Origin of the sequence: Streptococcus sp. SV2 (genome assembly GCF_030440175.1) — a bacterium.
Taxonomy (GTDB): Bacteria; Bacillota; Bacilli; order Lactobacillales; family Streptococcaceae; genus Streptococcus; species Streptococcus raffinosi.
Window position 1 is genome coordinate 1 of record NZ_JAQFJQ010000015.1, and the last position, 42,499, is coordinate 42,499.

The window sequence follows — 42,499 nt, forward strand, 5'->3', positions numbered from 1 at the left end:
ATCTTGTCAACACTTTTTGAAAAGTTTTTTCCAAACTTCCTCGTGTCTCTGCTTCATCCTCCGATGTAGCCTATTCATATTATCATCTCTTGCTTACCTTGTCAATAACTTTTTTAAAGTTTTAATTACTTTGTTACTTGGTTGTACGCTTGAGACCTTAATAGTCTATCAAGTTTATGAACTAAAGTCAATACCTTTTCTTTTCTTTATCATGAATTTCATTAAAAAAGAAGATCTAGGCAATCTTCTTTTTTGTTTTAAAGTGCTGCACGCATACGTGCTTGTGAATTTTCGACATTACGTATTGAGCGTGGTAAGAAAGCACGAATATCATCTTCTTTATAACCCACTTGCAATCTTTTATCGTCAATTAGTATTGGACTTTTTAAGATTCTAGGGTTTTCCTGAATCAAATCAATGACTTCACTAACACTTAGTTCATCGATATCACAATTCAGAGCTTTTGCATAACGATTTTTTGATGAAACAATACTTTCAACACCGTTCTCCGTTTTTGAAAGGATATTGAGGATTTCTTCTTTTGTAAGTGGTTCTTTACCAAGGTTTTGTTCTTTATAAGGAAGTTGATGGTTATTCAACCATGTTTTTGCTTTTTTACAACTTGTACAACTTGAAATTGTATAAATTTTAATCATGTTAATTCTCTCTTTCTGTCACATGATACTATAATCTTATCACTGTCCTTTATTTTAGAAATCGGTCTAGCGACCTATTTTATACTTAAGGGATATCTTATTGAGATATTAAACATCTCTTTATTTTCAAAAACTACACTTGGACAAAGAAAAAGAGCCTTTCAGCTCTTTTTCGACTTATTCTTCAATTTCGATTGTTGAGTCAAGGTCTAAAACGAGTTCATCTGACGTTTCGTCAACCTGCTTTTCTTCAACAACATCTTCTTCATCTGGCTCAATTAAACCATAGTGTACACGTACCTTATGGTCGATTTCTTCAAAAATTTCTGGGTGATCTGCTAAATATTTTTTAGCATTTTCAGATCCTTGACCAATCTTCTCACCATTGTATGAGAACCAAGCTCCTGCTTTTTGAATGATCCCTAAATCACTAGCAATTTTAACAAGCTCACCTGTTTGTGAAATACCTTCACCATACATAATTTCAACAAAAGCTTCTTTAAATGGTGGAGCAACTTTATTTTTAACAACCTTAATTTTGGTTTCTTTACCAACATTCTGGTCTTTCTTATCACCAGTTCCTTTGATTTGTGTATTTCCACGGACATCAAGACGTACTGACGCATAGAATTTTAGGGCACGTCCGCCAGGTGTAGTCTCTGGATTACCAAACATGATACCAACTTTTTCACGCAACTGGTTAATGAAGATAGCAATTGTCTTCGTTTTATTGATAGATGCAGAAAGCTTACGCATAGCTTGACTCATCATACGTGCTTGAAGTCCGACATGACTGTCACCAATATCTCCATCAATTTCTGCACGTGGTACCAAGGCCGCAACTGAATCAACAACAACCAAATCAACTGCACCAGAGTCAATCAGCTTACCTGCAATTTCGAGACCTTGTTCACCTGAATCAGGTTGTGACAAAAGGAGCTCATCAATATTAACACCTAGGGCTGCCGCATAAGCAGGGTCAAGAGCATGTTCGGCATCAATAAAAGCTGCGATGCCACCTTCTTTTTGTGTCTGAGCTACAGCATGAAGGGCCACAGTTGTTTTACCTGATGACTCTGGTCCGTAAATTTCGATAATACGACCTTTAGGATAACCACCTGCACCAAGAGCAATATCCAAAGCTAGTGAGCCTGAGCTCATCACCTGAACCTTTTGCTCTGCACGCTCACCAAGGCGCATTACAGCACCCTTACCAAAATCTTTTTCAATATTTTTCAATGCATCATCAAGGGCCTTACGACGCTCATCACCGAATTTCTTAGTAATTTCTTCTGTTTTTTTTGTTTTCTTAGCCACTTATTTTCCTCTTCTTTCTATAGTTAAAGACAAATTTAAATCAAGTTGTCTTCTTGTAATAAAGCTTGGCGAACTAGGTTAAAGGCATAGAGGGTACTAATATATCTAACATCAGAACGACTTCTTCCACCTATAACAACCTTGATTGACCTTACTTGATTCCTATCAGCAATACCAATAAATACTGTGCCTGCTGGGTGTCCTTCTAATGAATCTGGTCCAGCTACACCGGTAAGTGCAATTCCGTAATCGCTATCTGTTTTAGCTCGAGCACCTTCTGCCATTTTTTCTGCAGTAAAATGACTAACAACACCATGTTCTTCTAATTGAGACAAAGAAATACCCAACATTTTAGATTTTTCTTCAATGCTATAGGTAACAAATCCACCTTTGAACACTTGCGAAGCTCCTGAAAAATCAGCAATACTAGCTTGAAATAAGCCAGCTGTCAAACTTTCAGCTGCAGTAATGGTTTTGCCATATTTCTTAAGCAATTGAAATGCTTCATAAGCTAAGCTATTTGATTCTCCATATCCATAAATGAGATCGGATAGGGACTTACCATCTAAAGTTTTAGTAGAACGAATTTGTTTTTCTAAAACTTCTAATTTCTGATCTGCTTCTTCTTGCGAGGAAGCCTTGGTTGACAAGCGCAGTGTCACCTCGCCCACTTTAGCGTATGGAGCTATGGTTGGATCTGTTTGGTTAACAATAAAATCCTTCAGGATAGTAACCAATTGACTTTCTCCAACACCAAAAAATCTTAGAACTCTAGAATAAAGAGTAGTATGATTCTCTGTAAGCGCTGGAATAAGCTCTTGGTTCACCATTGGTTTGAGTTCACTTGGTGGACCAGGCAAGACGACATAAGTCACTCCTTTAGCAGTGATAATCCCCCCAACTGCTAAACCCGTGAGATTTTGCAAGGGCACAGACCCCTCAACAATTTGCACTTGGCGTTCATTATTAGGTGTCCGTATATGTTTAGGACGAGTAGCAAAGAATCTATCCAGTTTTTTACTTGCCTCCTCGTCAAAGACAAGTTTTTTCCCTAGAAACTTAGCCAGTGTTTGCTTGGTTAAGTCGTCCTCCGTAGGGCCAAGTCCACCACAAAGTATGACTAAGTCACTACGTTTACTAGCTTGATCTAGAACTGAAAGAAGGCGGTTTTCATTGTCCCCTACTGCTGTGTGAAAATACACATCAATTCCTAGTTCAGCTAGTTTTTCAGATAAAAATTGGGCATTGGTATTGGTGATTTGCCCTGTAAGAATTTCAGTTCCTACTGCAATCAATTCAGCTTTCATTGGTTCACCTATATTATTATTCGTAAAAAATCTCAAAAATATGTTTGTTTATAAACTAACACGTTTTTGTCATATTGTCAATCAAATATACTCATTATTTAAAGTCGCAATCATTTTCATGATCGTTCACAAATCCTGTAGCTTGTAAAAAAGAGTAAATGGTAGTCGGGCCTAAAAATTTAAACCCTCGCTTTTTTAAATCCTTTGCTATTTGTTTAGAAAGGTCTGTTGATGATGGGACGTCCTTATATGTGGGAACGTTATTTATCAAGGGCTTCCCGTCAAAGAAATGCCAAAAATATTGGGATAGGGAGCCAAATGCATCTTGGAGTTTAAGTACTTGTTTGGCATTATTTACAGTTGCTTCTAGTTTAAGTTTGTGACGAATGATATCCGGATTTTGAAGCGCTTCTTCAAGTTCACTTAGGCTAAACTGGGCAACACACTCAATATCATAGTTATGAAAAACACGATTAAAAGCCTGACGCTTATTTAAAACCGTTAACCAGGAAAGCCCTGACTGATAACTTTCTAAGCAAAGAAGCTCAAAAAGTTTTTGATCATCAACAATAGGTTTTCCCCATTCCTTATCATGATAATCACAATAGAGTTTGTTGTCGGTTGGAACCCAACGACATCGATTGACCATTGCTTACCTCACTTCATCAACATTTTAAGAGCTGACTTAATATATTGCTCTGCTGTTTCATTGGTACCCTCAAAAAAGGCTTTCACTTTCTTAAGCTCTGTGGCTTTGTAACCAAGAGCAAGCAAGGCTTCCATAGCTTCATCCAACTGATGATTCCCTGCAGGCTGATTTGGTGTGGCTTTGGTCGTTTCTGCTGGTAATTCTGCAAATTTTCCTGCCAGATCCAGAACCATTTGTTGAGCAGTCTTTTTACCAATCTTTGGAAATTTCATCAAGTACTTAATGTCACTATTATCAACGGCAGCAACAAGTCCTTGATTATCATCTACGGCAACAATGGCTAGGGCAGTCGTCGGTCCTATTCCAGAAACCGAAATAAGCTTAAGGAAAACTTCTTTTTCATCTTCAGTATGGAAACCAAAAAGAAGGTGGGCATCATCTCTAATAACCTGATGAAGATAGACTTGGATAGTCTGATTCATTTGGTCAGAAAAACTATAGGGATTTGCTACAGTGACAATGTAACCTAGACCGTTTGCTTCTATAACGATATACTTGGCAGTAATTTTTACTAGAGTTCCCTTGATGTAATCATACATAGTGTGTAATTTCCTTTCTCGTTCGTATCTTCAATGGATTACTTTATCATTTTATATTGGTAAGATAATTGTCTTGAGTGTCCATCTTGTCCTCTCAAGGACTGCTGTACTATTGTAACAAAAAATCCACTCGAAAGTGGATTCTGTTTGCTCTATTTTAAGGATGACTACTCGTCTTTAAAATATCAATAATCATCTTCAAGCCTAAGAGAACATATGTTGAAATACCTAAGGTGAGGGCAATGCTAGACACGTTTACTAGAGTATTCTCAAAACTTGGTCGACCTAACCAAGCTAAAATGTAGAAAATCAAGCTAGTCGCTAAAAATGTTAAGCCAACAAGTAAAAAGTATTTATTAGTTTTTGTTAGGTGTCTCATCACTCTACCTCCTAACTTAAAAATCAGGCAATCATCCTACAATGATATGCTAAAACATTAGAAGATTCCTTATCTTCACCACTATTATAAATCTAACATGCCTATTCGTAAAGCAAGACCAAAAAAAGTTTTAATACTTACCTAGGTCACGTAGACTCGTATGATTTTCTTGGATACGACGGAACATTTTTTCCATATCGGACTTGGTAAAGTTGACAAGAACTGGACGTCCATGAGGGCAATTGTAGGGATTTTTACACTGGGCAAGCTGTACCAGTAGATCACGCGCAGAGTAATCATCCAGAGCATGATTGGCCTTGATTGAACGTTTACAACTCATCATGATAGCTAACTCAGCACGATATGTCTTGACGGATACTTCATTCGTCAAAAGAAGCATGTCGCACATCTCATATACTGCAAATTCGATTTCTTCTTCCTTCATCCAGATAGGATGTTCACGAAGAATGAAGGTGTTATTTCCATAAGGCTCTAGATAGATACCAACCTGGTTAAGAAGGGGCATTTTTTCTTGTAAGCTAATGTAATCTGAACCTAAAAATTCAAAGAGATAGGGAACCAAGAGCTGTTGTAAACTACTGTCAACCTCACCAATCTTTTCGCGATAGTACTCATACTTGACACGTTCTTGGGCAGCATGCTGGTCAATGATGTAAAGTCCACCTTGTCCTTGTGCAAAGAGATAGGTTCCATGCATCTGACCAAAAAACTCCAACTCAGGGAAGGTTGATGTTTCCTCATTGTCCAGATTTTCAAGCATGCGCTTCATTTTCGACTTGTTTTTATAATCAAGTTTTTCGTGTTCGTTATCACCTTCATCTACCGAACGCTGTGCCTGTTTTACAGTTGGCTTCGCCTTGCTTTCATCCGGTGTTGCTATAGACTTGGACTCTGATACTAGAGGTTTGATATCTTCTTGGACAGTCTCTGGTTTAACAAAGAAATCATTACGACTGCTATCATAATAAAGATTGGTTTGTTTGAGAGGTAAACTCGTTTGAACTGGTTTAGCTACACCTCTAGTACTTGACTTAGCTAGATTTTCAAGGGCGTCAGGGATCAAATCATGCTCTCTAAGGCTTTGAGCAATGGCAGAGCTGATGAGAGCCATAAGCTCCTTTTCTTTAGAGATACGTACTTCCTGCTTTGTTGGGTGAACATTGACATCAGCCAAATAAGGATCAATTTGAATATCAATAACCGCAATAGGGAAGCGTCCCACCATAAGTTTAGAACCATAACCATCAAAAATAGCACGGTTAAGCAAAAAGTTTTTAATATAACGTCCGTTAATGAGAATCGTGATGTAGTTACGATTCGCACGAGTTAATTCAGGAAGACTAACATAGCCAGAAACTTCAAAATCAAGGTCAGAATTTGAAATTTCCACCATTTTTTTAGCCGTTGTCAAACCATAAATCCCGGCAATAGCTTGACGGAGGTCTCCAGTACCTGATGTCTGTGTCAACTGACGACCGTCATTAAACAAGGTAAAGGCAACCTCAGGATGAGCTAGACTCAGACGATTGACAACATCGACAATATGAGCCAACTCAGCCTGTAAACTCTTCATATACTTGAGACGAGCTGGGGTGTTATAAAATAAGTTTTCAACGGTAATCTTTGTTCCCACTGGGGTTGAAATAGGAGCCTGACTCTCAATTTCTCCACCTTTGGTAACCAGTTTAGTCCCGTAGGCTTCTCCATCCGCTGCGGTCACAATAGTTAGGCGACTGATAGAAGCTATTGATGGCAGGGCTTCACCTCGAAAACCAAGAGTTCGAATACGAAAGAGATCTCCTTGATTTTTGATTTTACTCGTTGCATGACGGCGCAAACTCATGGCTACATCAGCTTGAGCCATTCCTTCGCCATTGTCTGTGATTTGAATTTTTGAGAGGCCTGATTCTTCAACTTCAATGGTAATCTGGGTGCTACCTGCATCAATAGCATTTTCCACCAACTCTTTGACAACACTGGCTGGGCGCTCTACGACCTCACCAGCAGCAATCTGATTGGCTAGCACCTCAGGCAATTCGATGATTTTTGGCATAATTATTTTCCCTTCTAAAAAGTTGAGAGACTACTGTTTCTAACTGTTACTAATGCTTACTATACAACCATAACTCACACACAACTGTTAGCCAAGATAAGGCTGTGGCTATAACAATCATATCTCCATGACGAAGGTTGAACCAAATGAGCCCAGAAAAAATCAAGAGGTAGATGACTTGGAAAATCCATTGATAGGTTTTGGTAAAGCTTGTCGAATCCATAAACTGCTTCACGAAGAAATAAAGCAAGAGCAAGTTCAGTGTTAGTGACTTTTCAAAAGGTGTAAAAAAGCTCAAAATTAGACTACAGGCAAGAAAAATTCCTGCTAGCCACTTCATTATAGATTTCATGTGATTACCTCGTCAGTACGTTTTCATTAAGTATAGGGGTTTTCTAAAATATTTTCAACCACTTAGACACCATATAGGACCACATAGACAAGTGCTATTGCTGTGGGCTAGTAAATAGTGTTTAATAAAGGTGTGGAAGGGAGGAGGCCTCCTCAATTACAAATAAGAAAGGATAGTTATGAAAATAAAAGTTCAGATTGACTCAGCATTTCAAGAAGAAATATTGCAGATTCAGGCTCCTGGTCGGACGCCTAAGATTCAGCAAGTCGTCGAGTTTGTCGAAAGTTTGGATAGCAACCACCGACTCAAAGGAAAAAAAGATGGCGAAACTTACCTCATCGAACCTGATGCTATTTCCAGAATTTACATCGAAAATCGTCAAGTTCTAGCTGAAACTACTCAAGGAGAGTATCACTTAGGCCTACGTCTCTATCAAGTTTTAGAAAAACTGCCATCACATTTTCTCAAAATCTCACAATCAGAGATTGTCAACCTCAAAGAAATTGAACGTTTCAACATCACCCCTAACGGCCTCGTCGAAATTCACCTTAAAAACAAGGAAACCACCTACTCATCACGCCGTTACCTAAAAGCAATAAAGGAGAAATTACAATGAAAAAACAATTTTTTAAATCAGGCACAGTTGGTATCCTTATTGGACTAGTCGTATCCATGGTTATGTCTCTTATCTGGGCGCCAAGCTACATGCCCCTAAATCCTCACTCAGCCATTGGACAATGGATGACCTCACATCAGATTCACGGATCCTTCGTATTGGCCTACTGCCTTATCACTTGGTTTGCTATCGGTATTCTTTTTGAAGTCGCTAGTTATATTTTCCGTAAGGCTGAATGGAGTTTGCTTCGTGCAACCCTCACTCACTATGCCTTGACTTGCATCGGTTTCATTCCACTAGCTACCCTCAGCGGATGGTTTCCTCTACGTTTGGCTTTCTACTTGGAACTCGTCATTGAATTCAGCCTTATCTATCTCATCGTTTGGGTCATCTCTTATTGGAAAATGAAAAAAGAAATTGAGAAACTGAATCAAGAATTAAAACATCTATAAAAGACAAGAAGCCTGTCAATTGACAAGCTTCTTTTATAGTTTCTGTTTTAAATCGGCTACAGCCATCATGACTTGCATCGGTGTCATATTGTAAATGTCTAAATCACGTAACTCTTGAAGAACCGGATTTTCAGTAAAATCATCAAAGAGAGAGATTTGCTCGTTGACATGTGTTTCAGTGATAGTCTTCTCTTGAGGCGATACCTTTTCCTGAGGTTGGATGGTAACTGTCTCGCCCTCTAGTTGTGTCAAGATGGTGTCAGCACGTTCCAGTAAATCTGCTGGTAAACCTGCAATCTTAGCTACATGAATACCATAAGATTTGTCGGCTGGTCCATCGACAATCTTGTGAAGGAAAGTCACCTCACCATCCTTTTCAAGTGTCGCAACATGAACATTGACAAGGTGTGTCAAAGTATTTGACAGGGCTGTCAACTCATGATAATGGGTAGCAAACATGGTCTTAGCTTCTACCTTGTCGTGAATAAACTCAATGATAGACTGGGCCAGAGCCATACCATCATAAGTGGCTGTCCCACGTCCCAACTCATCAAAAATAATCAAGGAATTAGGTGTCGCCCTCTTAATAGCCTGGTTAGCCTCCATCATCTCAACCATGAAGGTCGACTGCCCTGAAATCAGGTCATCTGCAGCACCAATACGTGTATAGATAGCATCAAAAACTGGCAAGTCAATACTATCTGCTGGCACGTAAGACCCCATCTGAGCCATAACTACTGACAAGGCTAACTGACGCATATAGGTAGATTTACCACTCATATTTGGCCCTGTAATGAGCTGAACATTGGTCTGACTGTCAAAGGTAATCGTATTTGGAATGTATTCCTGAACGCCCATAACTTTCTCAACCACTGCATGACGGCCTTGATCAATAACAATACGATGCTCATCATTGAAAATAGGGCGGACATAATGATTGGTCTCTGCTACAACAGCTAGACTCTGAAGCACATCAACTGTAGCAATAGCCTTAGCCAAAGATTGCAAACGGTCAATATAGCGTTCAACCTGCTCACGGACACGCATGAAAATATCATACTCTAGCGTTGATGATTTTTCACGTGCCTCAAGCATTTCACCTTCAATTTTAGCCAACTCAGCAGTTCCAAAGCGCTCTGAATTTTTCAGGGTTGCCTTGCGGAAGAAATGGTCAGGAACCAAGCTAAGGTTAGAGTTGGTCACATGGAAGTAATAACCATCTTTACGGTTATAATCAATTTTTAGTGTTGTAATACCAGACGCTTCACGTTCCTTGGCTTCGATATCTGCGATCCATGACGTTCCCTCACTCATCACCTTGCGATACTTGTCCAAGGTCTCATCAAAACCAGCACGGATAATGCCACCTTCTGTAATGGTTGCAGGGGCATCAGGATCAATAGCCGACCGAATCAAACTCTCTAATTCTAGCAGAGTATCTAAGTCTTGTAAAAGGGCTGACAAGGCATCGTCATTAAAAGACTCCAAAATCGCCTTAATGACCGGAACCTGAGCTAGGGTATGACCTAACTGAATCAAATCTTTTGGATTAGCCTTTCCGAAGGAAACACGACTAGCTAGGCGCTCAATATCGTAAACCCCTTTAAGACTCTCGGTCAAGTCACTACGCTCAAAGAAATTATCCAAGAAAACTTGGATAATATTCTGACGCTTGGTGATAGTGGCTTGATTCACTAAAGGACGATCAATCCAAGTTCGCAAGAGACGCATTCCCATAGCTGTCTTGGTTTCATCCAAGAGCCAGAAAAGAGATCCATGTTTCTTGCCCGTTCTAGCATTTTCCAGTAAATCCAAACTCGACTTGGTCGTATAGGACATCTGCAAGTAATCCTTAATCTCATAGTGCTGAGCCTTTTGTAAATGACTAAGCTCACGCATCTGAGTACGGTGCACATACTGGAGAAGTTTACCAGCCACACTGCTTTCCAAATCTGTCAAGCTAGTGTCAATCAAGTGGACATCATCGTAAACATCTGTTTCCTTGGAGAGTAGAAGGTTGAGTTGCTTGACCAAAACTTGTTCGTCAACTTCAGATAAATCATAACCAACCACTACTTCACGTGCTTTAAGGTTCTGAATTTCACTACAAACTGAACTGAAATCATCCAACTCTGTCGCAAAAAATTCACCCGTTGACACATCCATATAGGCCAGTCCGAATCGACTTTCAACCTTGTCAATGGCCACCAAGAAATTATTGGCATTATCAGGTTTAGAACTATCAACCACTGTCCCTGGCGTGATAACTTGAACTACCTCACGCTTAACCACACCAACAGCCTGTTTAGGATCCTCCATCTGCTCAGCAATGGCTACTTTGTAGCCCATCTCAACCAAGACATCAATATAGGCTTGAGCCGAATGATAAGGAACACCTGCCATAGGAATGGGATTATCTGCGTTCTTATTACGACTGGTTAGGCTAATTTCCAATATTTGGGCAGCCTTAACGGCATCCTCGTAAAATAATTCGTAAAAATCCCCCATACGGAATAGCAAAAAAGCATCTGGATAATTTTCCTTGATATCCAAATACTGCTGCATCCCTGGAGATATTTTTTCCTTAGCCATGTCTTAACTCCTCGTTAATCCTTTCTTCGATAGACTTGGTCACATATTGGATCAAGTCACTGGCATCTTGCATTTTTTGACGGTAGTCCTGAACAATGGGTAAATTTTCCAACTCATGCTGAATCAAATCTGCCTGCTCACCTGCCTCCTCATAGGCACGCTGTTTCTCAATTTTTTGAAAAAGCACGGCTTCTTGTTGGTAAGCCTTCATCTGTCCAGCCAGATGACTGATTTGAGGGACCTGCCCGATAGCTTCCTCAGCCTCTTGAAAAGCAAGAACCGCCTCATGGTGTTTGAGGAGGTCAACTAACTCTTCTTTAGCTTTTTGGAGGTCCTGATGAGGAGTCTTCATCAGTGAAACTCGCTTTCCAATTTTTCAGCAACCATAGCGTCCTTACAGATGGCTAAAAGGGTATCTGCGCCAGCAACAGTTCCTAAAATTTCAGGATTTCCATCACTGTCAATCAGATTCGCCAAAACATCAGCTTCACCCAACTCTGTGTGAAGGACCAGCATAAACTGAGCACGGGAAATGGATTTGACATAGTCCTTAACCGTAGGGTCCAAACTTGGAAGCACATGCTCAGACAGACTGTAGTAAAGTCTACCTTCCTCATCACGAAGCTTCAAGAGACCAATCTCACGCAAATCACGTGATAAGGTAGCTTGTGTAACTGTGATACCTTCTGCCTCTAGGCGTTGCTTAATTTCCTCTTGTGTCCCAATCTTCTCTCTTGAAATCATCTGTTTGATAACAGCTTGGCGATCTCTCTTCATTATCTTTCCTCTTTTTATGTATATTCCTTGCATATTATAACAGAATTTTTGTATTTTTTCATGGAATACTTCCTAAGAGATAGCTTCTTGTCCCTACCCTATTAACTGAAATAATGGTAAAATAGAAGTTAATGACAAGATTTGAAATGGAGTACCTATGAATACTAAAGAACTCATTGCAGCAGAGATTGCCAAAGTTGTTCCCGAATTGGAACAAGAAAACATTCAAAATCTGCTTGAAACCCCTAAAAACGCTGACATGGGGGACCTCGCCTTTCCTGCCTTCTCATTGGCAAAAGTCTTGCGCAAGGCTCCTCAAATGATTGCAGCAGACATCGCTGAAAAAATCGATGCCTCAAACTTTGAAAAAGTTGAAGCTGTTGGTCCTTACATCAACTTCTTCCTTGATAAATCAAAAATTTCAGCGGACGTTCTTGGACAAGTTATTGCTCAAGGTAACCACTACGCTGACCAAAATATCGGCCACGGACGTAACATTGCCTTTGATATGTCTAGTCCTAACATCGCTAAACCTTTCTCTATCGGTCACTTGCGTTCAACAGTTATCGCTGACGCTCTTGCCAATATCGTGGCTAAACAAGGCTACAAACCAGTCCGCATCAACCACTTGGGTGACTGGGGTAAACAGTTTGGTATGCTGATTGTTGCCTATAAAAAATGGGGTAGCGAGGAAGCTGTCAAAGCCAACCCAATCAACGAACTCCTTCAACTTTATGTACGTATCAATGCTGAAGCTGAAGAAGACCCATCTGTAGACGAAGAAGCTCGTGAATGGTTCCGTAAATTGGAAGCTGGTGACGAGGAAGCAACTACCCTCTGGCAATGGTTCCGTGACGAAAGCTTGGTGGAATTCAACCGTCTCTACGATGAACTCGGTGTTTCTTTTGATAGCTACAATGGTGAGGCCTTCTACAATGATAAGATGGATGAAGTCGTTGACATCTTGACAGAAAAAGGACTTCTCCAAGAATCTCAAGGTGCCCAAGTGGTTAACCTTGAAAAATACGGTATTGAACACCCAGCCCTCATCAAAAAATCAGATGGTGCGACACTCTACATCACACGTGACTTGGCTGCTGCCCTCTACCGTAAACGTACTTACGACTTTGCCAAAGCCATCTATGTGGTTGGTAATGAACAATCTGCCCACTTCAAACAGTTGAAAGCTGTTCTTAAAGAAATGGGCTACGACTGGTCTGACGATATGACTCACGTTGCCTTTGGTCTTGTAACTAAGAACGGTAAGAAATTGTCAACTCGTAAGGGTAACGTTATCTTACTTGAGCCAACTATCGCTGAAGCTGTCAACCGTGCCCAAGCTCAAATCGAAGCTAAGAATCCAAACTTACCTAACAAGGAAACTGTTGCTCATGCTGTCGGTGTTGGAGCTATCAAGTTCTACGACCTTAAAACAGACCGTATGAATGGTTATGACTTCGACCTTGATGCCATGGTATCCTTCGAGGGAGAAACTGGACCTTACGTTCAATATGCACATGCTCGTATCCAATCTATCTTGCGCAAGGCTGACTTCACGCCATCTGCAGATGCTACATACAGCCTAAACGACGTTGAAAGCTGGGAAATCATCAAACTCATCCAAGACTTCCCACGCATCATCAACCGTGCTTCAGACAACTTTGAACCATCTATCGTTGCTAAATTTGCTATCAGCTTGGCCCAAGCCTTTAACAAATACTATGCGCACACACGTATCCTGGATGAAAGCCCAGAACGTGATAGCCGTTTGGCTCTTTGCTACGCAACAGCAACAGTCCTCAAAGAAGCCCTTCGCCTTCTCGGTGTCGAAGCTCCAGACGAGATGTAAGTCATATTCAAAACGCCTAAGGGCGTTTTTTTAGTGACCAAAAAAAGAACCCAACACATGGTGTTGAGCTCTTTTGGAGATTATGAAAAAGAAAAGTTCGTTGTTCTACAAATAGTATCAGCCAACGAGACTTACTGAACAAGGTTCAATAAATGTTATTTAGGATGTTTTAAGTATAATATAGTTTTCTTAAATTAATCTTAAAACACCGTAAAAAAATCCCCTAAGGGATTTTCACAGTAATCCAAAGACCACTGACAAAGATACGATTGTACAGGCTTTCCAACCTCCTCTTCCTAATCCTCCAAAGGTGACCGCTTGTCCAATAGAATCTTTATATGACTATATTACCTTGTTTTGGAAGTGTTTTCAAGTGGTTTCTTAAAATATCCTAATAAAATCTTAAAAAGAAGAAAAAGCCTAGATATCTAGACTTTCTTCGGGGAGATTTGTTATGAAAAAGTTTTTCACCAGCTCGCCAAAGCTAGTTGTTTTATTAGGATAGTTATAATATAAGCTAATAAACTTAAAGGTTGCTTAAAATATCATTCCCTTGAATCACTTTTTAAAATGATAAGTAAAATAAGTAACAATAAGGAACCACTAGGAATATCCATATCTAAAAACCAAGAGGGGGCTTTGATACTTCCAATATCGTTCATGATGGGGAGGATATTAAAAGCAATGCTTACTATTAAGAGGCTCAACTCCAGTAAATACTTAAATCGTCCTTTTAAGATGGCCAACTCCTCCTTCCTGGCAGTTTTCTAGCGATGACTCTATTATAAGGCTGAAAAGAGAACAAAACTAGTGACATAAATGTCACCATCAAAAAAGCAGGTCTGCCCTGCTTTTTTTACTGTATTGCTTCAATTAGTCACCCAAACCGATGCGTTCGAAGATTTCATCCACCCGTTTGGTGTAGTAAGTTGGATTGAAGATTTCGTCGATTTCTTCTTGAGTGAGACGTGAAGTCACTTCTGGATCTGCTTCAAGAAGTGGCTTGAAGTCGACTTGGTTATCCCATGATTGGGCAGTCTTCGGTTGAACAAGGTCGTAAGCTTGCTCACGCGTCATGCCTTTTTCAATCAAAGTCAACATAGCACGTTGACTGAAGATAAGACCAAATGTAGAGTTCATGTTTCGCTTCATGTTTTCAGGGAAGACTGTCAAGTTCTTAACGATGTTTCCAAAACGGTTGAGCATGTAGTCAATCAAGATAGTTGTATCTGGTGTGATGATACGCTCAGCTGATGAGTGAGAGATATCACGTTCATGCCAGAGTGACACATTTTCATAAGCTGTCACCATGTGACCACGGATAACACGCGCAAGACCTGTCATGTTTTCAGAACCGATAGGGTTGCGTTTGTGAGGCATTGCTGAAGACCCTTTTTGCCCTTTAGCAAAGAACTCTTCCACTTCACGTTGTTCAGATTTTTGAAGACCACGGATCTCAGTTGCCATACGTTCGATAGATGTTGCGATGCTAGCAAGAACTGCAAAGTACTCAGCGTGAAGGTCACGAGGAAGGACCTGTGTAGAGATTTCTTGAGCACGGATACCAAGCTTGTCGCAGACGTATTTTTCAACGAATGGTGGGATGTTGGCAAAGTTACCAACCGCACCAGAAATCTTACCAGCTTCCACACCAGCAGCCGCATGCTCGAAACGCTCGATATTACGTTTCATTTCGCTGTACCAAGTTGCCAATTTAAGACCAAAAGTTGTCGGCTCAGCGTGCACACCGTGGGTACGCCCCATCATGATGGTGAACTTGTGTTCTTTGGCCTTGTCTGCCACGATTTTAGTGAAGTTTGCAAGGTCCTTACGGATGATATCGTTGGCTTGTTTATAGAGGTAACCATAGGCAGTATCAACCACGTCAGTAGACGTCAAGCCATAGTGAACCCACTTACGCTCTTCACCAAGCGTTTCAGAAACCGCACGTGTGAAGGCAACCACATCGTGACGTGTTTGCTGCTCGATTTCCAAAATACGGTCGATGTCAAAGTCCGCTTTCTCGCGAATCAAAGCCACATCTTCCTTAGGGATTTCCCCCAACTCAGCCCATGCTTCGTCAGCCAAGATTTCCACCTCAAGCCAAGCACGGTATTTATTTTCTTCACTCCAAATGTTCGCCATCTCAGGGCGAGAGTAACGTTCGATCATTGTTGTTTCTCCTTTAAATTATCTAAAAAATGCAAATATCAAAAATAAAACTAGAAATACTGCCGTAGCAACTGCCCACTTTAGTCTTTCTTCCTTAGAAGTCTGAGGTTTTTCTGCTGAAGTTACATTTGAATAAAATGTTTCGTTTTCATCTAGTTCATCTTCATTATCATCAGAAGATAAACCTAATGCATTTACCCCACACCCAATAAATAGTACTAAAAATAACCACTTCATCTATAGCTACTCCTTCAGTAGAGTCTGTCTATATTCAAATGCTTCAGCGTTCTCATTTAATTCTATAGTCAACTCTTCGTGTTTGTCTAAAAGCGCCTTAATTTTTTCAAATGGAACTTTGAAGTACTCTTTACGGTTATTTACTTTATTAACCTTATACTCACTAAGTTGATTATGTAATTCAGTCTCTAATGCAAAAGCTTCTTCACTAAAAATCAAAGCATGGACATCAAATTGAAAAGGTACTGATGCGCTACTTAATTCCCTGATGCGTTCAAGAGGTTCTAAACGACGAGTAACTCCAATTTTATAAACATCTTCACCAAAGGAACCAATGTTAGAAATAACATATACGTAGCCTGCAGTTGCATGACCTTCACGATAATCAATATCTTCTTCGATTTCATCTAGTTCGGATAATTTATCTTGGTACTCAGATAACTGTCTCTGAAGTTCTCCGAACTCTTCACCAGTAGCATTTTTCAAAAGTTCCTCAACCTTAGAAACCATATTTTTAAAGTGAGTTCTATCTTTTTCCAATTGTTTTCGACGTGCTTTAATTTCAGCCTGAAGTTTTTTGTCCTCACGCTCTTTTGCTCTTTGCTCTCGAAGCAATTCTTTTTCTTCTTGCTTCTGTAACTCAAACTCAGCAGCTAGACGTAATTCTTCAATTTTCAAGTTTAGATAGGGTATCGTAATTTCAATTTGATTACGTGAATACATTATATTCAGTTGTTGGAATGCTTTCTTCAATGCCTGGATTTTCTTTTCCACATTCGAAACAGAAACTTTTACTAACAAGGCATCCGCTTCACCATTAAAACCACGAATAGCTGCTTTAATAAGCTGATTCTGCATTGCCTTCCCCTTGCTTTTATTATTATCTAAAAGCATAGGTACTATAATTCTACCAGCCTGACCAGTTTTAACTAAATCTTTCTGCTGTTTTCGCAAATTATCCAAAGCTTCCTTATATTTTGTGCTATCAGAAAACTTATACTGTCTCTCAAAGAATCCAAACTCTTGTAATCCAAGTGTGTCATTAGCTAAAGAAATCTCGTTCTGAATAGCAAATAATTCTGACCGCTTCTGAGATAACTCCGTATTTAATGAGACTATCTCGTCTGCTATCTTTATTTGAGCTTTTAAATCTGCCAATTTTGCTTTTTGAATAGCAATCTCTTGATTTAATCTCTGAATTTTATTTTCTAAAGCTTCATCTTTGGGTTTTCCAAAATTAAATATCGACATTAAGGTCTCCTATTCAAACTCCTCTTTCCCAATCCACACTGATGGATAGTGATCCAGTGTATTCAAATCAGTATCCATCGGCAAATCATAGATAGCTAAATAGTTTTCAGGATATTGAGCAAGCAACTCTTCATACTTAGCTCTCACTTTTTCGTGATTGCTACTAGCATACAAGACTTCGACGACTGCTCCAGTCTTATCTTTTTCAACAAATGCATTAACGATGAGTTGAAACATAAAACCTCCTAAATCGAAATACCCTTCATATTTGCTTCCAGAATAGGCATCTCAACACCTAACTCCTGACCAGTCTGATAAACACTTTGACAACAGTAGAAGATGTCTCGTTTATCATTGTGTAAGGTCATGATTTTTCGTGTCAGCTCATTTTTCGCAAACATGACTTTCATGGCTTTTCCGGCAATCCAAGCGGGAATTTTGTAAGGGAGAAGCTCGGCTTTGTAAAGCTTCAAATTCACACCACGCGCTTCTACGACTTTCAAAGCTTCTCGAATGGCCTTGATGGCCAATAACAATTCTGAAGAACTATTCATCAAGTTCAAAGCCAGCTGTTCTGGATTTTCCAATTTTCCCGAACGCGCAGCTGTCGAAGTGACACCTGCATTAATCGCCATGTGAATCCAAATCCACTCGACCATATCATGAGGAACTTCCCACTTCAAATCTGCAGAAGTCAATAAATCTGTCAGATCAGCATAGTTAGAAATGTCTGCTTTTTGCTCACCTTCTAGCATTAAATGGTCGAACAAGACACCATCCAAATGGTCCTCCTGCATATGACCGCCCGCTGTCGGAAAAGCCAGAATGTAGTCGTAATCTCCTGCCCACTCTTGGACCTCTTTTCGTGTATTCCAGAAATTGCAGAAGAAAACGAGGGTGCCTTTGATATTATTTTTTCGCAAGGTTTCCACGGCTTCTTTGACAAAACCATGACGCACACTGAGAAAAATAAAATCATATTCCGAATCAGCTTCTGCCACATGAACTTCATAGGTGTCGTGTTTGTTTTCACCCTTGGAATGATAGCGACCATCTAGCAAATCAACCGAGAGTTTTTGGGGAACATTGTTTTTCTTACTGTCTCTCATTACATGTTCTACTTGATAGCCTGCTTTTTGAAAAGCGTAGGCGTAAGTGGTCCCGATAACTCCGAGTCCTAGGATTGCTATTCTCACCTAAAAATCAATTCCTTTCCCAAACTCAACCACACTATCTGGTTCATCACTAAACAAAGTCACATGACCCATTTTGCGGTTGTGCTTCGCTTCTAGTTTACCATACATGTGGAGGTGAGCACTTGGATTTTCTGTGACATAACGCTCAGCTGCTTCGACGTGTTGGCCGAGGATGTTGAGCATGACAGCTGGTGCATGAAGGTGGATTGCTGGAAGTGGTGCTCCGAGAACACCCAAGATGTGCGTGTCAAACTGTGAAAAGTCGCAGGCTTCGATTGAGTAGTGTCCTGAATTGTGCGGACGTGGTGCGATTTCGTTGACGATGATGTCATCAGCTGTCGCAAACATTTCCACACAGAGAGTGCCAGAGAGGTTAAGTTGCTCGGCAATCTTCACTGCCATAGCTTTAGCTTTCTCAGCTAGACTGTCAGAAATGCGAGCAGGCACGATAGTTTTAGAGAGGATATTGTTGCGGTGGATATTTTCCTGAACTGGGAAAACCGTCACATCCTTGCCGTTACCAGACACGATGACAGAAATTTCAAGGTCGAAGTTAACGAACTCTTCCAAGACACACTCGGCCGAGTTAGCAAGGGCATTTGCCTCTTCCAAATCGTCAGCTGATGTGATGACTTTTTGACCGTGGCCATCGTAACCACCTGTCGCAGTCTTGAGGACGTATTTTTTAGAAAGGTCAATATCTTCCAAATCAAGGCTAGATGTCACGACCTTGTAAGGAGCAACGGTTACTTTAGCCTTGTTTGAGAGGAAGTCCTTCTCAAAAATACGGTTTTGTGAAATGCGAAGCAGGTCTGTCCCTTGTGGAAGCTGACCGTCTTTGATAACAGCGTCAAGGCCGTCAGCGTCGACATTTTCAAATTCATAGGTAAGAACATCACAGCGGTCTGCCAACTGACGAAGGGCATCTACGTCATCGTAGGGTGCCACGATAACCTCAGACACACGAGAAGATGGACAATCTGCTGCAGGATCAAGGGTGATAACCTTGTGGCCCATGTAGATAGCTGAGATAGCCATCATCTGACCGAGCTGGCCACCACCGATGATACCAATGGTTTTAGTTGAGCTCATTTGTAGACTCCTCTGCGATTTTTCCTTGTTCTTCAGCAAAGTTAGCAAGCGCATCCGCAATGGCCTTGTCTTCTACTGAGAGAAGACGGAGGGCAAAGAGGGCAGCATTAGTCGCACCAGCTTCACCGATAGCCATGGTTGCGACTGGTACACCACCTGGCATCTGAACGATAGAATAGAGCGAATCTACACCGCTAAGAGCACGTGATTTGACTGGTACACCGATGACTGGAAGGGTTGTTTTGGCAGCAACCATACCTGGCAAGTGAGCTGCGCCACCCGCACCAGCGATGATGACCTTAATGCCACGGCTACGTGCTTCTTCAGCATGTTTGAACATGAGGTCCGGTGTACGGTGTGCGGAAACAACTTTCTTTTCGTAAGCGACACCAAAGTTGTCGAGGACTTCAGCGGCTTTTTGCATGGTTGCCCAGTCGGATTTTGAGCCCATGATAATGGAAATTACTGGTTTCATAGTTAATATCCTTTTTCTTTTTTGATAATGGTCTTAGGTGGTGGGGACGGAAGCAAACCTTCGGTTTCATTCCTAAACTTTGAGCCTAAGGTCTCAAAGTTTCCCCCGACCAGAACAAAGACTGTTCTGGTCTTTTCACCACGGCGACCATTATCTTAGTTAGGCTCGCTTTCGCTCGCCATTGACAAATAATAATGTCTGTTAATCTTTTATCGCCTTGCTACCGATATCATTTCGATAGAAGAGGCCTTCTGTGTTTTGGTTGCTGAGTTCGTTGTAGATGATGTTTTGGCCGTCTTTGACGGTGTCTGCTGTTGTGACAAGCATGTAGACACGTCCTCCGTTTGAGAGGAGGTCTTGCCCATTCTCAGCGAATTTAGCACCTGCATAATAAGTGATGATGTCACCCTCTGTCTTGGCTGGAAGCTTGACACCCTTCTCATAAGCGAGTGGGTAACCGTTTGATGCTACAACCACACCCAGTGTCACACCCTTGTCGGTCCAAGTGATGACTGGCTCTTTACCATCCAAAATATCAGTGATATTTTGCGCAAAGTCAGATGTCAAACGAGGCAAGATGATTTGCGTCTCAGGATCTCCGAACCGTGAGTTGAACTCGATGACTTTAGGTCCGTCAGCTGTCAAGATAAGACCAGCGTAAAGCACACCAGTGTAAGGACGACCTTCTTTAATCATGCCTTCAAGAACTGGCTTGACAATAGTGTCAACCGCTGTGTCAACCACGCTCTGTGGCAAGTGAGGAACCGGCGCATAGGCACCCATCCCACCAGTGTTAGGACCCTTGTCGCCATCATAGGCACGTTTGTGGTCCTGAGCCGTTGGCATGATGTAGAACTTGTCCCCATTGACAAAGGCAAAGAGAGAGAACTCTTCCCCGTCAAGAAATTCCTCGATGACCACTCGCGCACCTGAGTCACCAAATTTATTGTCCAAAAGCATCTCGTGAGCAGCTTCGACGGCTTGCTCAACCGTTTCAGCAACGACGACACCTTTACCTAGGGCCAAGCCGTCTGCCTTGACGACGATTGGAGCGCCTTTTTCCTCGATGTAGGCCTTGGCTTCCTCGAAATCTGAAAATGTGCCATAGGCTGCTGTCGGAACGTCGTATTTGACCATGATTTCCTTAGCGAAATCCTTAGACCACTCCAACTCAGCCGCAGCCTTGGTCGGACCAAAGGCTTTGAGTCCTGCCGCATTGAAATCATCCACGATACCAGCCGCAAGGGCATCATCTGGACCGATAAAGGTCCAAGCAATATCGTTCGCCTTTGCGAAGTCAATCAGCTTAGAATGTTCGGAAATTCCGATATTGATCAAATCAAGACCGTCCAATGTCATCCCGTCATTACCAGGAGCCACGAAAACTTGCTCAACGTCCTTAGACTCCAATAATTTCTTGGCAATCGCATGTTCACGACCACCAGAACCAACAACCAAAAGTTTCATTTGAAAGATACCTCAATATCAAATAAGACTAGGGGCAAATGCCCGTTAACGACAATCATTCGGAAAAATTAGCAATTTTCACGAATTATACATAACCATTATAACATATTTGTTCGGAGATATGGGGGTGTAGCCAAATTTGAACACAAAAAAGGCGGCCACTTGGACCACCTCTTAGGAGATTATGAAAATGAAAAAAGTTATTTAGGATTAATGATAGTATAGTCTAAACAGCTTAAGGGAGGCTTAAACGCAAAAATTATCTCCATTTTCCTGAAAAACTGCGAATAGGTAGGTGGAGGTTAAAATGAAGAAAAAATTACTAAATTGTCTCTTACCGCTAGCTTGTCTAGCGACTGTTTCGGTTTCGTGTGGAAGCTCTGCTCAGGCGGCTGTCCTCGGAGATGACTATCCTTCCTCTTGGAAATATGGGGGCTTCGGCGTGGACCCTTGGACTATGTACTGGCGTCAGTGTACGTCCTTTGCAGCCTATCGCCTCAGCAACACCAATGGATTCACCTTACCAGTAGGTTATGGAAATGCCATCACCTGGGGACCAATTGCACGAGCGAATGGACATCGTGTAGACATGAATCCTGCTGTTGGAAGCATCGCTTGGTTTTCAGACGGTGTCAACGGAGCTGGATATATGGGACATGTGGCTTGGGTAGCCGAGGTGAATGGCGATCAGGTCACTATTGAAGAATACAACTATAATGCTGGGCAAGGGCCTGAGAAATACCATAAACGCAGTTTCCATAAGAGTCAAGTGTCTGGTTATATCCACTTTAAAGACCTCGAATCAGGAGCTCAAACTAGTAATCCAACCAACTCTTCTATCAAGGTTGGCGATACTGTCCGATTTACAGGTACTTTCCGTGTCACATCAATCGTAGGAAGTAATATCACTAGCCAAGACCTAGCTGGAGGTACACCAACCAAACACAATATTGTAGATCCTGGACCCGTTCTTGAAGTTGATGGACGAGGCAATCCAACATCAGACCAATACCTCAATCCTGGTGAGACTTTTACCATTCCAGGTAACTTCAAAGTGCTTGCCATTGATCCACCAAGCGATGGCGTCCTCGTCCAAATCGGAAATCGCAAGACTTGGGTAACCCAGTCTGTCCTTGAAAAGGTTTAAATCTATTGAACAATCGTGCGAACGGTTGTTTTTTCATGCACTGAAATAAAAAAGCCCAGCTAGTGCTGAGCTTTTAGGAGATTTATGAAAAAGAAAAGTTTTTTAGGATGGTATTAGTATAGCTTGGGTAGCTTAAAGGAAACTTAAGGCATCTAAAAAAACATCCAATTCCTTGGATGCTTTGTGAATTCTTAATGACGGAAATGTCTCACGCCTGTAAAGATCATTGTCAAACCATGTTTATCAGCTGCTTCGATTGACTCTTGGTCACGGACTGATCCACCCGGTTGGATGATTGCTTTGATACCTGCTTTAGCGATTTCTTCCACGTTATCTGCAAATGGGAAGAAGGCATCTGAAGCAAGAACAGCGCCGTCAAGACGGTCTTTAGCTTGATCAATGGCGATGCGGACAGATGCCACACGGTTAGTTTGACCAGGGCCAACACCAAGTGTCATGTGGTCGTTAGTCACGATGATACCATTTGATTTGACGTACTTGATAGCTTTCCAAGCAAACTCCAGAGCTGTCTCTTCTGTTTCAGTTGGTTGGCGTTTGGTAACCACTTGCCAGTCAGCTGGGCTTTCTTTAACAACGTCTTGGTTTTGAACGAGAAGTCCACCGACAACACCAGTGTATTCTGCTTCTGTTTCGCTGGCATCTTGAGCATCGAATGGCAACTCAAGGATACGCAAGTTTTTCTTTTTGGTAGTCAAGATTTCAAGCGCTTCGTCTGTGTAGCTTGGTGCAATGATGATTTCAAGGAAGACACCGTGCATTTTCTTAGCCGTCGCAGCGTCAACTTCACGGTTGAGAACGACGATACCACCGAAGATTGACACTGGGTCAGCTTCATAAGCGTAGTCCCAAGCTGTTTCAATGTCATCAGCTTGACCGATACCACATGGGTTCATGTGTTTGAGAGCCACAACTGTTGGACGGTCTTTGAAATCACGGATGATACGGATAGCAGCATCAGCATCACGGATATTATTGAATGACAATTCTTTACCGTTAAGTTGTTTAGCTGAAGCAATTGAGTAAGCCGTTGGCAAACCTTTTTGGTAGAAGTCTGCGTCTTGTTGAGGGTTTTCACCGTAACGCATAGGTTGCTTGAGGTCATAAGTCAAAGTGAGTTTTTCAGGTTTTGTTTCACCCACTTGAGCTGTGAAGTATTCTGCAATCAAAGCGTCGTATGAAGCTGTGTGACGGTATACTTTTGCTGCCAAACGTTGGCGAGTTTCGTAGCTTGTTTCGCCGTTTGCTGACAATTCGTCAAGCACAACCGCATAGTCAGCAGGGTCTACCACAACTGTTACGCTAGCGTGGTTTTTAGCTGCTGAACGAAGCATAGATGGCCCACCGATATCGATGTTTTCAACTGCGTCAGCGTAAGTCACGTCTGGTTTGAGGATGGTTTCCTTGAATGGGTAAAGGTTTACCACAACAAGGTCAATCAATTCGATATTATTGTCCTTAGCCGCTTGAAGGTGGCTATCGAGGTCACGACGAGCGAGGAGACCACCGTGGATATTTGGGTGAAGGGTCTTCACACGACCGTCCATCATTTCTGGAAAACCAGTCACATCATCAATAGCGATAGTGTCTACCCCCGCATTGTCAAGGACAACTTTGGTACCACCTGTTGAGATGATATCCCAACCTAATTTTTTGAGTTCTTGGGCAAATTCAACGATGCCCGCTTTATCTGAAACACTAATTAGTGCACGTTTAGTCATGTTTTTTCCTTTCATTTATCAAATTTTTGTCCCAGCTGGATCTACATACCAAAAATGATTACTATTTCTTTTACATTCTAAAGCTGGTACTTTCTTGGTAATCTTTCTTTTTTTAAAGTTTCCATTTTCATCATAATAATCAAGCCACTCATATGGTTTATTATAGTATTTCAATTTTCCACCACATTTTGGACACGGTTCGATATGTAATTTTTCAATATTCAATCTCTTTTTCTCACCACTAATTGCATAATTAAATTTAAGGGGATAACGAGTTTGATTCTTAGTAATTTTTCGCAAAGAAAAAATGATACCTGAAAAAATAAACAAACCTAAAAAAATAAACAAATAAATTTGCTTTTCTTGAACATTAGGAATATTCCCATTAAAAGAATTTTTAGCCCATTTTACAAACGGTTCAAAAAAATTGTAAAGTGGTAATAAACTTCCTATTGAAGCGAAGAAACCAATCCAACTCAATACTGCCATTGTAATTGGACTTCTCCAAATTGGTTCAGGTTCATAAGTAGCAACTTTTTCTGGTGGATCTTGATTAATTTGAATATTAACATCTCTACCAGCTTTGTTCTTCCAATTATTAAAACTATTACCCATCTTCTTTCTTCTCAACTCCCAAACTATCCAACACTTCTGGATAGAGTTTGTACTCTGCTTCGTGGATGCGAGTTTCGAAAGTGTCAAGGGTATCATCTTCAAGGCGTGGCACACGGACTTGTTTGATGACCTTACCTGTATCAACGCCAGAATCCACCCAGTGAATAGTTACACCAGACTGGTCAACACCTGCATTCCAAGCATCCTCAATGCCGTGAGCTCCTGGAAATTCTGGAAGATAGGCAGGATGGATATTGATGATACGACCTTCATAAGCTGCTAGCAAGGTTGGGCCAACGATTTTCATATAACCGGCCAAACAAACCAAATCAATCTGGTGATCATCCAAGAGTTTGACGATAGCCTCTTCATAAGCCGCTTTATTGTCAAATTCCTTGAGTTCAAAGGCATGGCTAACCACATTAAGATTTTTGGCACGTTCTAAGACATAGGCATCACGGTGATCTGAAAAGATAAATTCTACTGGAAATTGTTCCGCAATCACCTGAAAGTTTGAGCCGTTGCCAGAGGCAAAAACAGCAATCTTCATATTCGATACAAAGGGACGTTTCGGCTAGCCGAACAGTTTCGTAGAAAAATAGGAAATCATTGCTGGGTGCTTGCACACAAAATGATTTCTCTTTTTTCCTAGAAAATGAGTCCCGTGTTCAGTTAGGCTTACTAACCAAACACTCCTTTCTACAATTTCTCCGTACAAAATGGTGATAGCACCATTATTTAATCACCACACTTGCGCCATCTTTCTTCACAATACGACCGATTTCATAAACAGTTTCGTCAAGAAGTTCTTTGACGCGTTCAACATTTTCTGGTTTAACCGCAAGCATGAGACCAATACCCATGTTGAAGATTTCAAACATTTCTTCGTGTTTGATTTGGCCATACTTTTCAAGGGCTTTGAAAATTGGAAGAACTGGCACTTTGCTTTCGTCAATTTCAGCAGCCAAGTCATCTGAGAACATACGTGGTACATTTTCAATGAAACCACCACCTGTGATGTGAGCAATACCGTTAACCAATTCTTCTTTGATGAGTGGCAAAGCTGCTTTGACATAGATACGAGTTGGTTCAAGAAGAACGTCTTTAAGTTTTTTGCCTTCAAGTTCTGGAAGAACTTCTTCACCTGTGTAATCAGAAAAGACACGACGCACGAGTGAGTAACCATTTGAGTGGATACCACTTGAAGCAAGTCCAAGAAGCACGTCACCTTCAGCTACTTTTGAGCCGTCGATGATTTGAGATTTTTCTGCGATACCTACCGCGAAACCTGCCAAATCATAGTCGTCTTCACCATACATACCAGGCATTTCAGCAGTTTCACCACCAATAAGGGCTGCACCAGCTTGCACACAACCTTCAGCAACACCAGCAACGACCTGCTCCAATTTAGCTGGTTCATTTTTACCAGTTGCTACGTAGTCAAGGAAGTAAAGGGGCTCAGCACCTGCGGCGATGATATCGTTAACACACATAGCAACACAGTCTTGACCGATAGTATCGTGTTTGTCGTACTTAATAGCAAGCATGAGTTTAGTACCGACACCATCTGTACCTGAGATCAAAACAGGCTCTTTGACACCTGTTTTTGAAAGGTCAAACATACCACCGAAGCCACCGAGAGCTCCCATAACACCTGCACGCTCTGTACGGGCAACGTGTTTTTTGATACGTTCAACAACTTCATAACCTGCTTCAACATCCACACCCGATTGAGCGTAAGCATTTTTATTTGTCATTTTATTTATTCCTTTTTTTTTTTCGAGAAAGAGTGCGACGTATTTTTAGATGAACCATCTTTTTATCTAAAAATACTAGTCAGGTCTCTAGCTTTGACCCCATAGGGCAAAGTGTCTACTGACAAATGCTTTAGCTTTTAGTTAGTAGTGAGACGTGGAGCGTAAGCATTTTTAGACATAATTTTTTCCTCTTTTTTCTTCTGCACTGCTCTTAATAGAAAGAAGTGTGTTCTTTCAAACTTTCCAAATAGCGTTCTTCGTAGTCATACAATGGTGTTGGATATTTACCATCGAAGTAAGCCACACAAAGGCCACCGTTTGGTGCATCTGTGTCAATTCCAATAGAATCAATCAATCCATCAATAGACAAGTAAGTCAAGCTATCCGCTCCAATGATTTCGCGTGTTTCCTCAACTGTATGATTGGCCGCAATCAATTCCTTACGTGTTTGAATATCGATACCGTAGAAACATGGGTAGGCAAGGGCTGGGCTCCCGATTGCTACGTGGACCTCTGTCGCTCCTGCTTCTTTTAGCAAATTAACGATACGACGTGATGTTGTCCCACGTACAATAGAGTCGTCAATCATAACCACACGTTTTCCTTTAACAACACCTGATACGGCAGAGAGCTTCATACGAACCCCTTGCTCACGCAATTCTTGTGTTGGTTGGATAAAGGTACGTTGGGTGTATTGGTTTTTAATCAAGCCCATTTCATTTGGCAAGCCTGATTCTTCCGCAAATCCCATGGCTGCGCTAAGTGATGAATTAGGCACACCAACGACAATATCTGCTTCATGTTTGAACTCACGTGCCAATTGAGCACCCATACGTTTACGAGCTGTATGGACATTGACCCCTTGGATATTTGAATCAGGACGGGCAAAGTAGATATACTCCATCGAACAAACAGCCAATTGCGTATCCGTTGTATAGGTATCGTAAGTGATGCCATTATCATCGATGATAACAACCTCACCTGGATTTACATCGCGAATCCACTCTGCTCCAACCACTTCAAAAGCGCAAGTTTCAGATGAAACCACGATAGCACCGTTGGCCATCTTACCAATAGAAAGTGGACGGAACCCATTTGGATCCAAGGCTGCAATGAGCTTATCCTCAACCATAAGAAGATAAGCAAATCCACCTTTAACAGTATTCAAAGCTTCTTTAACTTTACCCATAAATGATGGGTTGTGGCTACGACGAATCAAGTGAGCTAAGATTTCTGAATCAGAAGTTGAGCTAAAAATAGCCCCATTCTTTTCCAACTCTCGTCTAAGTGACTCTGCATTAGTCAAGTTTCCATTATGAGCAAGACCTAATTGTCCATCGTGAAACTTAAACATGAAAGGTTGAATATTATCTACAGAAGCCTCACCAGCAGTCGCATAGCGGACATGACCGATAGCAGCTGTACCAGTCAACTTGTCCAAATTGGCTGGATTACGAAAAACTTCTGAGAGAAGCCCCATATCACGATGACGCTTCAATTGGCCCGCATCATTAGAGAGAATTCCTGCTCCCTCTTGACCACGGTGTTGGAGACTGTGAAGTCCGAAATAAGTTAATTTGGCAGCATCTGGGTGACCCCAGATACCAAAAACACCACATTCTTCATTAAGAGATTTAACTTCGTATGTCATTTTTTATACCTTTTATTTTTGATATTTTCCTTAGCTAGCCTAAACAAAAGCAGACATTTCTAACATCTTTTTCTAAGTGTTGAACTCAAAAATGCATCATTTTCAAGCTCTCTAAGACTACTGCTGTAGTGAAAAATATCCCTAATGAGCTCACCACGCTCGATTATTTCCCAGTAAAATATTTCACAGCTGAGGCAAAGAGGTGTTGGTCTTTGCTTCCTGGAATATTTTGGAAGAGTCCATCTTCAAAACGTTCTGAATGACCCATCTTACCAATGATTTGACCGTTCTTGCTTGTGATACCTTCAATAGCATTAACAGATCCGTTAGGATTGTATTTAGAATCCATGCTTGGTTTACCTTCGAAGTCAACATATTGGGTAAAGATTTGACCATTGTCACGTAGCTCAGCAAACTCTTCAGCTGTTACGACAAATTTACCTTCACCGTGTGATACTGGAATGGCATGGATATCACCAACTTCCACTCCGGCAAGCCATGGTGAATTCGTGTTGGCAATACGTGTTTCAACCATCTTAGCCACGTGTTGGTTGGCATCATTGTAGAAGAGGGTTGGACTCGTACTGCTTGCATCTTCAAAGTTACCGTATGGAAGGAGACCTGATTTGACAAGCGCCTGGAATCCGTTACAAATACCGATGATCAAACCACCACCTTCGATGAAACTATCGATAGCTGCACGTACTTTTTCATTGAGCAAGATGTTTACGATGAATTTAGCTGATCCATCTGGTTCATCCGCTGCTGAAAAGCCACCTGCAAAGAAGATAATGTTAGCTTTTTCGATATTGTCAACCATGGTGTCAACAGACTTGACAATTGCTTCTTCGTTAAGTGTGACAAATGGTACTAAGTTGACTTTTGCACCTTCTTTTTCAAAGGCCTTAGCTGAATCGTACTCAGAGTTGGTACCTGGGAATACTGGGATGTAAACCACTGGTGTTTCAACTGTTTCTTTAGCTTTGATAACATCATCCGATGCTACAGCAGGCACTTCTTCAAGTTCAGTTGCTTGTGCAAATTCAGTTGGATAAACCTCTTCCAATTTACCTTGGAAGGCACTGTCAAGCTTGTGTCCATCAAGGATTACGCCATTGACAACCAGTGTAAAGTCAGCCACTGTTTGTCCAATCTTGGCAACACCTGCAATGTCTTCAGGAGATGTGAAGACGAATCCACCCAATTGAGCTGTCAAGGCAGTCTCAAGATTTTCAAGGGTTACAGTGGCACCAATATGGTTACCAAATGTTGCAAGGGCAAGAGCTTCAAGGACACCACCATATTTAACAGCTGATGCAGATGTGACTTTATGATCAGCTTGGATAGCTTCAAACTTAGCAAAGTTAGACTTGATAAGATCAAAGTCAATTTCTTGTGCCAAAGCTTGACCTGGAATGTAATAGATGTTTTCACCAGCAGCTTTAAACTCCGGAGAAAGAACCTTACGGCTATCTGCTGTTGTCACACCAAAGGCAACCAAGGTTGGTGGTACTGTCAATTCTTCAAAAGTACCAGACATAGAGTCTTTACCACCGATAGATGGCAAACCAAGTTGAATCTGAGCTTCGATTGATCCAAGAAGAGCTGATACTGGTTGACCAAAACGGGCTGCTTGTTTATCCATACGCTCGAAGTATTCTTGATAAGAGAAACGAGCCTTAGACCAGTTTGCACCAACAGCAACCAAACGGGCTGTTGCTTCGATGACCGCATAAGCAGCACCATGATATGGGGACCATTCTGCGATATATGGGTTGAACCCTTGCGCCATGACAGAAGCCGTATGAGTCACTCCATGTTGGACTGGCAATTTCTGTACTGAAGCTTCAGTTGGTGTGATTTGGTAACGACCACCAAGTGGGTGATTGACTGTTGAACGACCAACTGAGCTATCAAAGATGGTTTGTAAACCTTTTTGACTAGCATGGTTAAGGTCAGCCAAGACTTCAAGAGTATCTGCTTCAAGGGTTTCAGCAGAGGTTTGGCGTTCTTCTGGAAGCTTGACATTCTTGTCAACCACCTTAGCATCTACAACTACACGTACCCCATTAGTATCAAGGAATCGACGTTCCAAATCAACGATGGTTTCGCCATTCCAGTGCATGACAAGATTTGGTTTTTCAGTCACTGTTGCAACGACAACAGCATCAATATTTTCTTTGTTACATTCAGCAACGAAGGCATCTACATCTTCCGGACGAACCACCACGGCCATACGTTCTTGAGATTCAGAGATGGCAATTTCTGTACCGTTCAAACCTTGGTATTTCAATGGCACTTTGTCTAGATCAATTTCAAGACCATCTGCCAATTCACCGATAGCCACACAGACACCACCAGCACCAAAGTCATTTGATTTCTTGATGAGACGTGTCACTTCACCATTACGGAAAAGACGTTGAATCTTACGTTCTTCGATGGCATTCCCTTTTTGAACCTCAGCACCAGCTGTTTCAACAGATTCAACCGTTTGAACTTTAGAAGAACCTGTCGCACCACCAACACCGTCACGTCCAGTCTTACCACCGAGCAAGATAATCACATCACCTGCTTCTGGTTTTTCACGGACAACATTTTCCTTAGGAGCCGCACCAACAACGGCACCTAACTCCATACGCTTAGCAACAAAACCTGGGTGGAAGTATTCACGAACATAAGTTGTTGCAAGACCAATTTGGTTACCGTATGAAGAATAACCATGAGCCGCCGTTTTAGAAATCACTTGTTGTGGCAATTTACCAGCACGAGTTTCAGCAATTGGTGTTGTGATATCACCAGCACCTGAGATACGCATAGCTTGGTAAACGTATGAACGACCTGACAATGGGTCACGAATGGCACCACCGATACAAGTAGCCGCACCACCAAATGGTTCAATTTCAGTTGGGTGGTTGTGAGTTTCGTTCTTGAACATAAGAAGCCATGGTTCTTTCACACCATTGACATCCACTTCAATTTCAACTGAGCAGGCATTGATTTCATCAGACACTTCCATGTCATCCAAACGACCATTGGCACGCTCATAACGACCAAAAATAGTCGCCATATCCATCAAAGTTTGAGGTTTTTCTGTACGTCCCAACTCATCACGCATGGCGATATATTTATCATAAGTCGCTTGCAATTGTTTTTGGAATTTAGAAGCTGAGAAGTCGATGTTTTTCAACTCAGTCTCGAAAGTTGTATGACGGCAGTGGTCAGACCAGTAAGTATCCAAAACCTTCAACTCAGTCTCAGTTGGCACACGTCCAATAGACTTGAAGTAATCTTGAATGAAGAGAAGGTCATCCACTTCCATTGCCAATCCTTGCTCTGCCTTATACTTAGCAAAATCTTCAGCCGTATAAGTTTCAAAGAAATCCAAGTTTGGAATAGTCTTGTCGGACTCAGAGAAATCCTGTTTCGCAATGCCAACAGTGATATCTTTGAAACGAGAGTCCACTGGGTTCAATAGGTAGTTTTTGACAGCTTCCAATTCATTAGCAGCAATATCCTTGTTAACCAAGTACAATTGAGCAGTATTCACCGTTACATCATTTGAACTACCCAGCAATAGCAAAGCTTCTTGTGAAGAGGCCGCACGTTGGTCAAATTGACCAGGCAAACTTTCAATGGCAAAGAAAGCATACTTCTCAAGATCAGCCTTCACTGCAGCTTCATCCAAAACAGTATCTGTCACTTGTTCAGAGAAGATATGTTTTTCTGCACGCGCAAACAAATCCTCTGCCAAATTAAAGACATCGTAAACCTGTACAATACGAAGGTCCTTCAAGGTTTTCAACTGAAGATTATGCTGTAATTCCTTTACTAAAGAGTGAGATTTCACACGAAAATCAGCTTTTTTCTCAACGAAAATACGTTTATCCATTTTATTTCCTTTATTTATTTCTACTTAAAAACTGCATTGGAGAGGAATTCAAAAAATTACTTCAAGCCTTGTAATTTTTCCAATACAACTTCATAAACATCTGTCAAGCTACCGAGATCACGACGGAAAACATCCTTATCCATGTGGTGACCTTTAGCATCCCAAAGACGGCAGTTATCTGGTGAAAATTCATCTGCCAAGATAATCTTGCCGTCCTTATCAAAGCCAAACTCCAATTTGAAGTCGATCAAACGAAGACCAATTTGTGCAAACCAATCTTTCAACAATTCATTGATACGACGTGTTTCTTCCTTGATATAAGCAATTTGTTCATCATTTGCAACACCCAAGAATTTCACGTGTTCGTCGTTGATAAACGGATCATCCAAATCATCGTTTTTATAATAAAACTCAACAATAGGTGTATCCAAGTTTATTCCTTCTTCAACACCAAAACGCTTTGAAAATGAACCTGCAGTCACGTTACGAAGAACAACCTCCAAAGGAATGATTTTCACCTTTTTATTGAGTTGTTCTGTGTCAGAAATACGTTCGATAAAGTGTGTTGCCACACCGGCAGCATTTAATTTTTCAAAAATAAGAGACGAAATCTGATTATTCAGCACACCTTTACCCTTAATAGTCTCCTTACGAGCACCATTAAGCATGGTTGCTTGGTCCTTATAGACCGACTTAATCACATTTTCGTCTTCTGTACTATAAATATCTTTAGCTTTCCCAGTATAAATCAGTTGGTTTGACATGGAATTGTTCGCCTTTCAAGTTTTTTCTTCTTCATTATACCATACAAAAAACCAAAAACCAACATATAACAAACTTTGTTACTTAGGTAAAATTAAATCGTTCGTGTTTAGTGGGTTATTTAGATTTTTTTAATAAATAATGTATAGAAAAAAAGGAGCCTGACAGAACTAAATCAAGGTAACATTTAGTTTCTTGTCCCACTCCTATAAGATATGAACTATAAATGCTGGCATAACTGCAGTACTAGATTCACTTGAAATCTAGAAACTAAAGTTTAACTAGCTTATCTGTTATTCAATTGCTCAGACAAATAATCCAACAAATCGGCTACCTTATCCATATGATCAATAGTATCATCAGAAATTTCAAGAGCAAACTCATCTTCCAAATTAATAATGAATTCCATAAGTTCTATTGAATCCACACCCAAGTCATCTAATTTAGTATCTTCGGTTAAAACAATGTCTTTATTCCCCATCTGATCCTGAATAACAAGTTGCATTTTATGAAGAATTTCTACTCTACTCATCATTCAGCCTCCTCTTTCGGACTAAAGGCTTCAACTAGTTGGTCAACTACCTTAGTATCAAGCATCGTACGAACTTGCTTAATGGTGTAATAAACTGCCTTAGCATCACTAGATCCATGACATTTTACTACGGGAGCTTTAAGACCAAAGAGAACCGCACCTCCGGCACTTGAGTAATCCATAGTCTTTTTCATACCTTGTAGACTATCCTTTAAGAGAAGAGCACCTAACTTAGCTTTAAGCCCACCATTCATGATGGCCGACTTAAGAGTCTTCATGGCACCAAGTCCCGTTCCTTCGATTGCTTTAAGAACCGCATTTCCTGTGAAGCCATCAGACACAATAACGTCAGCAGCACCAGACATGATTTCACGCGCCTCAACATTTCCGACGAAGTTAATACTGGGCTCCTGAGACAAGAGTTCGAAAGCTTCCTTACGAAGACTATCACCCTTAGTTTCCTCAGTCCCATTATTAAGTAGACCTACACGAGGGTTGGCAATTCCACGAACATTTTTTGCATAGAAGGATCCTAAAATCGCATATTGATGCAAGTGACTAGCTGTATTTTCTGCATTAGCACCTAAATCAAGCATATCAAAGGGTTGACCTGTAAAACTTGGCATTGTTGACATCAGACCTGGACGCTCAACTCCCTTAATACGTCCAACCACAAAGAGACCTGCTGCCAGGAGAGCACCTGTATTCCCTGCAGAAATCACTGCATCTGCTTTTTTCTCCTTAACAGCTTGTGCACCCAAAACCATAGATGCTTTCTTTTTCTTGCGAATGGCTTTAGCTGGCTCGTCATCTGAATTTATCTTTTCATCGGTATGTACAATGCTCACACGTTCAGACGCTGTCAAATAGGTCTTAATTTTAGTTTCATCACCATAAAGCTGGATTTCAATATCTTTGAAATCTGACAAAGCCTGATTGACTCCTTCTACAATTGCTTGTGGCGCATTATCGCCACCCATAGCATCAACTGCAATTACATGCATAGCATTCTCCCTCTCATCCTCTGCTCTAAAAAAATAGACTCGAATTTTCATCAATCAAACAATCTATAATTAAAATAGACATATCCAATTTTCTATTTCCAGCAGAGTCTTTCAGCTTATTATCTTCTTATTATAGCACGAACTGACCTGCATTTTAACCCCTGAGCCTGAAAACCTTTGATTCACTGTTTCACGTGAAACAAAAAAAGACAATGCCTAATCAGCACTATCTTCCTTATCCATGATATAAGCCCATGAATTTAGATTATCAATAAACTTCTTACTTTTAAGATGTATCCCAATATAATTATCATAGAGCTCATCAATAAATTGTCGCAACTTTCGTTTCATGTCATCCTTCACAGATATGCTTCTCAATTCTTTAAACGAAAGTCCCTGAAAGCGATCTAAAAGATAAGGCACATTAGGGTCCAAGTGACTACGCCTTTCATCCTCTGCATAGTGATTTGGACAAAGTAAACCTGAGTACTTATACGAGAAATCAAAAGGAAGCCCTACACGATGACAAAAGACACACTCGTGAAAATTCAATTTTACACCAAAACGGTCCAAAACCTGAACCTCAAAAATATTAGTCAGAATTTCGTAATCTAGACCTTCTTCCATTAATTCAAGCGTCTTCTCCAAAAATGCAAATAATTGCTCATCCACCATACCATCAGCAATAGCGGCATCCGTCAATCCAGCCAAATAAGTCGCATAAGACAACTTGAAAATATCGCTTGTAATTTCCTTGAAGGACTCTGCCTGGCTATAATCTTCTATGAAAGATAGACCTTCATCATTTACAGTCATCATGAATTCAGCGATGGTCAAAGGTTGAATGACAGCACTTAATTTACCTGCCCCACCACCTCTAACAAAAAACATCCGTTTTCCAGCTTGCTTAGTAAAAATCTTAACTAGTTTATCATTCTCACGATAATTACGATTGAAGAGGACAAGCCCTCTACTCTCAAGCTTCTGCATGTTCTTCCATAAACTCTTTCAAACGAGTCATAGCTGTTTCAATAGTATCCATGCTAGCTGCATATGACAAGCGAACATAGCCTTCACCATACTTCCCAAAGGCAACACCAGGGATAATCGCAATAGCCTTTTCACGTGCAAAGTCTTGGCAGAACTTAAAGGAATCTTGAGTATAGCCTTCTGGAATCTTAGCAAAGATGTAGAAAGCACCATCAGGTTTAATAATCTTGAAACCAAGTTCAGACATTTTTTCAAGAATATAATCACGACGTTTCAAATACTCAACTTTCATTGGTTGTGCATCATCCTTACCAGCAGATAAGGCTTCAATAGCTGCAAATTGTGCCATAGTAGCTGCAGCCGTCACCAAATACTGGTGACTCTTAATCAACTGAGCCGTCAAAATTGCTGGTGCAAAAATCAAACCAATACGCCAGCCTGTCATCGCATGAGACTTAGACAAGCCGTTGATCAAAATCGTTTGTTCCGGTAAATATTCCGCAATAGAGACATGATGATCCACATAAGTTAGCTCAGAGTAGACTTCATCACTAACAACAAAAATATCGTATTTTTTCAAGACTTCAGCCAAATCTGAAATCTGTTGACGCGAATAGGTCACACCAGTTGGGTTGGTTGGATAGTTAAGCAAAACTGCTTTAAGATTATCTCCCTGCTCCAAAATTGCCTTTTCTAACATCTCTGGAGTCAAAACAAAATCATTAGCAGTTGTATCAATTTCAACAATTTCAGCACCAACTAGATTAGCAATAGGTTCGTATCCAGGATATGCTGGTGCAGGAAGAAGAACTGTATCACCAGGTTCTAAGATAGCTGTCAAAGTCGCAGAAAGGGCTTCTGTTGCCCCAATAGTCACCAAAATCTCATTATCTGGGTTATAAGTAAGATTATATTTTTCCTTAACAAAATCCGCAGCTGCTTGACGTAAGACAGGAAGACCTGCCATACCTGTATAGTGCGACTGGTTAGCATCAATAGCAGCTTTAGCAGCTTCTTTTACATGATCTGGAGTTGTAAAATCAGGTTCACCAAGTGTCAACTTTTTGATCCCTGGTACATCTGAAATTGATTGGTCAAACTGACGAATCATTGAAACTTCAATCTTATCTAAATTTTTATTAAAACGTTGTGTTAAATCCATCACGGTCACCTCTTTGCAATTATGCCTTACATTATATCAAAAACTCAAACGCATTTAAACACCAAAAAAGCTAGCCTAGGCTAGCTTTAGTCTATTTATGGCCCATTTCAAACAATGGTGACAACGGACGTTTTTCATGAATACGAATGATTGCCTCAGAAATTAAATCAGCAATAGAAATTTGCTCAATCTTATCAATCAATCGTTCTTCTGGAAGATAAATCGTGTCAAGCACGACAAGTTTTTCAATAGCAGATTTTTGAATATTATCAAGTGCTGGACCTGACAATACAGGGTGTGTACATGATGCAAAGACATGAGTTGCACCAGCCTCAGCAAGCGCATCTGCCGCATGACAGATAGTACCTGCAGTATCAATCATATCATCAATCAAGATACATGTTTTACCTTCAACATTACCAATGATATTCATAACTTCAGAAGTGTTCATTTTATCAACACTACGACGTTTGTCAATGATAGCGATTGGCGTTTTCAAACATTGTGCCAATTTACGCGCACGAGTCACACCACCATGATCCGGAGAAACAACAACTACATCATCTCCAGTAAGACCAGCACGATCAAAGTAATCAGCAATAAGAGGAGCACCCATCAAATGGTCTACAGGAATATCAAAGAATCCTTGAATTTGGGCAGCATGAAGGTCCACAGTCAAAAGACGATCAACACCAGCCACCTCAAGCATATTAGCAACCAATTTAGATGTGATTGGTTCACGTGAACGAGCCTTACGGTCTTGACGTGCATAACCATAGTAAGGCATGACAACACTAACTGTCTCAGCACTCGCACGTTTTAGCGCATCAACCATGATCAAGATTTCCATCAAATTATCATTTACAGGAGAGCTTGTAGATTGAAGAATAAAGACGTGATGACCACGGATAGACTCTTCAATATTAACTTGAATCTCGCCATCTGAAAACTCACGAACACTTGATTTTCCAAGTTCAATACCCATTTTATCAGCAACTTTTGCTGCCAATTCCTGGTTAGACGACAAAGCGAACAACTTTAAATTCGTATAAGACATGATTTCCTCCAAAATATTTACTACTCCATTCTACCTTTTTTTAAACTGATTTTCAACGTCAAATAAATGGTGTCATAGGAACTTAACAAGTATCATAAGATACAATTATTAATAACAGTAATTTGCTATCTAAATGTCTATATCATAACACCCATTTTGAAAAACAAAAAACGATTCGAAAACATTCGAATCGTATCTTTAATATCATTATGGATAAATATAGTATACAGAACCACCGTGAGCTGATGATGTAGGATCAAATGTACCACGGTAATTACCAATTGACATGTTACCAGCGTAGTTTGATTCCATAACTTGAATTGAGTTTGCACCTGATGCTGATGTAACGTAAGCTACGTGACCGTAACCACCACCATCATTTGGCCAAACTGCAATTGCACCGGCTACAGGAGTTGTACCTACTGAGTGACCAGCTGCTTGCGCACTAGCAATCCAGTTTTTAGCATTACCCCAGTTATTACCAGCCCATGAAGCCAATGATTTTGCACCCCAAGTACATTGTCCAACTGGATATGTATTAGGTGTCGCAGCGGCTTCAACTTTAGCTGTTTCAGCTGGTGCTGCAGGAGCCGGAGCTTCTGATGCAGCTGGTGCTTCACTAGCTGGTGCCTCTGAAGTAGAGGCAGGAGCAGCTTCTGAAGTTGCAGGAGCAGTCGACTCTGGTTGTTCTTGACTAGCTGGCGCTGCAGGTTCTTGTGCTGCTTCTGATGTTTCTGTCGCTTGACTTGCTGGTGCTTCTGAAGTAGAAGCTGCAGGTGCTTGTGCTTCTGATGTTTCTGATGAAGCTGGTGCTTGTGCAGCCTCTGAAGCTGTCGATGTTTCAGAAGCTGGTGCCTCTGAAGGCTGAGCTACAGCTTGTGAAGTTGCTGCCGCTTCTGATTGTGCTACTGATGCTGCCGCTTCTGAAGAAGCCACAGCTTGTGCAGCTGCCTCTGATTCAGCAACTGCTTGAGATTGTGCTACCGATGCAGCAGTAGATGCAGCTGCAGATTCAGCAGTTGATTTAGCAGAAACAAGTGATGTTTTCTCATTTTGAGCTGTTGTCAATTCAGCAGCCAAAGCAACTTGTGCTGCTTCAAGTTCTGCTTGTTGAGTTGTCAAACCAGCTTCTGTTGTTTCAAGTTCTGACTTATTAGCTGCGATAGTATTAATTGCAGCTTGATTTTCTTCTTGCTTAGCAGCAAGCTCTTTTTGATCAGACTCTTGTTTTGTCAACATATCATTATTCGCTGTTACCACTTTTGAAATAGCTGTAATGCGAGTAATCGCTTCAGAGATTGACTTAGAATTCAAAATAGAGTTAATGTAGCTAGTCGCAGTATTATTTTGTTGAGCACTACGAGCTTGTTTAGCCAAAGAATCTTGGCGAGCCACAATTTTACTTGATAATTCTTGAATCTCAGATTCTAATCCTGCTGATACTTTTTCAAGTTCCGCATTTTTAGCTTCTAATTCTGATTTCTGAGTTCTAAGAGTTGATACTTGTGATTGAATTGTAGTAACTTGAGCTTGTGCAGTCTCTTGTTGAGAAGCAAGGTTACTAATTGTGTTATCTGCAGCAGCGATTTGCGAATCATAATCCTCTGCATGTACAGTTGCAGCTGCTGAAAGGGTTACACCACTTACCAGCACTGCTGAAAGAATACGTTTTTTCATAATATAAAATACTACTCCTTTTCGATAAGACCTTATAATTGTATCAAAAAATGACGCAAACTTTGTTACGTCAATATTACAGTTCTATTTAAATCTATCAACTGACAGATACAAAAATAATTTTTCAATAATAGGTTTAGTTAAAATAAACATTAAAAGATTAAAAAACAAACTAGGGCTTAATTGATAAATAATAAAATCAGTTATGGACTCGTTTGAGTAACCATATAATAATACAAACCCAAAATTGATGATGTCAAAAATAAATAAGGATAAGAAGACTAATAGTAAATCAACGTAAGCGTTTCGTTTAACAAATCGAGATAACTGTGTCAATAGAAAACATAAAATGGGAAGAGTAAGGATAACTATACCAATTGTTTTAAAATAGTAAGTGTCATAAATAAAGCCAAGAAAAATGAGATAAAGGTATGACAATCTACTAGTAGATAAGTTTAAAGTCATTAAAAAGACATATATAATAAAAAGGTGAGATGATAGAAAAAATTCTGGAGACAAATAATGATTAAGTATCATCGAAATATGACCATCCCATAGAAAAGGAATGAAACTAAGTAAAAAAGGAACAAAAGAATACTTAGAGAAATTCATATTATTTACCATCTCCAACTAAAGTAACATAAGAAATTTTATCAAAATCTGCATAAGGTTTTACAAAAATAGTTCGATTTCCTTCATAATCACTTACAGATTCAACGGTTCCAATTGGAACACCCTTTACAGAGACATCATCCAAACCGCTAGTAACCACTTCTGTACCCTTCTTAATATTTTCTGAAGAGTTAAGTTGTGTCATTTTTAAAAGCTTCTTTTTATTATCATAATTTGAAATGATGCCAAAAATCTGATTTCCATCCTCAGAAATAACACTAGAAGCTAAATAAGTATCACTAAGACTACCTGAGAGTAAAGAAATGGTAGTACTATCATCATAAACTTTTGTCACAAAACCTATGACACCACCATTAGATGTTGCTAACATAGACTTGCTAACATTCTTAGATTTACCAACATTAATCGTTAACTCTTTTAACCAATTAACTGAAGGTCGCATAGAAACTTCGGCTGTTATAACATTATCTCGACTAAGCTTATCTGAAAGATTCAAAGAAGCCCTTAGAGAATCATTTTCTTCTTGTAAATTGGAAATGATTGCAGATTGATTCTGAAGTGAGGATAAGGACTTTTTTAAATCCCTGTTCTCAGAATAAGTTGATAACAAATCAGAGATGACATTATGCGATTTAGTTAAAGCGACAAAAGGAATTGAGACCACAGAATCCACCTTAGAAATAACTCCCGAAACATTAGAAGATAAATCCTTCGTCAACTTTTTATTTGTAAAAAGAAAAGAAAAAAACATAACAAAAAAAAGAAAAGTAATAAATCCATAGAGAAGAAATTTGTAAAAACTATTTTTCATTTTGTCACCTCTGTAAACAGTAAAAGAAAACGAATTATCTTACTAGATAATTCGTCATAATACGGAGAATGGGGGATTCGAACCCCCGCGCCAGTTACCCGACCTAACGATTTAGCAAACCGTCCTCTTCAGCCTCTTGAGTAATTCTCCAATATGGGCACGAGTGGAATCGAACCACCGACCTCACGCTTATCAGGCGTGCGCTCTAACCATCTGAGCTACGCGCCCAAGCTAAATGCTTGGCTATTTATTCCAAATAAAGCGGGTGACGAGAATCGAACTCGCGACAACAGCTTGGAAGGCTGTAGTTTTACCACTAAACTACACCCGCTAAACAAAATGGCGCGAGACGGAATCGAACCGCCGACACATGGAGCTTCAATCCATTGCTCTACCAACTGAGCTACCGAGCCAAATTGCGGGAGCAGGATTTGAACCTACGACCTTCGGGTTATGAGCCCGACGAGCTACCTAGCTGCTCCATCCCGCGATAAAATTAAGGAGGATGTGGGATTCGAACCCACGCACGCTTTTACACGCCTGACGGTTTTCAAGACCGTTCCCTTCAGCCGGACTTGGGTAATCCTCCAAATAATATAAACAATATATGGACCTTGTAGGACTCGAACCTACGACCGCTCGGTTATGAGCCGAGTGCTCTAACCAGTTGAGCTAAAGGTCCAAGTAATCCATATATGATATAGCGGCGAAGGGGATCGAACCCCCGACCTCCCGGGTATGAACCGGACGCTCTAGCCAGCTGAGCTACACCGCCATAAATCGGGAAGACAGGATTCGAACCTGCGACCCCTTGGTCCCAAACCAAGTGCTCTACCAAGCTGAGCTACTTCCCGATAACATGCACCCTAGAGGAGTCGAACCTCTAACCGCCTGATTCGTAGTCAGGTACTCTATCCAGTTGAGCTAAGGGTGCTCTTTATTAAATTATGCCGAGGACCGGAATCGAACCGGTACGAAAGTTTCCTTTCGCAGGATTTTAAGTCCTGTGCGTCTGCCAGTTCCGCCACCCCGGCTCCTCAAGCGAACGACGGGATTCGAACCCGCGACCCCCACCTTGGCAAGGTGATGTTCTACCACTGAACTACGTTCGCAAAGAATGCCGGCTACATGACTTGAACACGCGACCCTCTGATTACAAATCAGATGCTCTACCAACTGAGCTAAGCCGGCTATCTCTTTTATGCGGGTGAAGGGACTTGAACCCCCACGCCGTTAAGCGCCAGATCCTAAATCTGGTGCGTCTGCCAATTCCGCCACACCCGCATATATGACCCGTACTGGGCTCGAACCAGTGACCCATTGATTAAAAGTCAATTGCTCTACCAACTGAGCTAACGAGTCTCAAATATTTCTACTTGAACGGTCCCGACGGGAATCGAACCCGCGATCTTCGCCGTGACAGGGCGACGTGATAACCGCTACACCACGGGACCTATGGGAGTTAACGGGATCGAACCGCTGACCCTCTGCTTGTAAGGCAGATGCTCTCCCAGCTGAGCTAAACTCCCTCTTGGTCGTTTAACTCAGCCAACGGTCAGAAACT

At 40.9% G+C, this 42,499-nt stretch carries 38 protein-coding genes and 17 tRNA genes; 4 read left to right on the forward strand and 51 right to left on the reverse strand.

What is annotated here, in order from left to right:
• Positions 1 to 257: 257 nt before the first annotated feature.
• From spx to PCY14_RS07780, 8 genes are all read right to left on the reverse strand, one after another.
• On the reverse strand, positions 258 to 656 hold the full coding sequence (gene spx / locus PCY14_RS07745) for a transcriptional regulator Spx (protein WP_002886328.1): 399 nt from the start codon (positions 654 to 656) through the stop codon (positions 258 to 260).
• 177 nt (positions 657 to 833) lie between these two features.
• Positions 834 to 1,973 (reverse strand): recombinase RecA, encoded by a 1,140-nt coding sequence (recA, locus tag PCY14_RS07750; RefSeq protein WP_060933948.1) that lies wholly within the window; start codon positions 1,971 to 1,973, stop codon positions 834 to 836.
• 35 nt (positions 1,974 to 2,008) lie between these two features.
• Entirely contained in the window at positions 2,009 to 3,280 is a 1,272-nt protein-coding gene (locus tag PCY14_RS07755; protein WP_301363380.1) for a competence/damage-inducible protein A, read from the reverse strand.
• Positions 3,281 to 3,374: 94 nt separating this feature from the next.
• Positions 3,375 to 3,929, reverse strand: a complete 555-nt coding sequence (locus PCY14_RS07760; RefSeq protein WP_021151325.1) for a DNA-3-methyladenine glycosylase I — start codon at positions 3,927 to 3,929, stop codon at positions 3,375 to 3,377.
• Positions 3,930 to 3,937: 8 nt separating this feature from the next.
• Complete coding sequence (ruvA, locus tag PCY14_RS07765; protein ID WP_060933947.1) at positions 3,938 to 4,528, reverse strand: Holliday junction branch migration protein RuvA; 591 nt, start codon at positions 4,526 to 4,528, stop codon at positions 3,938 to 3,940.
• 157 nt (positions 4,529 to 4,685) lie between these two features.
• On the reverse strand, positions 4,686 to 4,907 hold the full coding sequence (locus tag PCY14_RS07770) for a hypothetical protein (RefSeq protein WP_021151323.1): 222 nt from the start codon (positions 4,905 to 4,907) through the stop codon (positions 4,686 to 4,688).
• Between the two features lie 130 nt (positions 4,908 to 5,037).
• Positions 5,038 to 6,981 (reverse strand): DNA mismatch repair endonuclease MutL, encoded by a 1,944-nt coding sequence (mutL, locus tag PCY14_RS07775; RefSeq protein WP_021151322.1) that lies wholly within the window; start codon positions 6,979 to 6,981, stop codon positions 5,038 to 5,040.
• Between the two features lie 49 nt (positions 6,982 to 7,030).
• Positions 7,031 to 7,333: a hypothetical protein gene (locus tag PCY14_RS07780; RefSeq protein ID WP_042771675.1), complete on the reverse strand. Its 303-nt coding sequence runs from the start codon at positions 7,331 to 7,333 to the stop codon at positions 7,031 to 7,033.
• A 178-nt stretch (positions 7,334 to 7,511) separates the two neighbouring features.
• Here PCY14_RS07780 and PCY14_RS07785 point away from each other — a divergent pair, with 178 nt between their 5' ends.
• Positions 7,512 to 7,949 (forward strand): LytTR family DNA-binding domain-containing protein, encoded by a 438-nt coding sequence (locus PCY14_RS07785; RefSeq protein ID WP_060933946.1) that lies wholly within the window; start codon positions 7,512 to 7,514, stop codon positions 7,947 to 7,949.
• Positions 7,946 to 8,401 (forward strand): DUF3021 domain-containing protein, encoded by a 456-nt coding sequence (locus PCY14_RS07790; RefSeq protein WP_060933945.1) that lies wholly within the window; start codon positions 7,946 to 7,948, stop codon positions 8,399 to 8,401. Before PCY14_RS07785 ends, PCY14_RS07790 begins: the two co-directional genes overlap by 4 nt.
• 33 nt (positions 8,402 to 8,434) lie before the next feature.
• On the opposite strand, the gene mutS is transcribed toward PCY14_RS07790, so the two are convergent.
• Genes mutS through argR form a run of 3 tightly spaced genes read right to left on the reverse strand, consistent with a single transcriptional unit; the run spans position 8,435 to position 11,773 of the window.
• The gene (mutS, locus tag PCY14_RS07795; RefSeq protein ID WP_301363381.1) at positions 8,435 to 10,993 is read right to left on the reverse strand and encodes a DNA mismatch repair protein MutS; all 2,559 of its coding nucleotides are present in this window, start codon (positions 10,991 to 10,993) and stop codon (positions 8,435 to 8,437) included.
• Positions 10,986 to 11,345 (reverse strand): YlbF family regulator, encoded by a 360-nt coding sequence (locus PCY14_RS07800; RefSeq protein ID WP_293925554.1) that lies wholly within the window; start codon positions 11,343 to 11,345, stop codon positions 10,986 to 10,988. The genes mutS and PCY14_RS07800 overlap by 8 nt, the downstream gene beginning before the upstream one ends.
• Complete coding sequence (gene argR / locus PCY14_RS07805; RefSeq protein ID WP_301363389.1) at positions 11,345 to 11,773, reverse strand: arginine repressor; 429 nt, start codon at positions 11,771 to 11,773, stop codon at positions 11,345 to 11,347. The genes PCY14_RS07800 and argR overlap by 1 nt, the downstream gene beginning before the upstream one ends.
• A 154-nt stretch (positions 11,774 to 11,927) precedes the next feature.
• Between argR and argS the strand changes: the two genes are divergently transcribed.
• Complete coding sequence (gene argS, locus PCY14_RS07810; RefSeq protein WP_301363382.1) at positions 11,928 to 13,619, forward strand: arginine--tRNA ligase; 1,692 nt, start codon at positions 11,928 to 11,930, stop codon at positions 13,617 to 13,619.
• An 873-nt stretch (positions 13,620 to 14,492) separates the two neighbouring features.
• On the opposite strand, the gene purB is transcribed toward argS, so the two are convergent.
• The 8 genes from purB to purD form a co-directional block, all read right to left on the reverse strand.
• Positions 14,493 to 15,791, reverse strand: a complete 1,299-nt coding sequence (gene purB / locus PCY14_RS07815; RefSeq protein WP_164376619.1) for an adenylosuccinate lyase — start codon at positions 15,789 to 15,791, stop codon at positions 14,493 to 14,495.
• 18 nt (positions 15,792 to 15,809) lie between these two features.
• Positions 15,810 to 16,028, reverse strand: a complete 219-nt coding sequence (locus tag PCY14_RS07820; protein WP_070439566.1) for a hypothetical protein — start codon at positions 16,026 to 16,028, stop codon at positions 15,810 to 15,812.
• A 6-nt stretch (positions 16,029 to 16,034) separates the two neighbouring features.
• Positions 16,035 to 17,279 (reverse strand): DUF4041 domain-containing protein, encoded by a 1,245-nt coding sequence (locus PCY14_RS07825; protein ID WP_164376620.1) that lies wholly within the window; start codon positions 17,277 to 17,279, stop codon positions 16,035 to 16,037.
• A gap of 9 nt (positions 17,280 to 17,288) precedes the next feature.
• Positions 17,289 to 17,516: a phosphoribosylaminoimidazole carboxylase gene (locus PCY14_RS07830; protein ID WP_164376621.1), complete on the reverse strand. Its 228-nt coding sequence runs from the start codon at positions 17,514 to 17,516 to the stop codon at positions 17,289 to 17,291.
• 8 nt (positions 17,517 to 17,524) lie between these two features.
• Positions 17,525 to 18,475, reverse strand: a complete 951-nt coding sequence (locus tag PCY14_RS07835) for a ketopantoate reductase family protein (RefSeq protein ID WP_164376622.1) — start codon at positions 18,473 to 18,475, stop codon at positions 17,525 to 17,527.
• Positions 18,476 to 19,567 (reverse strand): 5-(carboxyamino)imidazole ribonucleotide synthase, encoded by a 1,092-nt coding sequence (purK, locus tag PCY14_RS07840; RefSeq protein WP_021144795.1) that lies wholly within the window; start codon positions 19,565 to 19,567, stop codon positions 18,476 to 18,478. It lies immediately after the preceding gene.
• Positions 19,554 to 20,042 (reverse strand): 5-(carboxyamino)imidazole ribonucleotide mutase, encoded by a 489-nt coding sequence (purE, locus tag PCY14_RS07845; RefSeq protein ID WP_014633767.1) that lies wholly within the window; start codon positions 20,040 to 20,042, stop codon positions 19,554 to 19,556. Before purE ends, purK begins: the two co-directional genes overlap by 14 nt.
• Positions 20,043 to 20,243: 201 nt before the next feature.
• Positions 20,244 to 21,509 carry a phosphoribosylamine--glycine ligase gene (gene purD / locus PCY14_RS07850; RefSeq protein ID WP_021144794.1) on the reverse strand — a complete coding sequence of 422 codons (1,266 nt, stop codon included), beginning with the start codon at positions 21,507 to 21,509 and terminating at the stop codon, positions 20,244 to 20,246.
• Positions 21,510 to 21,816: 307 nt separating this feature from the next.
• On the opposite strand from purD, the gene PCY14_RS07855 reads away from it, so the two are divergent.
• Positions 21,817 to 22,656 carry a CHAP domain-containing protein gene (locus tag PCY14_RS07855; RefSeq protein WP_042771674.1) on the forward strand — a complete coding sequence of 280 codons (840 nt, stop codon included), beginning with the start codon at positions 21,817 to 21,819 and terminating at the stop codon, positions 22,654 to 22,656.
• Positions 22,657 to 22,847: 191 nt separating this feature from the next.
• On the opposite strand, the gene purH is transcribed toward PCY14_RS07855, so the two are convergent.
• The 32 genes from purH to PCY14_RS08015 all read right to left on the reverse strand — a co-directional run bounded on the left by purH (position 22,848) and on the right by PCY14_RS08015 (position 42,464).
• Positions 22,848 to 24,395, reverse strand: coding sequence for a bifunctional phosphoribosylaminoimidazolecarboxamide formyltransferase/IMP cyclohydrolase (purH, locus tag PCY14_RS07860; RefSeq protein WP_301363383.1), 1,548 nt, complete (start codon positions 24,393 to 24,395; stop codon positions 22,848 to 22,850).
• A gap of 18 nt (positions 24,396 to 24,413) precedes the next feature.
• Positions 24,414 to 25,010 (reverse strand): hypothetical protein, encoded by a 597-nt coding sequence (locus tag PCY14_RS07865; RefSeq protein WP_060933730.1) that lies wholly within the window; start codon positions 25,008 to 25,010, stop codon positions 24,414 to 24,416.
• Positions 25,003 to 25,560 carry a phosphoribosylglycinamide formyltransferase gene (gene purN, locus PCY14_RS07870; protein WP_021151312.1) on the reverse strand — a complete coding sequence of 186 codons (558 nt, stop codon included), beginning with the start codon at positions 25,558 to 25,560 and terminating at the stop codon, positions 25,003 to 25,005. Before purN ends, PCY14_RS07865 begins: the two co-directional genes overlap by 8 nt.
• Positions 25,561 to 25,744: 184 nt before the next feature.
• The gene (purM, locus tag PCY14_RS07875; protein WP_301363385.1) at positions 25,745 to 26,767 is read right to left on the reverse strand and encodes a phosphoribosylformylglycinamidine cyclo-ligase; all 1,023 of its coding nucleotides are present in this window, start codon (positions 26,765 to 26,767) and stop codon (positions 25,745 to 25,747) included.
• 211 nt (positions 26,768 to 26,978) lie between these two features.
• On the reverse strand, positions 26,979 to 28,418 hold the full coding sequence (gene purF, locus PCY14_RS07880) for an amidophosphoribosyltransferase (RefSeq protein ID WP_021144783.1): 1,440 nt from the start codon (positions 28,416 to 28,418) through the stop codon (positions 26,979 to 26,981).
• A 163-nt stretch (positions 28,419 to 28,581) separates the two neighbouring features.
• Positions 28,582 to 32,307 carry a phosphoribosylformylglycinamidine synthase gene (locus PCY14_RS07885; RefSeq protein WP_301363387.1) on the reverse strand — a complete coding sequence of 1,242 codons (3,726 nt, stop codon included), beginning with the start codon at positions 32,305 to 32,307 and terminating at the stop codon, positions 28,582 to 28,584.
• A 56-nt stretch (positions 32,308 to 32,363) separates the two neighbouring features.
• Positions 32,364 to 33,071 (reverse strand): phosphoribosylaminoimidazolesuccinocarboxamide synthase, encoded by a 708-nt coding sequence (gene purC / locus PCY14_RS07890; RefSeq protein WP_002888608.1) that lies wholly within the window; start codon positions 33,069 to 33,071, stop codon positions 32,364 to 32,366.
• A gap of 284 nt (positions 33,072 to 33,355) precedes the next feature.
• The gene (locus tag PCY14_RS07895; RefSeq protein WP_002888609.1) at positions 33,356 to 33,601 is read right to left on the reverse strand and encodes a phosphopantetheine-binding protein; all 246 of its coding nucleotides are present in this window, start codon (positions 33,599 to 33,601) and stop codon (positions 33,356 to 33,358) included.
• Positions 33,601 to 34,605, reverse strand: coding sequence for a phosphate acyltransferase PlsX (plsX, locus tag PCY14_RS07900; RefSeq protein WP_021151310.1), 1,005 nt, complete (start codon positions 34,603 to 34,605; stop codon positions 33,601 to 33,603). Before plsX ends, PCY14_RS07895 begins: the two co-directional genes overlap by 1 nt.
• Positions 34,606 to 34,821: 216 nt before the next feature.
• A complete protein-coding gene (gene recO / locus PCY14_RS07905; RefSeq protein ID WP_021151309.1) occupies positions 34,822 to 35,595 on the reverse strand; it encodes a DNA repair protein RecO in 774 nt (257 codons plus the stop codon).
• A complete protein-coding gene (locus PCY14_RS07910; RefSeq protein WP_021151308.1) occupies positions 35,582 to 36,757 on the reverse strand; it encodes a pyridoxal phosphate-dependent aminotransferase in 1,176 nt (391 codons plus the stop codon). The genes recO and PCY14_RS07910 overlap by 14 nt, the downstream gene beginning before the upstream one ends.
• Before the next feature lie 91 nt (positions 36,758 to 36,848).
• Positions 36,849 to 37,814, reverse strand: coding sequence for a ribose-phosphate diphosphokinase (locus tag PCY14_RS07915; protein WP_008536329.1), 966 nt, complete (start codon positions 37,812 to 37,814; stop codon positions 36,849 to 36,851).
• A 207-nt stretch (positions 37,815 to 38,021) separates the two neighbouring features.
• Positions 38,022 to 39,491 carry a CHAP domain-containing protein gene (locus PCY14_RS07920; protein WP_021151307.1) on the reverse strand — a complete coding sequence of 490 codons (1,470 nt, stop codon included), beginning with the start codon at positions 39,489 to 39,491 and terminating at the stop codon, positions 38,022 to 38,024.
• 84 nt (positions 39,492 to 39,575) lie between these two features.
• The gene (mreD, locus tag PCY14_RS07925; protein WP_008536332.1) at positions 39,576 to 40,103 is read right to left on the reverse strand and encodes a rod shape-determining protein MreD; all 528 of its coding nucleotides are present in this window, start codon (positions 40,101 to 40,103) and stop codon (positions 39,576 to 39,578) included.
• 1 nt (position 40,104) lies between these two features.
• Positions 40,105 to 40,935 (reverse strand): rod shape-determining protein MreC, encoded by an 831-nt coding sequence (gene mreC, locus PCY14_RS07930; protein ID WP_060934002.1) that lies wholly within the window; start codon positions 40,933 to 40,935, stop codon positions 40,105 to 40,107.
• A gap of 62 nt (positions 40,936 to 40,997) precedes the next feature.
• Positions 40,998 to 41,085, reverse strand: a tRNA-Ser gene (locus PCY14_RS07935).
• Between the two features lie 4 nt (positions 41,086 to 41,089).
• A tRNA-Ile gene (locus PCY14_RS07940) sits at positions 41,090 to 41,163 on the reverse strand.
• Positions 41,164 to 41,195: 32 nt separating this feature from the next.
• Positions 41,196 to 41,266 (reverse strand) — tRNA-Gly (locus PCY14_RS07945).
• Between the two features lie 9 nt (positions 41,267 to 41,275).
• A tRNA-Phe gene (locus PCY14_RS07950) sits at positions 41,276 to 41,348 on the reverse strand.
• Between the two features lie 3 nt (positions 41,349 to 41,351).
• Positions 41,352 to 41,425, reverse strand: a tRNA-Met gene (locus tag PCY14_RS07955).
• 9 nt (positions 41,426 to 41,434) lie between these two features.
• A tRNA-Ser gene (locus PCY14_RS07960) sits at positions 41,435 to 41,524 on the reverse strand.
• A gap of 19 nt (positions 41,525 to 41,543) precedes the next feature.
• Positions 41,544 to 41,617 (reverse strand) — tRNA-Ile (locus tag PCY14_RS07965).
• Between the two features lie 19 nt (positions 41,618 to 41,636).
• Positions 41,637 to 41,710 (reverse strand) — tRNA-Met (locus tag PCY14_RS07970).
• A gap of 5 nt (positions 41,711 to 41,715) precedes the next feature.
• Positions 41,716 to 41,789, reverse strand: a tRNA-Pro gene (locus PCY14_RS07975).
• 6 nt (positions 41,790 to 41,795) lie between these two features.
• Positions 41,796 to 41,869: transfer RNA gene (locus PCY14_RS07980), tRNA-Arg, on the reverse strand.
• 14 nt (positions 41,870 to 41,883) lie between these two features.
• Positions 41,884 to 41,969, reverse strand: a tRNA-Leu gene (locus PCY14_RS07985).
• Between the two features lie 6 nt (positions 41,970 to 41,975).
• Positions 41,976 to 42,047, reverse strand: a tRNA-Gly gene (locus tag PCY14_RS07990).
• Positions 42,048 to 42,053: 6 nt separating this feature from the next.
• Positions 42,054 to 42,126, reverse strand: a tRNA-Thr gene (locus PCY14_RS07995).
• 11 nt (positions 42,127 to 42,137) lie between these two features.
• Positions 42,138 to 42,219 (reverse strand) — tRNA-Leu (locus tag PCY14_RS08000).
• Positions 42,220 to 42,224: 5 nt separating this feature from the next.
• A tRNA-Lys gene (locus tag PCY14_RS08005) sits at positions 42,225 to 42,297 on the reverse strand.
• 19 nt (positions 42,298 to 42,316) lie between these two features.
• Positions 42,317 to 42,389, reverse strand: a tRNA-Asp gene (locus PCY14_RS08010).
• 2 nt (positions 42,390 to 42,391) lie between these two features.
• Positions 42,392 to 42,464: transfer RNA gene (locus PCY14_RS08015), tRNA-Val, on the reverse strand.
• Positions 42,465 to 42,499: the final 35 nt, after the last annotated feature.

Coding starts and splice junctions, on each gene's coding strand:
- recO (WP_021151309.1), bottom strand. CDS start 35,595: ATGCAGAAGCTTGAGAGTAGAGGGCTTGTCCTCTTCAATCGTAATTAT.
- PCY14_RS07760 (WP_021151325.1), bottom strand. CDS start 3,929: ATGGTCAATCGATGTCGTTGGGTTCCAACCGACAACAAACTCTATTGT.
- mreC (WP_060934002.1), bottom strand. CDS start 40,935: ATGAAAAATAGTTTTTACAAATTTCTTCTCTATGGATTTATTACTTTT.
- PCY14_RS07920 (WP_021151307.1), bottom strand. CDS start 39,491: ATGAAAAAACGTATTCTTTCAGCAGTGCTGGTAAGTGGTGTAACCCTT.
- PCY14_RS07755 (WP_301363380.1), bottom strand. CDS start 3,280: ATGAAAGCTGAATTGATTGCAGTAGGAACTGAAATTCTTACAGGGCAA.
- PCY14_RS07915 (WP_008536329.1), bottom strand. CDS start 37,814: ATGTCTTATACGAATTTAAAGTTGTTCGCTTTGTCGTCTAACCAGGAA.
- argS (WP_301363382.1), top strand. CDS start 11,928: ATGAATACTAAAGAACTCATTGCAGCAGAGATTGCCAAAGTTGTTCCC.
- PCY14_RS07780 (WP_042771675.1), bottom strand. CDS start 7,333: ATGAAATCTATAATGAAGTGGCTAGCAGGAATTTTTCTTGCCTGTAGT.
- PCY14_RS07895 (WP_002888609.1), bottom strand. CDS start 33,601: ATGAGTAGAGTAGAAATTCTTCATAAAATGCAACTTGTTATTCAGGAT.
- spx (WP_002886328.1), bottom strand. CDS start 656: ATGATTAAAATTTATACAATTTCAAGTTGTACAAGTTGTAAAAAAGCA.
- PCY14_RS07790 (WP_060933945.1), top strand. CDS start 7,946: ATGAAAAAACAATTTTTTAAATCAGGCACAGTTGGTATCCTTATTGGA.
- PCY14_RS07830 (WP_164376621.1), bottom strand. CDS start 17,516: ATGTTTCAACTCATCGTTAATGCATTTGTTGAAAAAGATAAGACTGGA.
- PCY14_RS07770 (WP_021151323.1), bottom strand. CDS start 4,907: ATGAGACACCTAACAAAAACTAATAAATACTTTTTACTTGTTGGCTTA.
- PCY14_RS07885 (WP_301363387.1), bottom strand. CDS start 32,307: ATGGATAAACGTATTTTCGTTGAGAAAAAAGCTGATTTTCGTGTGAAA.
- PCY14_RS07910 (WP_021151308.1), bottom strand. CDS start 36,757: ATGGATTTAACACAACGTTTTAATAAAAATTTAGATAAGATTGAAGTT.
- mreD (WP_008536332.1), bottom strand. CDS start 40,103: ATGAATTTCTCTAAGTATTCTTTTGTTCCTTTTTTACTTAGTTTCATT.
- ruvA (WP_060933947.1), bottom strand. CDS start 4,528: ATGTATGATTACATCAAGGGAACTCTAGTAAAAATTACTGCCAAGTAT.
- purK (WP_021144795.1), bottom strand. CDS start 19,567: ATGAGCTCAACTAAAACCATTGGTATCATCGGTGGTGGCCAGCTCGGT.
- mutS (WP_301363381.1), bottom strand. CDS start 10,993: ATGGCTAAGGAAAAAATATCTCCAGGGATGCAGCAGTATTTGGATATC.
- purC (WP_002888608.1), bottom strand. CDS start 33,071: ATGTCAAACCAACTGATTTATACTGGGAAAGCTAAAGATATTTATAGT.
- mutL (WP_021151322.1), bottom strand. CDS start 6,981: ATGCCAAAAATCATCGAATTGCCTGAGGTGCTAGCCAATCAGATTGCT.
- plsX (WP_021151310.1), bottom strand. CDS start 34,605: ATGCATGTAATTGCAGTTGATGCTATGGGTGGCGATAATGCGCCACAA.
- PCY14_RS07820 (WP_070439566.1), bottom strand. CDS start 16,028: ATGAAGTGGTTATTTTTAGTACTATTTATTGGGTGTGGGGTAAATGCA.
- PCY14_RS07825 (WP_164376620.1), bottom strand. CDS start 17,279: ATGTCGATATTTAATTTTGGAAAACCCAAAGATGAAGCTTTAGAAAAT.
- purB (WP_164376619.1), bottom strand. CDS start 15,791: ATGATCGAACGTTACTCTCGCCCTGAGATGGCGAACATTTGGAGTGAA.
- PCY14_RS07800 (WP_293925554.1), bottom strand. CDS start 11,345: ATGAAGACTCCTCATCAGGACCTCCAAAAAGCTAAAGAAGAGTTAGTT.
- purF (WP_021144783.1), bottom strand. CDS start 28,418: ATGACATACGAAGTTAAATCTCTTAATGAAGAATGTGGTGTTTTTGGT.
- purD (WP_021144794.1), bottom strand. CDS start 21,509: ATGAAACTTTTGGTTGTTGGTTCTGGTGGTCGTGAACATGCGATTGCC.
- PCY14_RS07855 (WP_042771674.1), top strand. CDS start 21,817: ATGAAGAAAAAATTACTAAATTGTCTCTTACCGCTAGCTTGTCTAGCG.
- purH (WP_301363383.1), bottom strand. CDS start 24,395: ATGACTAAACGTGCACTAATTAGTGTTTCAGATAAAGCGGGCATCGTT.
- purM (WP_301363385.1), bottom strand. CDS start 26,767: ATGACAAATAAAAATGCTTACGCTCAATCGGGTGTGGATGTTGAAGCA.
- purN (WP_021151312.1), bottom strand. CDS start 25,560: ATGAAGATTGCTGTTTTTGCCTCTGGCAACGGCTCAAACTTTCAGGTG.
- PCY14_RS07785 (WP_060933946.1), top strand. CDS start 7,512: ATGAAAATAAAAGTTCAGATTGACTCAGCATTTCAAGAAGAAATATTG.
- purE (WP_014633767.1), bottom strand. CDS start 20,042: ATGAAACCAGTAATTTCCATTATCATGGGCTCAAAATCCGACTGGGCA.
- PCY14_RS07865 (WP_060933730.1), bottom strand. CDS start 25,010: ATGGGTAATAGTTTTAATAATTGGAAGAACAAAGCTGGTAGAGATGTT.